This is a genomic window from Streptomyces sp. NPDC039465 (assembly GCF_055639315.1).
The window spans coordinates 1246849-1300691 of the sequence record NZ_JBVKAP010000001.1; the positions used below are offsets into that span (position 1 = coordinate 1246849).

At 70.2% G+C, this 53843-nt stretch carries 56 protein-coding genes, 2 tRNA genes and 2 riboswitches (2 of these 60 only partly in view); of the genes, 20 read left to right on the plus strand and 38 right to left on the minus strand.

Features of this window, described 5'->3' with window-relative positions; all coding sequences use genetic code 11:
• The 3 genes in view from ACZ7LT_RS05565 to ACZ7LT_RS05575 are tightly spaced (at most 11 nt apart) and all read right to left on the minus strand, a layout consistent with a single transcriptional unit that may run on beyond the window.
• Positions 1–932: the 5' portion of a DEAD/DEAH box helicase gene (locus ACZ7LT_RS05565; protein WP_471234643.1), read on the minus strand. The gene continues 895 nt to the left of window position 1, outside the view; 932 of the gene's 1827 nt are visible here — the first part of the coding sequence; its start codon is at positions 930–932; its stop codon lies beyond the left edge, outside the window.
• Complete coding sequence (locus tag ACZ7LT_RS05570; protein WP_471234644.1) at positions 932–2368, minus strand: hypothetical protein; 1437 nt, start codon at positions 2366–2368, stop codon at positions 932–934. The genes ACZ7LT_RS05565 and ACZ7LT_RS05570 overlap by 1 nt, the downstream gene beginning before the upstream one ends.
• Before the next feature lie 11 nt (positions 2369–2379).
• Entirely contained in the window at positions 2380–3063 is a 684-nt protein-coding gene (locus tag ACZ7LT_RS05575; RefSeq protein WP_471234797.1) for a hypothetical protein, read from the minus strand.
• Between the two features lie 475 nt (positions 3064–3538).
• Here ACZ7LT_RS05575 and ACZ7LT_RS05580 point away from each other — a divergent pair, with 475 nt between their 5' ends.
• Entirely contained in the window at positions 3539–4027 is a 489-nt protein-coding gene (locus tag ACZ7LT_RS05580; protein ID WP_471234645.1) for a hypothetical protein, read from the plus strand.
• 110 nt (positions 4028–4137) lie between these two features.
• Complete coding sequence (locus ACZ7LT_RS05585) at positions 4138–4437, plus strand: hypothetical protein (protein ID WP_471234646.1); 300 nt, start codon at positions 4138–4140, stop codon at positions 4435–4437.
• Positions 4438–4591: 154 nt separating this feature from the next.
• Here ACZ7LT_RS05585 and ACZ7LT_RS05590 read toward each other — a convergent pair whose 3' ends face one another.
• From ACZ7LT_RS05590 to ACZ7LT_RS05605, 4 genes are all read right to left on the minus strand, one after another.
• Positions 4592–5920: a DUF445 domain-containing protein gene (locus tag ACZ7LT_RS05590; protein ID WP_471234647.1), complete on the minus strand. Its 1329-nt coding sequence runs from the start codon at positions 5918–5920 to the stop codon at positions 4592–4594.
• Positions 5921–6107: 187 nt separating this feature from the next.
• Entirely contained in the window at positions 6108–7166 is a 1059-nt protein-coding gene (locus ACZ7LT_RS05595; RefSeq protein ID WP_471234648.1) for an ABC transporter ATP-binding protein, read from the minus strand.
• A gap of 6 nt (positions 7167–7172) precedes the next feature.
• Positions 7173–7994 (minus strand): ABC transporter permease, encoded by an 822-nt coding sequence (locus ACZ7LT_RS05600; protein WP_471234798.1) that lies wholly within the window; start codon positions 7992–7994, stop codon positions 7173–7175.
• A gap of 19 nt (positions 7995–8013) precedes the next feature.
• Positions 8014–8814 (minus strand): ABC transporter permease, encoded by an 801-nt coding sequence (locus ACZ7LT_RS05605; RefSeq protein WP_471234649.1) that lies wholly within the window; start codon positions 8812–8814, stop codon positions 8014–8016.
• Between the two features lie 221 nt (positions 8815–9035).
• Between ACZ7LT_RS05605 and ACZ7LT_RS05610 the strand changes: the two genes are divergently transcribed.
• Positions 9036–11477: a transglycosylase domain-containing protein gene (locus ACZ7LT_RS05610; protein WP_471234650.1), complete on the plus strand. Its 2442-nt coding sequence runs from the start codon at positions 9036–9038 to the stop codon at positions 11475–11477.
• A gap of 15 nt (positions 11478–11492) precedes the next feature.
• On the opposite strand, the gene ACZ7LT_RS05615 is transcribed toward ACZ7LT_RS05610, so the two are convergent.
• The 3 genes from ACZ7LT_RS05615 to ACZ7LT_RS05625 form a co-directional block, all read right to left on the minus strand.
• Positions 11493–11813, minus strand: a complete 321-nt coding sequence (locus tag ACZ7LT_RS05615; RefSeq protein WP_471234651.1) for a DMT family transporter — start codon at positions 11811–11813, stop codon at positions 11493–11495.
• A 33-nt stretch (positions 11814–11846) separates the two neighbouring features.
• A riboswitch (guanidine-III (ykkC-III) riboswitch) is annotated at positions 11847–11917 on the minus strand.
• Between the two features lie 62 nt (positions 11918–11979).
• Positions 11980–12327 carry a GroES family chaperonin gene (locus ACZ7LT_RS05620; RefSeq protein ID WP_471234652.1) on the minus strand — a complete coding sequence of 116 codons (348 nt, stop codon included), beginning with the start codon at positions 12325–12327 and terminating at the stop codon, positions 11980–11982.
• 41 nt (positions 12328–12368) lie between these two features.
• On the minus strand, positions 12369–12689 hold the full coding sequence (locus ACZ7LT_RS05625; protein WP_471234653.1) for a DUF3618 domain-containing protein: 321 nt from the start codon (positions 12687–12689) through the stop codon (positions 12369–12371).
• 126 nt (positions 12690–12815) lie between these two features.
• Here ACZ7LT_RS05625 and bcp point away from each other — a divergent pair, with 126 nt between their 5' ends.
• Positions 12816–13283 (plus strand): thioredoxin-dependent thiol peroxidase, encoded by a 468-nt coding sequence (gene bcp, locus ACZ7LT_RS05630; RefSeq protein WP_471234654.1) that lies wholly within the window; start codon positions 12816–12818, stop codon positions 13281–13283.
• A gap of 52 nt (positions 13284–13335) precedes the next feature.
• Positions 13336–13419: transfer RNA gene (locus ACZ7LT_RS05635), tRNA-Leu, on the plus strand.
• A 70-nt stretch (positions 13420–13489) separates the two neighbouring features.
• Here the strand turns inward: ACZ7LT_RS05635 and rdgB are convergent.
• The 4 genes from rdgB to ACZ7LT_RS05655 form a co-directional block, all read right to left on the minus strand.
• Positions 13490–14092 carry an RdgB/HAM1 family non-canonical purine NTP pyrophosphatase gene (gene rdgB, locus ACZ7LT_RS05640; protein WP_471234655.1) on the minus strand — a complete coding sequence of 201 codons (603 nt, stop codon included), beginning with the start codon at positions 14090–14092 and terminating at the stop codon, positions 13490–13492.
• A 7-nt stretch (positions 14093–14099) separates the two neighbouring features.
• The gene (locus ACZ7LT_RS05645) at positions 14100–14486 is read right to left on the minus strand and encodes a hypothetical protein (protein WP_471234656.1); all 387 of its coding nucleotides are present in this window, start codon (positions 14484–14486) and stop codon (positions 14100–14102) included.
• Between the two features lie 101 nt (positions 14487–14587).
• The gene (gene rph, locus ACZ7LT_RS05650) at positions 14588–15319 is read right to left on the minus strand and encodes a ribonuclease PH (protein ID WP_471234657.1); all 732 of its coding nucleotides are present in this window, start codon (positions 15317–15319) and stop codon (positions 14588–14590) included.
• 111 nt (positions 15320–15430) lie between these two features.
• Positions 15431–15664, minus strand: coding sequence for a PTS sugar transporter subunit IIB (locus ACZ7LT_RS05655; protein ID WP_019886687.1), 234 nt, complete (start codon positions 15662–15664; stop codon positions 15431–15433).
• Between the two features lie 233 nt (positions 15665–15897).
• Between ACZ7LT_RS05655 and ACZ7LT_RS05660 the strand changes: the two genes are divergently transcribed.
• A complete protein-coding gene (locus tag ACZ7LT_RS05660) occupies positions 15898–17211 on the plus strand; it encodes a PTS transporter subunit EIIC (protein WP_471234658.1) in 1314 nt (437 codons plus the stop codon).
• A gap of 259 nt (positions 17212–17470) precedes the next feature.
• Positions 17471–18733, plus strand: coding sequence for a PTS transporter subunit EIIC (locus ACZ7LT_RS05665; RefSeq protein WP_471234659.1), 1263 nt, complete (start codon positions 17471–17473; stop codon positions 18731–18733).
• A gap of 77 nt (positions 18734–18810) precedes the next feature.
• Here the strand turns inward: ACZ7LT_RS05665 and ACZ7LT_RS05670 are convergent, their stop codons facing one another.
• Positions 18811–19563, minus strand: coding sequence for an MBL fold metallo-hydrolase (locus tag ACZ7LT_RS05670; protein WP_471234660.1), 753 nt, complete (start codon positions 19561–19563; stop codon positions 18811–18813).
• 211 nt (positions 19564–19774) lie between these two features.
• On the opposite strand from ACZ7LT_RS05670, the gene ACZ7LT_RS05675 reads away from it, so the two are divergent.
• A complete protein-coding gene (locus ACZ7LT_RS05675) occupies positions 19775–20236 on the plus strand; it encodes a type II toxin-antitoxin system PemK/MazF family toxin (RefSeq protein ID WP_471234661.1) in 462 nt (153 codons plus the stop codon).
• Positions 20237–20444: 208 nt separating this feature from the next.
• On the opposite strand, the gene ACZ7LT_RS05680 is transcribed toward ACZ7LT_RS05675, so the two are convergent.
• The 10 genes from ACZ7LT_RS05680 to clpS all read right to left on the minus strand — a co-directional run bounded on the left by ACZ7LT_RS05680 (position 20445) and on the right by clpS (position 28005).
• Positions 20445–21395, minus strand: coding sequence for a PLP-dependent cysteine synthase family protein (locus ACZ7LT_RS05680; protein ID WP_471234662.1), 951 nt, complete (start codon positions 21393–21395; stop codon positions 20445–20447).
• A 1-nt stretch (position 21396) separates the two neighbouring features.
• Positions 21397–21684, minus strand: coding sequence for a MoaD/ThiS family protein (locus ACZ7LT_RS05685; RefSeq protein WP_471234663.1), 288 nt, complete (start codon positions 21682–21684; stop codon positions 21397–21399).
• 92 nt (positions 21685–21776) lie between these two features.
• On the minus strand, positions 21777–21872 hold the full coding sequence (locus ACZ7LT_RS05690; RefSeq protein ID WP_019886697.1) for a putative leader peptide: 96 nt from the start codon (positions 21870–21872) through the stop codon (positions 21777–21779).
• 60 nt (positions 21873–21932) lie between these two features.
• Positions 21933–22703, minus strand: a complete 771-nt coding sequence (locus ACZ7LT_RS05695; protein ID WP_471234664.1) for an ABC transporter ATP-binding protein — start codon at positions 22701–22703, stop codon at positions 21933–21935.
• Positions 22700–23737 (minus strand): FecCD family ABC transporter permease, encoded by a 1038-nt coding sequence (locus ACZ7LT_RS05700; protein WP_471234665.1) that lies wholly within the window; start codon positions 23735–23737, stop codon positions 22700–22702. The genes ACZ7LT_RS05695 and ACZ7LT_RS05700 overlap by 4 nt, the downstream gene beginning before the upstream one ends.
• Complete coding sequence (locus ACZ7LT_RS05705; protein WP_471234666.1) at positions 23734–24714, minus strand: ABC transporter substrate-binding protein; 981 nt, start codon at positions 24712–24714, stop codon at positions 23734–23736. Before ACZ7LT_RS05705 ends, ACZ7LT_RS05700 begins: the two co-directional genes overlap by 4 nt.
• A 39-nt stretch (positions 24715–24753) precedes the next feature.
• Positions 24754–24869, minus strand: a riboswitch (cobalamin riboswitch).
• An 11-nt stretch (positions 24870–24880) separates the two neighbouring features.
• Positions 24881–25303, minus strand: a complete 423-nt coding sequence (locus ACZ7LT_RS05710; RefSeq protein WP_471234667.1) for a M67 family metallopeptidase — start codon at positions 25301–25303, stop codon at positions 24881–24883.
• 77 nt (positions 25304–25380) lie between these two features.
• Positions 25381–26808: an amino acid permease gene (locus tag ACZ7LT_RS05715; protein WP_471234668.1), complete on the minus strand. Its 1428-nt coding sequence runs from the start codon at positions 26806–26808 to the stop codon at positions 25381–25383.
• A gap of 313 nt (positions 26809–27121) precedes the next feature.
• Positions 27122–27700 (minus strand): DUF2017 domain-containing protein, encoded by a 579-nt coding sequence (locus ACZ7LT_RS05720; RefSeq protein WP_471234669.1) that lies wholly within the window; start codon positions 27698–27700, stop codon positions 27122–27124.
• The gene (gene clpS / locus ACZ7LT_RS05725; RefSeq protein ID WP_028797581.1) at positions 27700–28005 is read right to left on the minus strand and encodes an ATP-dependent Clp protease adapter ClpS; all 306 of its coding nucleotides are present in this window, start codon (positions 28003–28005) and stop codon (positions 27700–27702) included. The genes ACZ7LT_RS05720 and clpS overlap by 1 nt, the downstream gene beginning before the upstream one ends.
• Positions 28006–28096: 91 nt before the next feature.
• Here clpS and ACZ7LT_RS05730 point away from each other — a divergent pair, with 91 nt between their 5' ends.
• Together ACZ7LT_RS05730 and ACZ7LT_RS05735 are read left to right on the plus strand one after the other, a co-directional pair.
• Positions 28097–29425: a nicotinate phosphoribosyltransferase gene (locus ACZ7LT_RS05730; protein WP_471234670.1), complete on the plus strand. Its 1329-nt coding sequence runs from the start codon at positions 28097–28099 to the stop codon at positions 29423–29425.
• A 134-nt stretch (positions 29426–29559) separates the two neighbouring features.
• The gene (locus ACZ7LT_RS05735; protein WP_471234671.1) at positions 29560–30150 is read left to right on the plus strand and encodes an isochorismatase family protein; all 591 of its coding nucleotides are present in this window, start codon (positions 29560–29562) and stop codon (positions 30148–30150) included.
• 15 nt (positions 30151–30165) lie between these two features.
• On the opposite strand, the gene ACZ7LT_RS05740 is transcribed toward ACZ7LT_RS05735, so the two are convergent.
• Together ACZ7LT_RS05740 and ACZ7LT_RS05745 are read right to left on the minus strand one after the other, a co-directional pair.
• Positions 30166–30468, minus strand: a complete 303-nt coding sequence (locus tag ACZ7LT_RS05740) for a hypothetical protein (RefSeq protein WP_471234672.1) — start codon at positions 30466–30468, stop codon at positions 30166–30168.
• A 123-nt stretch (positions 30469–30591) separates the two neighbouring features.
• Positions 30592–33030 carry an immune inhibitor A domain-containing protein gene (locus ACZ7LT_RS05745; RefSeq protein WP_471234673.1) on the minus strand — a complete coding sequence of 813 codons (2439 nt, stop codon included), beginning with the start codon at positions 33028–33030 and terminating at the stop codon, positions 30592–30594.
• A gap of 385 nt (positions 33031–33415) precedes the next feature.
• Here ACZ7LT_RS05745 and ACZ7LT_RS05750 point away from each other — a divergent pair, with 385 nt between their 5' ends.
• Positions 33416–33733, plus strand: a complete 318-nt coding sequence (locus ACZ7LT_RS05750; protein WP_471234674.1) for a hypothetical protein — start codon at positions 33416–33418, stop codon at positions 33731–33733.
• Here ACZ7LT_RS05750 and ACZ7LT_RS05755 read toward each other — a convergent pair.
• Both ACZ7LT_RS05755 and ACZ7LT_RS05760 read right to left on the minus strand, forming a co-directional pair.
• Complete coding sequence (locus ACZ7LT_RS05755) at positions 33719–34504, minus strand: RDD family protein (RefSeq protein WP_471234675.1); 786 nt, start codon at positions 34502–34504, stop codon at positions 33719–33721. The genes ACZ7LT_RS05750 and ACZ7LT_RS05755 overlap by 15 nt on opposite strands.
• A gap of 63 nt (positions 34505–34567) precedes the next feature.
• On the minus strand, positions 34568–35932 hold the full coding sequence (locus ACZ7LT_RS05760) for an RDD family protein (RefSeq protein ID WP_471234676.1): 1365 nt from the start codon (positions 35930–35932) through the stop codon (positions 34568–34570).
• Positions 35933–36183: 251 nt separating this feature from the next.
• Between ACZ7LT_RS05760 and ACZ7LT_RS05765 the strand changes: the two genes are divergently transcribed.
• On the plus strand, positions 36184–36666 hold the full coding sequence (locus ACZ7LT_RS05765; protein WP_471234677.1) for an SsgA family sporulation/cell division regulator: 483 nt from the start codon (positions 36184–36186) through the stop codon (positions 36664–36666).
• Positions 36667–36683: 17 nt separating this feature from the next.
• On the opposite strand, the gene ACZ7LT_RS05770 is transcribed toward ACZ7LT_RS05765, so the two are convergent.
• Complete coding sequence (locus ACZ7LT_RS05770) at positions 36684–38063, minus strand: FAD-binding oxidoreductase (protein WP_471234678.1); 1380 nt, start codon at positions 38061–38063, stop codon at positions 36684–36686.
• 109 nt (positions 38064–38172) lie between these two features.
• Here ACZ7LT_RS05770 and ACZ7LT_RS05775 point away from each other — a divergent pair, with 109 nt between their 5' ends.
• Positions 38173–39771 (plus strand): tetratricopeptide repeat protein, encoded by a 1599-nt coding sequence (locus ACZ7LT_RS05775; RefSeq protein WP_471234679.1) that lies wholly within the window; start codon positions 38173–38175, stop codon positions 39769–39771.
• 150 nt (positions 39772–39921) lie between these two features.
• On the opposite strand, the gene hppD is transcribed toward ACZ7LT_RS05775, so the two are convergent.
• Positions 39922–41067 (minus strand): 4-hydroxyphenylpyruvate dioxygenase, encoded by a 1146-nt coding sequence (gene hppD / locus ACZ7LT_RS05780; protein WP_471234680.1) that lies wholly within the window; start codon positions 41065–41067, stop codon positions 39922–39924.
• A 121-nt stretch (positions 41068–41188) separates the two neighbouring features.
• On the opposite strand from hppD, the gene ACZ7LT_RS05785 reads away from it, so the two are divergent.
• The 3 genes from ACZ7LT_RS05785 (at position 41189) to ACZ7LT_RS05795 (ending at position 42625) form a co-directional block, all read left to right on the plus strand.
• Positions 41189–41665 carry an Lrp/AsnC family transcriptional regulator gene (locus tag ACZ7LT_RS05785; RefSeq protein WP_471234681.1) on the plus strand — a complete coding sequence of 159 codons (477 nt, stop codon included), beginning with the start codon at positions 41189–41191 and terminating at the stop codon, positions 41663–41665.
• 97 nt (positions 41666–41762) lie between these two features.
• Positions 41763–42368 carry a helix-turn-helix domain-containing protein gene (locus ACZ7LT_RS05790; protein WP_471234682.1) on the plus strand — a complete coding sequence of 202 codons (606 nt, stop codon included), beginning with the start codon at positions 41763–41765 and terminating at the stop codon, positions 42366–42368.
• A 38-nt stretch (positions 42369–42406) separates the two neighbouring features.
• The gene (locus ACZ7LT_RS05795) at positions 42407–42625 is read left to right on the plus strand and encodes a hypothetical protein (RefSeq protein ID WP_471234683.1); all 219 of its coding nucleotides are present in this window, start codon (positions 42407–42409) and stop codon (positions 42623–42625) included.
• A 16-nt stretch (positions 42626–42641) separates the two neighbouring features.
• On the opposite strand, the gene ACZ7LT_RS05800 is transcribed toward ACZ7LT_RS05795, so the two are convergent.
• The 6 genes from ACZ7LT_RS05800 to ACZ7LT_RS05825 all read right to left on the minus strand — a co-directional run bounded on the left by ACZ7LT_RS05800 (position 42642) and on the right by ACZ7LT_RS05825 (position 48554).
• Positions 42642–43439: a YlbL family protein gene (locus ACZ7LT_RS05800; RefSeq protein WP_471234684.1), complete on the minus strand. Its 798-nt coding sequence runs from the start codon at positions 43437–43439 to the stop codon at positions 42642–42644.
• Between the two features lie 77 nt (positions 43440–43516).
• Complete coding sequence (locus ACZ7LT_RS05805) at positions 43517–44161, minus strand: IclR family transcriptional regulator (RefSeq protein ID WP_019886726.1); 645 nt, start codon at positions 44159–44161, stop codon at positions 43517–43519.
• Between the two features lie 350 nt (positions 44162–44511).
• Complete coding sequence (locus ACZ7LT_RS05810; RefSeq protein WP_078513299.1) at positions 44512–46296, minus strand: DEAD/DEAH box helicase; 1785 nt, start codon at positions 46294–46296, stop codon at positions 44512–44514.
• Between the two features lie 120 nt (positions 46297–46416).
• Complete coding sequence (locus ACZ7LT_RS05815; protein ID WP_471234685.1) at positions 46417–46809, minus strand: type II toxin-antitoxin system death-on-curing family toxin; 393 nt, start codon at positions 46807–46809, stop codon at positions 46417–46419.
• Complete coding sequence (locus ACZ7LT_RS05820) at positions 46806–47006, minus strand: hypothetical protein (protein ID WP_471234686.1); 201 nt, start codon at positions 47004–47006, stop codon at positions 46806–46808. Before ACZ7LT_RS05820 ends, ACZ7LT_RS05815 begins: the two co-directional genes overlap by 4 nt.
• 33 nt (positions 47007–47039) lie before the next feature.
• The gene (locus ACZ7LT_RS05825; RefSeq protein WP_471234687.1) at positions 47040–48554 is read right to left on the minus strand and encodes an MFS transporter; all 1515 of its coding nucleotides are present in this window, start codon (positions 48552–48554) and stop codon (positions 47040–47042) included.
• A gap of 183 nt (positions 48555–48737) precedes the next feature.
• Here ACZ7LT_RS05825 and ACZ7LT_RS05830 point away from each other — a divergent pair.
• Both ACZ7LT_RS05830 and ACZ7LT_RS05835 read left to right on the plus strand, forming a co-directional pair.
• Positions 48738–48809: transfer RNA gene (locus tag ACZ7LT_RS05830), tRNA-Cys, on the plus strand.
• Positions 48810–49175: 366 nt separating this feature from the next.
• Positions 49176–49553 (plus strand): hypothetical protein, encoded by a 378-nt coding sequence (locus ACZ7LT_RS05835; RefSeq protein WP_471234688.1) that lies wholly within the window; start codon positions 49176–49178, stop codon positions 49551–49553.
• Between the two features lie 714 nt (positions 49554–50267).
• Here the strand turns inward: ACZ7LT_RS05835 and ACZ7LT_RS05840 are convergent.
• Positions 50268–50843: a hypothetical protein gene (locus ACZ7LT_RS05840; protein WP_471234689.1), complete on the minus strand. Its 576-nt coding sequence runs from the start codon at positions 50841–50843 to the stop codon at positions 50268–50270.
• Between the two features lie 179 nt (positions 50844–51022).
• On the opposite strand from ACZ7LT_RS05840, the gene ACZ7LT_RS05845 reads away from it, so the two are divergent.
• The gene (locus ACZ7LT_RS05845) at positions 51023–52048 is read left to right on the plus strand and encodes a protein kinase family protein (RefSeq protein WP_471234690.1); all 1026 of its coding nucleotides are present in this window, start codon (positions 51023–51025) and stop codon (positions 52046–52048) included.
• Positions 52049–52053: 5 nt separating this feature from the next.
• Positions 52054–53843 carry the 5' portion of a protein kinase domain-containing protein gene (locus tag ACZ7LT_RS05850; RefSeq protein WP_471234691.1) on the plus strand. 433 nt of this gene lie beyond the right edge of the window, so only the first 1790 of its 2223 coding nucleotides appear in the window; its start codon is at positions 52054–52056; its stop codon lies beyond the right edge, outside the window.

Here is a 53843-nt window from a genome sequence, read left to right on the forward strand (position 1 = left end):
CTGCTCGCGTAAGCGAGATCGCCGCCGGCTACCGCCTGCGTCACGGTCCGCTGCCCATGCCCGGGCCAGACGAAGCCGAGAAGATTCTCGAGGTCTTTCGCACCGTTTGGCGCTGGCGTGCCGGTGAGGATCAGCCTGCGCCGAGCAAGGGGGCCGAGCGCCATGCAGGCAGCGCCATAAGTCCCACGAGCGCCGAGCTTCATGCGGTGCGCCTCATCCAGGATGATCATCGAAGGACCGGCCTTCAGCCAGGCCGCCAGCATGGTGAGCGAACGGTCCAGCCGCTCGTAGTTCACGATCAGCACCTCTGCCCACTGGTCATAGGCCTTGTCCAGAATGTCCGTGCGCAGCGGATGCCGGAAGCACACAGCACTCTCGTACTGCCACGATTCGTACGCGGACTTCGGACAGACAATGAGCAGTCGACTGGCCTTCCCTTGCGCCTTCTGTGTGGCATATACAGCGAGACCCACACGGGTCTTACCGGCGCCTGGAACACTGAAGTTGGCACCGTGCTGAAGCGAGAGCAATTTCGCGACGTCCCGCCGCTGAAAGTCGCTGAGGTCTGCTTTCCATTCGTCCCCGAGTAGAAAGGGAACTTCGTCAGGGCCGACTTCCCCATCGTGATCCGGAGAGTCCAGGCGCTGCTTGACCGCCTGGGCGTCCCGAAGGACTCCGACTACCAGCTCCTGCAGCTCTGGTGCCCACTCAACGCCTGGCGCGTGTGGCCACGAGGAGAGCGCGTTGAGCCCTCCAAGCAGATCATTGAGCTCAACGGTGGCGGTTAGGGGGCCGAGCTGGCCGCCCGAACGGAAGCGGGCGACCAGCTGGACGAGATCGTCACGGTACTCATCGCTCGCCCGGAGAACGACCTTGGTGCGGGTCTCGTCGAAGTCGAGACGGAGCGAGACGTTGGCAGAAACCTCTTCCATCAGGAAGCCTCCAGGGCCACGGCCTCAAGAAGCCAGGCCACGCCGTCACCGGGGGTCGCGGTCCCACGGCCTGCCTGCTGAGCAAGTTTGCGAAGGCTCTCTCGCAGCTTCAGCACGGCCTCGTCGAAAGCCTCCTCGTCGAGGCTGCGCGAGGCACGTGCTTGTACAAGCTCAACGACGCTCTGGTCAATATCGGCGCAGGCGTCAGCGAGCCGGGCAGGCGCCAGCTGCTTGCGCTTCTTCAGCCGGGCATCACGGCCGGCGGCGTCAATCGCCTTGTCGAAAGCCTCCTTTGCCCCCTCGAATACGTCCTGAGCCGCGCGCCTGTCCTGCTCCGGGACCGGGGTCTCGGTTGTGCCGACCACCGCCTTAGCGCGCAGCACCTTGTCGTTGAGCGCGCGAGCCGCGGATACCGCGGAGGAAGCTCCGGGCAGCGTCACACCTCCCAGCCCCGGCACTGTCACGGCTGCCGGCTCTCCTGTCGGATCACTGAAATCGTCTGGGATCGTCCGCGAAAGGTACCGGTCCCGGAAGCCCTCATCGATATGCCGCACATCTGTCTTCGCGAACCCCAGGACGATGGCGGCCATCCGCAGTTCCTTCAGAACGTCCGCTCGGTCAGGCTCGACAGCCGCGAGCTTCTCGTAAGCCCGGTGCAGCTCCTTGAGTTTCTCCTGATGGTCTTCAAAGTCAACCAGCCTCAGCCCAATGCCACCACCGATCTTGCTTCGATCGATCAGTTCCCGGATAGTGCTCAGGATCCAGCGCTCCTGTTGAAAGGTGGGCACCCTGATCCGGAAGTCCTTTGCGATCGCCTCCGGCGTGCGCCCCAGCTTGGCCTGTTCCTCCATGGCAAGCAGGCGGTTGATGTACGAATAGTCCCGCCGATGGTCCCGGCGGAGCTGCAGGGACAGCTCCACCGAGTCGATATCTGCCCGAGTGAACGACTCAGGCAGAACACCCACCCTCATCGTCTGCCTGCCAAGCTCACGAAGAGCGGCCGTACGAGTGTTGCCATTGACCAGGATTCCCTGATGCGTGATCAGCCCCGGGTCATTCTGGCCGAACTTGTCGAGGTCTTCCTTTAGCTTGTCAAAATCGGGGTCCCGCCGACTCGGGTTGGCCGGGTCGGCCTGAAGAAGGTACTGCAGGTACTCCTGGCTCTCCCCACCCCAGGGGTCCTTGCTCAGAGCTTCATCCTTGGCCGGGTTGTGGCTGCGCTGCGCCCTGATGCGGTGCGTACCGGGGTTGTAATAGACGGCACCGATCGGGCAGTCGATAACTTCGCAGTGCAGCGGCTGACCGTTCCAGTCAACTGTCACCGTCTCCCGGGTACCCCCGGAGTTCTTCACTTCATCAAGCCGCTTCTTGACCAGCTCACTGAACTCATCGGCACGCGGTGGCGGCGGAAAAGCCTGTGTCATCTGCTCCTGCATCCCCTCGTCTACTACTTAGTCATGTCCTGCACAGCGGCCCGTACGGAGTTGCGTGCCGCCTCTGGCAGGGTCCGGCACTCACCCCAGAGCCTCTCCATCGGACTCGGGTCCCTGCGATCGGCCTTCAGCCAGCCCGCGAACACCTCACGCTCCAACGGTGAGAGGCGCCCCAGCGTCCTGAGGATGCCGGCGAGATCTACCTGACGCTCACGGCCGCCAACCCGACACCGGTTACACTCAGTCACGAGCTGCGTCTGGGTGGTTCCGTCCGGCATCTGCACCTGACGGCGGGCGACATCCAGCTGCGCATCCTGGCCCCCGTCACCGAACGACTCACCCGCTCCGATTCCGCATGACCGGCAGAGAAAGCTGTCGGCTGCCAGCACCTTGGTCCGCTGAGCTGTAGTCAGGCCAGTCTTCTCCTTGGACGACTTGGACTGTCCCGGAAGCCAGATCTCCGCGCCCTTCTTGACGAAGCGCTGCTCATCGAGATGGAGTGACTCGTCCTCACGACGGGTGTCGATCTGCCAGCCGTGGTCACGCAGGTCCCGCACTCGACGGTCGATCTGTGCCACCTCAGGGAACGCAGCGCGCAGCTGACCCTTCGTGAAGACATTGCCCTCCCCCACCTCGGACGCCAACCAGAGCCCAGCCCGCACCTTGCTGCCGAACTTCTTGTCGAGCCACGACGGCATGGCCACTTGCAACCTCCGCTCAACGAAAGCCATGTGGAGCTGTGCCACAGGAGGCGGCCCACGACCCCCTACTGCACAACCGCCCCGGAACTTCCGGCAGGCCCGTCTATTGAGCATGGGTTAGACGGCGGGCGTCTACCCCACATTCTCTTTGCGCACGATGTAGTCAAAGTCCCTTGCGGCACAATGGTTTGACTGCTTCTCAGGAGGGGTGGCTGTGCCGGTCAGAGGTGTAAATAGCAAGGTCAGAGCAGACTTACCGCCGGGTCGTCATGCTCTAGCCAAGGCAATAGCTGAGCTCTACAAACACTTGGCCGTATCCACACTCGCCCAAGCCGTAGAGCTCCTGGCATCCAAGAACTGGCGAAAGGATCCGAGCGAGATCTCCCGCTACCGCAGCGGCAGCCGGAAGCCTCCGTTCGGCTTCGTTGAGCTGCTTCACGCCCTCGCCACCGAGAGGACGGAGCCCGGAACGGTGACGCTGACACTGGACGCGCTGCGGGAGCTCCATGCAGCTGCCGAGCCGACGTTCTGCCGGGCCTGTTCTCCGTTACGCAGGGAGAACGAGCGGCTTCGGGGCGAGATGAGCCGGCTTGTTGCCACTGCGAAATCCGTAGACACCACTCCGCTGCCGGTCCCCCCCGACGCAGGGGACCGGCAGCGGAGTGCCCGAGATGTGGCGGCCGCCCAACAGCTTGCCGCCAGTGCCGCCAACCTCCACGGCAGCGGCCAGACGAGCTACGCGGTCTCCCTGCTCCAGGATGCTTCGGCATCGCTGACACCATTGGAAAGCGCGGCGGCCATCGCTCTGCTGCGCCGACAGCAGGCGCAGCTGGCGGACACGGCCATCGGCATCCACGGCCGCAGTCGCCCCGAGAAGGACGTCATACGCATCGCGCTCGAGCTGCATGAGTTCGGCCTGCCCCGCGATGCCCAGGCAATCCTCCGAGCTTCCGTTGGATAACTCCCGAAGGCACTCCTCCCGCAGGGGGCGGTCCGCCCGCATCCACTGTGCGTCTCGCGCGTACCGTTGACGCCTGGAGCAGCAGCCCGGCGTGAGCAAAGGGGTACAGCATGGCAAGGATTCCGGCGTCCGTCATAGCGGCGAGTGGGCTCGTCGGGGGGTATGGCGTCGCGCGGTGGACCGAGAAGCGGCCCCTTGGGGGTGTCGTTCTCGCGGCGGCCGGGGTCGTCGCCGGTCGGGAGTGGCAGCGGGTGGCCGGGGGGAAGGCGGCCGCTGGGCTGGGGGTCGCGTATGTCGGGGCCTTTGCCGGGTCGCATGTGCTCGCCAAGAAGGTGGGGGCCTGGCCCGCCGTGTTCTCGGTCGCCGGGGCCGTCGCCCTCGCGTCCTGGGCCGTCACCCGGGAGAGGTGAGCCCCTCGCCTCCTGGGTCGTCACCCGGGAGAAGTGAGTCGGAAAATCGCGGCCCGGCGTTGAACACAGGCGGCCCCGCCCCCGTACTACACAGCGCCTCCCCACGGTGGCCGGGCGGGCCCCCGGCGACAGGGCCGGGTGGCCCGGCCGGCGGTCAGCCGCCCAGCGCGTGCGAGACCGTGTAGATCAGCAGGCCCGCCAGGGCGCCCACCACCGTGCCGTTGATCCGGATGAACTGAAGGTCCCGGCCGATGTTCGCCTCGATCTTCCGCGATGTCTGGTCGGCGTCCCAGCTCGCCACCGTGTCCGAGATCAGTGACGTGATCTCGGTGCGGTACGTCGTGACCACGTACACCGCCGCGTCCTCCAGCCAGCCGTCGACCTTCGCCTGGAGCCGCGCGTCCGTCGACAGCCGGCCCCCCAGCGAGATCAGCGAGGCACGCGCGCGAAGGCGCAGTTCGCTGCGGTCGTCCTCGGCCGCGGAGATGATCATGCCGCGGACCGATGCCCATGCCGACGCGATGATGTCCTGGATCTCCGGCCGGCCCAGCAGGTCCGACTTCAGCCGCTCCACGCGCGCGCGGGTGTCCGTGTCCGCCTGGAGGTCCGCCGAGAAGTCCGTCAGGAAACGGTCGATCGCGCCGCGCGCCGGGTGGGCCGGCATGTCGCGCATCTCGGTAACGAACCGCAGCAGCTCCTTGTAGACCCGCTCACCGACGCGGCGGTCGACGAACCGGGGCGTCCAGCCCGGAGCCCCGCCCTGGATCGCGTCCATCACGGAGTCGCCGTGGGTGACCAGCCAGTCCTGGCCCCGGGCGCAGATGAGGTCGACCGCGCGGTGGTGGGCGCCGTCCGCGACGACCTTCTCCAGGGTCTTGCCGATACCGGGGGCGATCTCGGCCGCGTCCGCCCGGCGGGTGATCGCCTCGCCGACGACCGCCTGTACGTCGGAGTCCCGCAGGACCGTCAGGGCGCCGCGCAGGGCCGTGGAGAGCTCCGCCGTCACCCGGTCGGCGTGCGCGGGGTCGGACAGCCAGGCGCCGAGGCGGCGGCCGATCCCGAGGCTGTGGAGGCGGGCCCGTACGACCGCCGAGGAGAGGAAGTTCTCCCCCACGAACTGGCCGAGCGTGGCGCCCAGCTGGTCCTTCTTGGTCGGGATGATCGCCGTGTGCGGGATGGGCAGGCCCATCGGCCGGCGGAACAGCGCCGTCACGGCGAACCAGTCCGCCAGCGCGCCGACCATCCCGGCCTCCGCCGCGGCGGCCACATAGCCCAGCCAGCCGCCCAGGCCTTCGTTCCTGGCCCAGCTGGCGAGGACGTAGATCAGTGTCACCAACAGCAGGAGTCCGGTGGCGGTCGTCTTCATCCGGCGGACGCCGCGCTGCTTCTCCTCGTCGGCGGCGGTGTACGAGAACGGGACCAGCCCGGGCGCGGGCGCCACGCCCTCGCCCACCGCCTCTTTCGTACGCTGCGTACGGTTCATCCGGCCGAGCCCTCCGCGTTCCTCCACATGCGTCCACGTACGTCCACGTACGTCCACGTACGTCCGCATATCTCGCATACCCGGCGTACGTAAATGTTTACCTATGAAGGACTCCCGGCGCGTAGGGGGAGTTCCCGCTCAGCCCACCATCTGCCGCTTGTGGGCCTCGACGACCAACCCGCGCGGGTCACGATCTCCCGGCGTACATCTTCGCGATCACCGCCTCGATGTCCGGCTCCCGCACCGACAGGTCCACCAGCGGATACCCCGCCGCGACCGCCGTCACGATCGGCGCCGCCGACCGGGACGCGGGGAAGGCCAGCCACTGCCGCGGGCCCTCCACCTTCACCACCCGTACGCCCTCCAGCTCGATCGGCGCCGCCGCCCGCTCCAGGTCCACCACCAGGGTGCGCTCGCTCTCGCCCACCTCGTGCAGGCCGGCCAGCTCGCCGTCGTACATCAGCCTCCCGTGGTCGATCACCATCACCCGCTTGCACAGCTGCTCGATGTCGGTCAGGTCGTGGGTCGTCAGCAGGACCGTGGTCCCCCGCTCGGCGTTCAAGTCCCGCAGGAACTCCCGCACCTTGGCCTTCGAGACCACATCCAGGCCGATCGTCGGCTCGTCGAGGTACAGCACGTCCGGGTCGTGCAGCAGCGCCGCGGCGATGTCGCCGCGCATCCGCTGACCGAGCGACAGCTGCCGCACCGGTACGTCCAACAGCTCGCCCAGGTCGAGCAGTTCGACGCAGCGCGCCAGATTCTCCTGGTAGCGCGCGTCCGGGATGCGGTACATCCGGTGCACCAGCCGGTACGAGTCGCGCAGCGGCAGGTCCCACCAGAGCGTCGTCCGCTGGCCGAAGACCACCCCGATCCGGTACGCCAGCCGCGTCCGCTCCCGCGCCGGGTCGATCCCGGCGACGCGCAGCCGGCCGCCGCTCGGGGTCAGGATGCCGGTCAGCATCTTGATCGTGGTGGACTTCCCGGCGCCGTTGGGGCCGATATAGCCGACCATCTCACCGCGGTCCACCCGGAAACTGATCCCGTCGACCGCCCTGACCTCGCGTTTCTCCCGGCGCAGCCGGCCCGCCCCGCGCCGCCGCACCGAGAAGACCTTCTCCACCGCCTCCACCTCGATGAAGCCCGTGCCGGAGCCCGGGCCCGGGCCCGCTCCCCCTGGCTCCGGCCCCGACTCCGGCCCCGACTCCGTCGCCCTCTCCTCGGCCTCCACCGCCATGTCCGGCTCCATCCCGCCTCAGCTCCCCGTACTCCGGTACGAACGCAGTCCCACCCGCCAGGCCAGCCCCGCCAGCCCCATACACACCACCGCCACCACCGGCGGCAGGAACGCCAGCCACTCCGGCAGGCCCGCCGGAGCCTCCCGGCCCAGGACATACAGCGCCGGCAGCCAGTTCACAAAGGCCAGCGGCACCACGAACGTCACACCCCGCACCAGCTCCTTGGCGAAGATCGTCGGCGGGTACTGCAAGAGCGTGCTCCCGCCGTACGTGAACCCGTTCTGCACCTCCGCCGCGTCCTGCGCCACGAACTGGAACGCCGCCCCCGCCACGAACACCGCCGCGAAGATCGTCGCTCCGCTCACCACCGCCAGCGGCAGCATCAGCACCTTCAGCGGTGACCAGTCCACGTCGAGGACCACGAGCGCGTACCCCAGCACCAGCAGACCCTGGAAGACCCGGCCGAGCCGGCGCAGCGCGAACCGGTCCGCCGCCACCTGCGCGAGCACCGGCACCGGGCGCACCAGCAGTGTGTCGAGGGTGCCGTCACGCACCCGCCGCCCCAGCCGGTCCACCGAGCCGAGCAGGAGGTCGGTGAGCCCGAAGGCGGTCCCGGCCAGGCCGTACAGCAGCGCGATCTCGGGCAGGCTGTAGCCGCCGAGCGCCTCCGTGTGGGCGAACATCAGCAGGATCGTCACGAAGTCGAAGGCGGTCGCCGCGAAGTTCCCGAACGTCGTCATCGCGAAGGAGGCGCGGTACGTCATCGTCGAGCGGATCCACATCATGGTGATCAGCCCGTACGCCCGGACCCCGGCCCGCAGCTGTCCCACCGGGCCCATGGTGCCCGGCCCCCAAGCCTCACCCACCCTGGACCACCACCCGCCGCGTCGCGACCGACTGGAGCGCCCGTCCGGCCGCCAGCAGCAGCACCGCCCAGCCGGCCTGGAACGCGTACGCCCGCACGAGCCCCCAGCCGGTGTGCTTGCCGAGGAAGACGTCCGCCGGGATCTGGAGCAGGGACGACCACGGCAGCGCCCGCGCCACCTCGCCCAGCGCGCCCGGGAAGAGCGTCAGCGGCAGCAGCATCCCGGAGAAGAAGAGCCCGGTCAGCATGGAGATCTGAAGGACACCGGTGCCGTCCAGCAGCCAGAACGCGGACAGCGCCAGCAGATAGCGCACCGCGAAGCTCACCACGACCCCGAGCGTCACCGACACCAGGAAGGCAAGCCAGGTCAGGGGGTTGGTGGGCAGCACCAGCTCGAAGACCAGGCCGCCGAGGACCATCGGGGCGATCCCGCGGCCCAGCAGATGGAAGGCGGCGCGCCCCAAGTCACCCGCGAGCCACCACAGTTGCAGATCGACCGGGCGGTACAGGTCGATCGCGACGTCACCCGTTCGGATACGGTCGACGAGCTCCTCGCCGAAGCCGCCGCCCATCATCGCGCACGTCATGAGCAGGGCCTGTCCCAGCCAGACGAACGTCAAGGCCTCGGCCTGGTCGTACCCTCCGAGGCGCGGCCGTTCGTCCCACAGAGCGATATACGTGTACGCCATGATGAAGCCGAAGACGGTGTTGGCGAAGACACCCGCCGCCGTCGCCACCCGATAGGTCGCATAGCGCCGGAACCCACCTACAGCCACGGCCATATAGAGCCGCACCGGTGAAACACCCCTCCCGTCCCAAGGCGATGGACGCCGCAGCGACGCCGCAGCGAACCAAAGCGAGCGAGCTTAGTGGAGCAGCCGGGTCTCCGCGATCGATTTATTCCAGGGGTTATCACCCGAAGAAGTGCACTATGGGCTGGTCACTCGGATTGATCCCCGCTTCACCGTTATGCCGGAGAGTGAACCTCCGACCACCGCCGAGGAGTCTCCACCGCATGAGCGACGCGCCACAGCGACCGGGCTGGGAACCCCGCGACCCGACCGAGCCGCCTCCGGCCCACGAGCGGGGCCAGGACCGGCTGCCGGACGGAAAACGCCCGCGACGCACCGGCCGGCGGCGCCTGTTCCCCAGCTGGCGCACGCTGCTGGGGGCGCTGCTGCTCCTCGCCATGCTGCTGGCCGGCGCCTTCATCGCCGGCTACACCCTCGTCGACATCCCGCCCGCCAACGCCACGGCCACCGCCCAGTCGAACGTGTACCTCTACCAGGACGGCACCCAGATCGCCCGGGACGGTGAGGTCAACCGCGAGAACGTCCGCCTCGGCCGGATCCCCGCCAACGTCCGGCAGGCCGTACTCGCCGCCGAGGACCGCGACTTCTACTCCGAACGGGCCGTCGACCCCCAGGCCATGGTCCGCGCCGCCTGGAACACCGTGACCGGCAAAGGCAAGCAGTCCGGGTCGACGATCACCCAGCAGTACGTCAAGAACTACTACCTGGGCCAGGAGCAGACCGTCACCCGCAAGGTGAAGGAATTCTTCATCGCGATCAAACTCAACCGCGAGAAGAGCAAGGACGACATCTTCGAGGGCTATCTGAACACCAGTTACTTCGGCCGCAACGCCTACGGCATCCAGGCCGCCGCCCGCGCCTACTACGGCAAGGACGTGGAAGACCTGGACACCGCCCAGGGCGCCTATCTGGCCTCGCTGCTCAACGCCCCCAGCGCGTACGACGTCGCCACCCACCCCGAGAACAGGACCAAGGCGCTCGCCCGCTGGAACTACGTCCTCGACGGCATGGTCGAGGAACAGTGGCTCACCCCCGGCGACCGCGTCCGGACCGGCTTCCCCGTCCCCCACGAGGCCCGCCCGGCGACCGGGCTGTCCGGCCAGCGCGGCTACATCGTGCAGGCCGTCGAGGACTACCTCACCGGCCAGGGCATCATCGACGAGAAGACCCTCGCGGGCGGCGGCTACCGGATCACCACGACCCTGGAGAAGGCCAAGCAGGACGCCTTCGTCCGGGCGGTGGACGACCATGTGATGAGCAAGCTGGACCAGGGCAACGAGATCGACCGCTACGTACGGGTCGGCGGCGCCGCCATCGATCCGGGCAGTGGGAAGGTCCTCGCGCTCTACGGCGGCGTCGACTACACCCGGCAGTACGTCAACAACGCGACGCGCCGCGACTATCAGGTCGGCTCCACCTTCAAGCCGTTCGTCCTCGCCGCCGCCCTGGAGAACGGCTCCACCACCCAGGACGGCCGCCGGATCACCCCCAACACCGTCTACGACGGTGCCAACAAGCGGCCCGTGGAGGGCTGGCCCGGCGGCGTGTACGACCCGGCCAACGAGGACGACGTCGACTACGGCCCGATCAGCGTCCGTACCGCCACCGACAAGTCGGTCAACGCCGTCTACGCGCAGATGGCCGTCGACGTGGGCCCGGCCCGGGTCAAACAGACCGCCGTCAGCCTGGGTCTGCCCGAGTCGACGCCCGACCTCAACGGCTATCCGTCGATCGCGCTCGGCCCCGCCACCGCCAGCGTCCTCGACATGGCCGAGGCGTACGCGACCCTCGCCAACCACGGCCGGCACGGCACGTACGCCCTGGTCGAGAAGGTCAGCAAGGACGGCCAGGACCTCGAAGTGCCCACGTCGGAGCCGAAGCAGGTGATCAGCCGCGAGGCCGCCGACACCACCACGTCCGTCCTGCAGGGCGTCGTCGAGACCGGCACCGGCACCGCCGCCCTGACGGCCGGGCGGCCCGCCGCGGGCAAGACCGGCACCGCCGAGGACGACAAGGCGGCCTGGTTCGCCGGCTACACCCCGGATCTGGCGACCGTGGTCGCGGTGATGGGCCAGGACTCCAACACCGGGGCGCAGAAGCCGCTGTACGGGGCGCTGGGGCAGCCCCGGATCAACGGCGGCGGGGAGCCGGCGCGGATCTGGGGCCAGTTCACGCGCGATGCCCTCGAAGGGACCGAACCCCGCCACTTCGAGCTGGAGCTCGCGGAGGGCGCCGAGCCGCCGGCCGTGCCCGACCAGCCGCTCGACCCGCAGGACCCCGGACAGCCGACGCCGCCTCAGGAGCCGCGGCCGGGCGATCCGGGCGGCGCGACGGAAGGCGGCGCGGCCACCGGCGCGCAGACGCAGGGCGGGCAGACCCAAGGCGGCCAGACCCAGGGCGCCGCCACCCAGGGCCCGGCCACGGGTGGCACCACGCAGGGGCCGGCCGCGGGCGGTGCGGCACAGGGGGCGGCCACGGGCGGTACGGCCGACGCCGGGGCGACCACCGGCGGCCCCCCGGCCGGAAGCCCGGCGGCGGGGAGCGGCGGAGGGGACGCCGCCGGGGGCGGAGCCGACGACGACACGGCCCTCCTCGACGGCGGCGGATCCGGGACACCGCCCCACCCACAGCCCGCCGGCCCGTGACCGGCCACTGAGCGGCTAGTGACCGGAGGTGGCCTTCAGGCCGACCACGGCCACCAGCAGCAGACAGACGAAGAAGATCCGGGCGGCAGTCGCCGGCTCCCCGAGAACGACCATGCCGAGCACCGCCGCACCGGCCGCGCCGATACCGACCCAGACGCCGTACGCCGTACCGATCGGCAGAGTCTTGGCGGCATGCGACAGCAGCAGCATCGAGGCGACGATCCCGGCGCCGGTGAACACACTGGGCCACAGGCGGGTGAATCCGTCGGTGTACTTCATCCCGATCGACCAGCCGACTTCGAGCAGACCGGCGACGATGAGAAAGATCCAGGCCATGACGGCGGCACCTCCGCGAGACGGAACAACAGCGGTGCGTCGTCTTTGCGGGGCCCGGTACGGCGCGTCTCGTCGGGTCCCCCAAAGGTAGCAAAGGGGCATGGGAAAGGCCTGGTGACCATGGTCACCAGGCCTTCGGCGGCCGACGAGGGCAGGCCCGCTCGGACTACAGGTACAGGCCGGTGGTGTCCTCGGTCCCCTGGAAGCGGTCGGCGGCGACGGCGTGCAGGTCGCGCTCGCGCATCAGTACGTAGGCCACGCCCCGGACCTCGACCTCGGCGCGGTCCTCGGGGTCGTACAGCACCCGGTCACCGGTCTCGACGGTACGGACGTTCTGGCCGACCGCGACGACCTCGGCCCAGGCCAGACGGCGGCCCACGGCGGCGGTCGCCGGGATCAGGATGCCGCCGCCGGAGCGCCGCTCGCCCTCGGGGGAGTCGGTCCGGACCAGTACGCGGTCGTGGAGCATCCGGATGGGCAGCTTGTCGTGCTTGTTGAGGGTGTTGTCGCTCACGCCACGAACCTACCTGCCCGAGGGCGTCCGGCGTACCGGGGTCACGCCTTGCGCTTCCGGGAGGAGAGGGCGAGCAGGCCCACGACGCCGACGACGAGCAGGGCGACCGGGACGACCCGCTCCAGGCGCGGGGCGCCGTCCTCCCCCACGAACCGGTCCCGTACCCCGGACACGGCCTGGTTCACGGCCACGTAGGCCCGCCCCGCGGTCTGGTCGACCCTGGAGGCGACCCGGGCCTTGGCGTCACCGATGATCGTCTTCGGGTGCATCCGCACGCCGATCTCGTCGAGAGTGACGACGAGCTGCTCGCGCCGGCGGACGATGTCCGCCTCGATCTGCGCAGGGGTCCTGGCGTCCGACACCGCGCTGCCTCCGTGGTCGTGTCCGGTGAGTCCTGTGGACAGTCTGTCAGCTCGGGCGCCTTCGGGTTGTCACAGACCCCCATTAGGCTCTTTACGCGTACGCGCACACCCCTGCTGAGGAGAGCCATGAGCGAGCGACTGCAGACCGGCGACACCGCCCCCGCCTTCACCCTGCCCGACGCGGACGGCAACGACGTCTCGCTCGCGGACCACAAGGGACGCAAGGTCATCGTGTACTTCTACCCGGCGGCGCTGACCCCGGGCTGCACGAAGCAGGCCTGCGACTTCACGGACAACCTCGACCTGCTGGCGGGCGCGGGCTACGACGTGATCGGCGTGTCGCCGGACAAGCCGGAGAAGCTGGCGAAGTTCCGCGACAAGGAGGCCTTGAAGGTCACGCTGGTCGGCGACCCGGAGAAGAAGGTGCTGGAGGCGTACGGCGCCTTCGGCGAGAAGAAGCTTTACGGCAAGACGGTGACGGGCGTGATCCGTTCGACGGTCGTGGTCGACGAGGAAGGCAAGGTCGAGCGCGCGCTGTACAACGTGAAGGCGACCGGCCATGTCGCCAAGATCATCAAGGATCTGGGGATCTGAGGAAACCGCCTCGGGAGCCGTCCGCCTGCCCGCTACCATGAGCGGGCGACTGGCGGCCGTGGTGGAATTGGCAGTCACGCTGGGTTTAGGTCCCAGTGGGAGAAATCCCGTGAGGGTTCGAGTCCCTCCGGCCGCACGCCTCGTGGCCTGCGAATCGAAGGTTCGGTTCGCAGGCCACGGTCATGCTCGGCCCAGTGCCGTCGTCGTCAGCCCAGCAGGTCGCGCACCTCGGGCACCAGCGCCCTGAACGCCTTGCCCCGGTGGCTGATCGCGTTCTTCTCCTGCGGGGTCAGCTCGGCGCAGGTCACCTCGTAGCCGTCGGGCTGGAGGATCGGGTCGTAGCCGAAGCCGTTCGCGCCGGTCGGGGTGTGGCGCAGGGTGCCGCGGAGGCGGCCCTCGACGACGCGTTCGGTGCCGTCGGGCAGGGCCAGGGCCGCCGCGCAGAAGAAGTGGGCGCCGCGGTGGGCGTCGTCGATGTCGGAGAGCTGGGCGAGCAGCAGTTCCAGGTTGGCCCGGTCGTCGCCGTGGGTGCCTGCCCAGCGGGCGGAGAAGATGCCGGGGGCGCCGTTCAGGACGTCGACGCAGAGGCCCGAGTCGTCGGCGACCGCGGGCAGGCCGGTGGCCCGCGCCAGGGCGTGGGCCTTGAGCAGGGCGTTCTCGGCGAAGGTGACGCCGGTTTCCTTGACGTCGGGGATGTCGGGGTAGGCGTCCGCGCCGACGAGGTCGTGGGGCAGGCCCGCGTCGGCGAGGATGGCCTTCAGTTCGGTGACTTTCCCGGCGTTGCGGGTGGCGAGGATCAGACGGGTCATGCCCCGATTATCCGGGAGTGCAGACCTTGCCGATCTCGGTCGCGGCCTCCGTGACCGGCGTGATGTCCGGGGTGGTGTCGCCGTTCTTGACGGACGTACGGACGTTCTCGACGCCCTTGGTGAGGTCGTCGACGGCCTTCGACAGGTCGGCGTTGTCGGTCTTGTCCTGGAGGTTGCCGAGCTCGGTCGAGATCTCGTCGAGGGCTTCGTTGAGCCGCGTCGGGTCGTCGGCGGCGCTGGAGGCGGCCTGCTGGAGCTTGTCCACGCTGGTGGCTATCGCGTCGGCGGTCTGGACGCAGTCCATCGCCTTGTCGAGGGCGCCGCAGCCGACGGCTCCGGTCAGAGTGAGTGCGGCGACGAGTGAGAGTGCGGCGGTACGGGTACGGCGGCGCATGGAACGTGGTCCTCCCCAGATATGCGGACGGGCGTACGGTTCGAGCCGTACGCCCGTGCCCCCAAGGACGCCGTGCGGCGCCCGAATGGTTGCCGTGACGGCTAGCGGGTCGCCTCCAGGGCGGCGCGCTGGATCGTGGCCAGGTCCTCGCAGCCGGCGGTCGCCAGGTCGAGCAGGGCGTTCAGCTCCTTGCGGTCGAAGGGCTCGGCCTCGGCGGTGCCCTGGACCTCGACGAAGCGACCGTCGCCGGTGCAGACGACGTTCATGTCGGTCTCGGCGCGGACGTCCTCCTCGTAGCAGAGGTCGAGCAGCGGGGTGCCGTCGACGATGCCGACGGAGACGGCGGCGACGGTGCCGGTGAGCGGCTTGCGGCCGGACTTGACGAGCTTCTTGCCCTGCGCCCAGGCGACCGCGTCGGCGAGGGCGACGTAGGCGCCGGTGATGGCGGCGGTACGGGTGCCGCCGTCGGCCTGGAGGACGTCGCAGTCGAGGACGATGGTGTTCTCGCCGAGCGCCTTGTAGTCGATGACGGCGCGCAGCGAGCGGCCGATGAGGCGGGAGATCTCGTGCGTACGGCCGCCGATCTTGCCGCGGACGGATTCGCGGTCGCCGCGGGTGTTGGTGGAGCGGGGCAGCATCGAGTACTCGGCGGTGACCCAGCCCTCGCCGCTGCCCTTGCGCCAGCGCGGCACGCCTTCGGTGACGGAGGCGGTGCAGAAGACCTTGGTGTCACCGAAGGAGATGAGGACGGAGCCCTCGGCGTGCTTGCTCCATCCGCGTTCGATGGTGACGGGGCGGAGCTGTTCGGGGGTACGACCGTCGATTCGAGACATGGGACGAGCGTAGTCGTACGTACGTGAGGGGCCCTTCCCGGTGCCGGGAAGGGCCCCTCACGGGTGAGCGCGAAGGCTCATGTCAGCGGTGCGCCGCTCACATCAGGTCGCTCACATCATGTCTTCGATGTCCGCGGCGATGGGGTCCGCGTCGGTGCCGATGACGACCTGGATCGCGGTGCCCATCTTGACGACGCCGTGGGCGCCGGCGGCCTTGAGCGCGGCCTCGTCGACCTTGCTCGGGTCGATGACCTCGGTGCGCAGGCGGGTGATGCAGCCCTCGACCTCTTCGATGTTGTCGATTCCGCCGAGCCCGGCGACGATCTTCTCAGCCTTGCTGGCCATGTCTGTCTCCCTGTCCTTCACAAAGCGCAGTCTCGAGCGCGGTCTCGGCACACCGTGTTCCGCTTTGTCACGGTAACGCACGGTTGGCCCATCTTCGCGAGCGGTATCCAGGGCCGTCACCAATGATGACGATCACCGGAGTTCTGCCTGCGAGCAGCCTCCGGGAGCCTATCGCAACTGGTCTACACCAGTCGCAACGACAGTCAGAGGTGGCTTGTTCCGGGAGGACGCCGATGAGTTCCGACAGTCCCGCCACCCCGGCGAGCACAGTGCCTCGGCAGAGGTGGTGGAACGGCCTCTTCCAAGGGCTCCAGAAGATGGGCCGCAGCCTCCAGCTGCCGATCGCCGTCCTGCCGGCGGCCGGCATCCTCAACCGCCTGGGCCAGCCGGACGTCTTCGGCGAGGACGGTCTCGGCTGGGACAACGTCGCCAAGGTGATGGCCGGGGCCGGTGGCGCCCTCCTCGACGGAAGCCTCGGACTGCCCCTGCTCTTCTGCGTCGGTGTCGCGATCGGTATGGCCAAGAAGGCGGACGGCTCCACCGCGCTGGCCGCCGTGGTCGGCTTCCTCGTCTACTACACCGTGCTGCGCCAGTTCCCCAAGGACTGCCCGGAGGGGACGAGGGACATCGGCGGCGGCTGCCTGGGGGCGGAGGACGCCTTCGCGGGATACACGTACCAAAACCCCGGCGTCTTCGGCGGCATCGTCATGGGCCTGCTGGCCGCCTGGTTCTGGCAGCGCTACCACCGCGTGAGGCTGGTCGACTGGCTCGGCTTCTTCAACGGCCGCCGACTGGTCCCCATCATCATGGCCTTCGTCGCGATCGCCTTCGCCGCGCTCTGTCTGTGGATCTGGCCGCCGATCGGCGACGCCCTGGAGAGCTTCAGCGACTGGCTGGTCGGTCTTGGCGCCTGGGGGGCGGGCATCTTCGGGGTCGCCAACCGCGCGCTGCTCGTCATCGGCCTGCACCAGTTCCTCAACGTGCCCATCTGGTTCCAGTTCGGCACGTACGCCAAGCCGGACGGCACGGTGGTGCACGGCGACATCAACATGTTCCTCGCGGGCGACCCGGACGCCGGCCAGTTCCTCACCGGCTTCTTCCCGATCATGATGTTCGCGCTGCCGGCCGCCGCCCTGGCCATCACCCACTGCGCCAAGCCGCACCGGCGCAAGGAGGTCGGTGGCATGATGCTCTCGGTCGCCCTGACGTCGTTCGTCACCGGCATCACCGAGCCGATCGAGTACTCCTTCCTCTTCATCGCCCCCCTGCTGTACGTGATCCACGCCGTCCTGACGGGCGTTTCGATGGCCGTGACGTGGGCGCTCGGCGTGAAGGACGGATTCAGTTTCTCGGCCGGTCTGATCGACTACGTGATCAACTGGAGCCTGGCGACGAAACCCTGGCTGATCATTCCGATCGGCCTCGGCTTCGCCGTCGTCTATTACGTGATCTTCCGTTTCGCGATCACCGCGTTCAATCTGCCGACTCCAGGACGCGAACCGGAGGAGGTCGAGGAAGAGATCCAGCAGGGCAACATCAAGGCCTGACCGCCCCGCAGGGGTGGGCGTTGCCAGGCGCGAAAAGGCCCTCGGACCTGACGGTCCGGGGGCCTTTTGTCGTTGATCTACGACTATGTCTGAGACCACAAAATTCGCAGGTTCCTTATCTAAGTCTCACGTGCTACAACTGGTCTACACCTCTCATTGGTGTAGACCACGCGGTCCAGTCCACCGCGTTCTTCTAAAGACGCCGCCGTCACCCCCTTTCCATGTCCTCTGGCGGCGCCTTGCCTACTGGAGGAAGTTGATGAGTACGGCCACCGCCCAGGCGGCGCCCGCGAAGAAGCGCGGGGCCGGCCTGTTCCAGGGGCTGCAGAAGGTCGGTCGCAGCCTGCAGCTGCCGATCGCCGTGCTGCCGGCCGCGGGTATTCTGCTCCGCCTCGGCCAGGACGACGCCTTCGGCAAGGACGGCCTCGGCTGGGACAAGGTCGCCAAGATCTTCGCCACGGCCGGCGATGCGGTCTTCGCGAACCTGCCCCTGCTGTTCTGCGTCGGTATCGCGATCGGCTTCGCGAAGAAGGCCGACGGCTCCACCGCCCTCGCCGCGCTGGTCGGCTTCCTGGTCTACAAGAACGTGCTGACCGCGTTCCCGGTGACCGAGGCGGTCGTCAACACCACTGAGAACAAGGGCGTCGACGTCGCCGCGACGTACAACGACCCCAAGGTCTTCGGCGGCATCATCATGGGTCTGCTGGCCGCCGTCATATGGCAGCGGTACCACCGCACCAAGCTGGTCGACTGGCTCGGCTTCTTCAACGGCCGCCGCCTCGTCCCGATCATCATGGCCTTCGTCGGCACGATCATGGGTGTCGTCTTCGGCCTGGTCTGGGAGCCCATCGGCAACGTCATCACCAACTTCGGTGAGTGGATGACCGGCCTCGGCGCGGTCGGCGCGGGCATCTTCGGTGCCATCAACCGCGGCCTGCTGCCCATCGGCATGCACCAGTTCGTGAACACCGTCGCCTGGCAGGAGATCGGCTCCTTCAAGGACTCCAGCGGTGCGATGTGGCACGGCGACCTGCCGCGCTTCTTCCACGGCGACCCGACCGCCGGTCAGTTCATGTCGGGCTTCTTCCCGATCATGATGTTCGCCCTGCCGGCCGCCGCCCTCGCCATCACGCACTGCGCCCGGCCCGAGCGCCGCAAGGTCGTCGGCGGCATGATGATCTCGCTGGCGCTGACCTCCTTCGTCACCGGCATCACCGAGCCCATCGAGTTCGCGTTCATGTTCATCGCCCCGGTGCTGTACGTGATCCACGCGGTCCTCACGGCCATCTCGATGGCGCTGACCTGGGCCCTCGGGGTGCACCACGGCTTCAGCTTCTCGGCCGGCGCGATCGACTACTTCCTGAACTGGGGTCTGGCCACCAAGCCCTGGATGATCATCCCGATCGGTCTGGTCTTCGCGGTGGTCTACTACGTGGTCTTCCGCTTCGCCATCGTCAAGTTCAACCTCCCCACCCCGGGCCGCGAGCCCGAGGAGGAAGTCGAGGACCTCACCAAGGCGTAAGCCCTGGGCAGGACCGAACGAGGCCCCGGAACCGTACGGTTCCGGGGCCTCGTGCCGTTCTCTCACCGGCCTCGGCGTCAGAGCTCGTAGACCGCGCCCGGGTACGCCAGCTCCGCCGGGCCCCCGTAGACGGCCCGCGCGTCCGCCAAGTTCAGGGCGCCGTCCGTCCACGGCGGGATGTGGGTCAGCACCAGCCGGCCCACCTCCGCGCGCCGCGCGTGGGCGCCCGCCTCCCGGCCGTTGAGATGGAGCGCCGGGATGTCCTCCTTGCCGTGCGTGAAGGACGCCTCGCACAGGAAGAGGTCGGCGCCGTCGGCCAGCTGGTGCAGCGACTCACAGACTCCGGTGTCGCCCGAGTAGGTGAGCGTCTTCCCACCGTGCTCGATCCGGATGCCGTACGCCTCGACCGGGTGCTCAACCCGCTCCGTACGGATCTGGAACGGGCCGAGGTCGAACGAGCCCGGCTTGAGTGTGTGGAAGTCGAAGACCTCGCTCATCGACGTCGCCGACGGCGTGTCCGCGTACGCCGTGGTCAGCCGCTGCTCGGCGCCCTCCGGCGCGTACACGGGGAGCGCGGGGCAGCGGCCGCCCTCATGGCGGTAGTAGCGGGCCACGAAGTAGCCGCACATGTCGATGCAGTGGTCGGCGTGGAGGTGGCTGAGGAAGATGGCGTCGAGGTCGTACAGACCGATGTGGCGCTGCAGCTCGCCGAGGGCGCCGTTGCCCATGTCGAGGAGCAGCCGGAAGCCGTCGGCCTCTACGAGGTAGCTCGAGCAGGCCGATTCCGCGGACGGGAACGAGCCGGAGCAGCCGACGACGGTGAGCTTCATGGAGCGTGAACCTCCGTGGACGGGAGCGGAAAGGTCGCTGAGTGGGGAGGTCGTGCGGTTTGTCGAGCGTAAGGCGCGGGCGGGCGGGTCGCTCCTCCGTCGGGGCCTGTTGTGGGCGAACTCACGGGCTCTGTCACCGGTTCGGATGGACGGCGGCACGGCCGAGGGGGGCGCGGGCGCCGCGGGGGCCGCGCCGGTAACGTCTGGGGTTATGGACACGTCATGGTGGCCGGCGCTGGTCGCGGTGGTGGTGGTCGCGCTCGTCGTCGCGGTGGCCGACGGGTGGCGGCGTGGTGGCCGGCGCCCGCCCGGGCGTACGCGGCCCCCGGCCCGGCCGGGCGTGCCGTCGCGGGTGCGGGGCCGGTTGCCCCGGGCGGGTGAGATCTGGTGGGCGGACGTGCCCTACGAGGACGGCCCCGGGTCGAAGGACCGGCCGTGTCTGGTGCTGGCGGTACGGGGTGACGACGCAGTGGTCGTCAAGATCACCAGCAAGTACCACGACGAGCGGCCGGGGGTGCTGGCGCTGCCGCCGGGGTCCGTGGGGGATGCGCACGGACGTCCGAGCTTCCTGGAGACGGACGAGCTGCGGGAGGTCCCGGTGTGGGAGTTCCGGCGGCGGGTCGGGGTGGTGGACCCGGTGGTCTGGGACCAGGTCCGCCACCTCGCGTCGTAGGGCCGACGGGAGTCGGGGCGAGGACCGGTCCGGCGTCGGCCGGACCGGACGGCCGGTCGCCCGGCCCGACCGGACGTCAGCCAGGCTCTCGGCCTGACGCGGCCGGATCGGGCCGATGCCACGTCGGCCGGACCGGCCTGACGTCGGCCCGGTCGGCATGGCGCACCGGCGTCGGCCGGATGCCGCCCCGCCCGGTCGCGCGTATGCGCTACGCCCAGAGCTGGCCGTGCAGCGTCTCGATCGCCTCTTCCGTCGTCGCCGCCGTGTAGACGCCGGTCGACAGGTACTTCCAGCCGCCGTCGGCGACCACGAAGACGATGTCGGCGCTCTCGCCCGCCTTCACCGCCTTGTTGCCGACGCCGATCGCCGCGTGGAGCGCCGCGCCGGTGGAGACGCCCGCGAAGATGCCCTCCTGCTGGAGGAGTTCGCGGGTGCGGGTCACCGCGTCGGCCGAGCCGACGGAGAAGCGGGTGGTCAGCACGGAGGCGTCGTACAGCTCCGGGACGAAGCCCTCGTCGAGGTTCCGCAGGCCGTAGACGAGGTCGTCGTAGCGCGGCTCGGCGGCGACGATCTTGACGTCGGGCTTGTGTTCGCGCAGGTAGCGGCCGACGCCCATGAGGGTGCCGGTGGTGCCGAGGCCCGCCACGAAGTGGGTGACGGACGGCAGGTCCGCGAGGATCTCGGGGCCGGTCGTCGCGTAGTGCGCGCCCGCGTTGTCGGGGTTTCCGTACTGGTAGAGCATCACCCAGCTCGGGTTCTGCTCGGCCAGCTCCTTGGCCACCCGGACGGCGGTGTTGGAGCCGCCGGCCGCCGGGGACGCGATGATCTCGGCGCCCCACATGGCGAGCAGCTGGCGGCGCTCCTCGCTGGTGTTCTCCGGCATGACGCAGACGATCTTGTAGCCCTTGAGCTTCGCCGCCATGGCCAGGGAGATCCCCGTGTTGCCCGAGGTCGGCTCGAGGATCGTGCAGCCGGGGGTGAGCCGGCCCGCCTTCTCGGCCTGCTCGATCATGTGCAGGGCGGGGCGGTCCTTGACCGAGCCGGTCGGGTTGCGGTCCTCCAGCTTGGCCCAGATACGGACGTCGGCCGAGGGCGAGAGCCGGGGCAGCCGGACCAGGGGCGTGTTGCCGACCGCCGCCAGCGGGGAGTCGTACCGCATCTCAGATGCTGCCGCCGGCCACGGCCGGAAGGATCGTGACGCTGTCGCCGTCGGCCAGCTTGGTGTTGATGCCGTCCAGGAAGCGGACGTCCTCGTCGTTGAGGTAGACGTTGACGAAGCGGCGCAGCTCGCCGCCCTTCGCCTCGTCGATGAGCCGGGCCTGGATGCCCGAGTGGCGGGTCTCGAGGTCGGCAAAGAGCTCGGCGAGGTTCGCTCCGCTGCCCTGGACGGCCTTCTCGCCGTCGGTGTAGGTGCGGAGGATGGTGGGGATGCGGACCTCGATGGCCATGGCGTGGGCTCCTGTCGGGAGTGGCGTGAAAGGCGCGCGGCTCTGGGCCCCCGCGCGGGGTCGTGCTCCTGGGTGCGCTGGCGCGCCCCCGCTCACATCGCGCTGGCGAGACGGCACAGATCGACGTGCAGCCGCGCCACGAGCAGCACGCTGCCCGGCGTCCGTTCGCTCACGTCGTGGAAAACCATGCGGTCATCGTATCGATTCCCGGTCCGAGTTCCGGAATGTGATCTCGCATGCTGGACCGTTCACGCCCGACTGGCGGACTTGGGGAGGTAGACGACGGTCGGGGCGCCGGTCGCCGGGTGGGTCGTGACCTGGGCATCCACGCCGTAGACGGTGGCGAGGAGGGCGGGGGTGAGGACCTCGGCGGGCGGGCCTTCGGCGACGACCCGGCCCGCTTCGAGGACGTAGAGCCGGTCGCAGTAGTACGCGGCCAGGTTGAGATCGTGCAGCGCCAGCAGATTGGTCGTGCCCAACTCCGTTACCAGTGTGAGGACTTCGAGCTGGTAGCGGATGTCGAGGTGGTTGGTGGGCTCGTCCAGGACAATCACCGTCGGGCGCTGGACCAGGGCGCGGGCGACCAGGGCGCGCTGGCGCTCGCCGCCGGAGAGGGAGGGGAAGGGGCGTTCGGCGAGGTCCGCGATGCCGACCCGGGCGAGCGCCTCCCGGACAAGCCGGGTGTCCGCCGTGGTGTCCGCCTCCCAGAAGCGTTTGTGCGGGGAGCGGCCCATCGCGACCATCTCGTGGACGGTCAGCTCGAAGAGGGCCTGGCCGTCCTGGGGGACGGTGGCGATACTTCGGGCGCGGGCCTTGGGGCCCATGGCGGCCAGGTCGTCGCCGTCGAGCAGGGCGCGCCCGGCGGTGGGCCGCAGGGTGCCGTACACACAGCGCAGCAGGGTCGTCTTGCCGCTGCCGTTGGGGCCGACGACGCCGACGGTCTCGCCGTCGCCGACGGTCAGGTCGACGCCGTGGAGCCTGGTCCCGTACGAGAGCCCTTCGGTGCGCAGCAGGGTCATGCGGGCGCTCCTTCGGGGCGGCGGCGCAGCAGCCACAGGAAGAACGGGCCACCGATGAGGGCGGTGAGGATGCCGACGGGTACGTCCTGTGGGGCGGCGACCGTGCGGGCGCCGAGGTCGGCGGTGATCAGGAAGGCGGCTCCGGCGAGGGCGGTCACGGGCAGCAGGGTGCGGTGGCTCGCTCCGACCAGCATCCGGGCGGCGTGCGGGACGAGCAGTCCGATGAAGCCGATGGCGCCGCTGAAGGCGACCAGGACGCCGGTGACGAGGGAGGTGAGGACGAAGACGGCGGCCCGGAAGCGGGAGGTGTCGAGGCCCAGGACGGTCGCGCCCTCCTCGCCGACCAGCATCAGGTCGAGGGGCCGGGCGAGGGCGATCAGCAGGCCGGTGCCCAGCAGGAGGACCGTGGCGGGCAGCGGGAGGATGTCCCAGCGGGCGGAGCCCAGGCCGCCGAGGGACCAGTACATCGCCTCCTGGAAGTGCTCGCGGCGGGCCGAGGTGACCATGAGGAGGCTGGTCAGGGCGGAGAGGACGTACGCGACGGCGACCCCGGCGAGGACCAGCCGGGAGCCGGTCATCCGGCCGCCGCGCCGGGCCAGGGCGTAGACGAGGACCAGGGCGAGCAGGGCTCCGGCGAAGGCGCCCGCGGGCATGGTGAGGCTGGTGGCGAGGCCGAGTCCGCTGCCGAGGCCGAAGACGATGACGACGACGACCCCGGCGGAGGCGCCGGAGGAGATGCCGAGCAGGTAGGGGTCGGCGAGCGGGTTGCGGACGAGTGCCTGCAGGACGGTGCCGACGACGGCGAGGCCGGCCCCGACGACCGCGCCGAGCAGGACGCGCGGCAGCCGGACGTCGAGGACGATCGTGCGGAAGGGGCTTGGTTCCGCCCGGCCGGTGACGATGTCGAGGACCTGGGCGGCCGGGATGCGGACCTGGCCGAGGGCGAGTCCGGCGAGCGCCGCCCCGGCCAGGGCCAGGGCGAGCACCGCGAGGACGAGGGTGTAGCGCAGGGGCCCGGTGGCGCGGGGCGTCATTTCTTGAGCTCGGGGTGGAGCTGGACGGCGAGCTTCTCGATCGCGGCGGGCGCGCGGACGCCGAGGACGACGTCCGACAGCGGCATGACGGCGAAGCGCTTGTTCTTGATCGCGGGGACGTCCTTGAGCGCCGGGTCGGTCAGCAGCCGCTGCTTCTTCTGCTCGACGGTGGTGGTGCCGTAGTCGTAGATGACGACGATCTCGGGCTTGCGGGCGACGACCTGCTCCCAGGTGGCGTCGGCGAAGGGCTTGTCGAGGTCGGCGAAGACGTTCCGGCCGCCGGCGCGCTTGATCATCTCGTTGCCGATGCCGACCCCGCCGGCGGTGGAGGCGGTCTTGTCGCCGCCGTCGTAGACGAAGACGGAGAGCGGCTCGGTGCCTTTGAGGCGGGTTTCGGTGGCGGCGGTGGTGGTCCGGGCGCCGGCGATCCACTTCTGGGCGCGGTCGGGGACGCCGAAGGTGCGGCCGATCTCGGTGATCTCGCGGTAGAGGTCGTCGAGGGAGGTCGTGCCGTCGGAGCAGTACTCGATGTTGAGGCGGGACCTGATGCCGGACTTCGCCAGGTCGTCGCGGCCGCGTCCCTGCTTGGCGTCGAAGGCGGTGGCGTAACCGCCGTAGACGAAGTCGGGGTTGGCGGCGAGGAGGGTCTCCTTGGAGGGGTACTCCTTGGCGACGACCGGGACGGCCTTGTACTCCTTCTCGTACTTCGGCAGGACCTTGTCGTCGAGGTAGGCGGTGCCGACGAGCGACGTGGCCAGGCCCAGCTCCAGCATCACCTCGGTGACGTGCTGGTTCATGGTGACGACGCGCTTGGGCGGCGCGGTGTACGTGGTCTTGGTCCCGCAGTTGTCGACGGTGTACGGGAAGCCGGGGGCGGGCTTCGCGTGGGCGTCGGGTGCGGCGGTGGTGCCCGCGCATCCCGTAAGCGGGAGCAGGGCGGCGGCTGCGGCGAGGGCGGCGATACGGCGCCTGGACATGGCTGGGCCTCCTCCGGGGGATTTCCGCGTCCCCTGGGTGTGGAAGAAGGGCGGCAGGCCAGTTCCTGGCTGGCAGGCGAAAAACGCCTGGTCACAGTGGCGGGACCGCGCCGGATTCACACCGGCTTCCTGGGTCCTGCCGCCCCCGAAGTCGAATTGGTCAGGGTCAGTATGCCTGTACGACCCTGACCTCCTCCTCGGTGACCTCGCCCTCGACGATCCGGAAGGAGCGGAACTGGAAGTCGCCGGCGCCGTCCGTGTCCGCGGTGGAGACCAGGACGTAGTGGGCGCCGGGCTCGTTCGCGTAGGAGATGTCCGTACGGGAGGGGTAGGCCTCGGTGGCCGTGTGCGAGTGGTAGATGACCACCGGCTCCTCGTCGCGGTCGTCCATCTCGCGGTAGAGCTTGAGGAGGTCGCCGGAGTCGAACTCGTAGAAGGTGGGCGAGCGGGCGGCGTTGAGCATGGGGATGAAGCGCTCGGGGCGGCCGCTGCCGGCCGGGCCCGCGACCACGCCGCAGGCCTCGTCGGGGTGGTCCGCGCGGGAGTGTTCCACGATCTGGTCGTACAGGGCCTGGGTAATGGTCAGCATGGTCGACAGAATAAGCAAAGGGGCCGTCCCGTACCGAGGAGTGGTACGGGACGGCCCGAATGCTGAGACAGCCTGGGTCAGGAGCGCTTGGCGAAGGCGGCACCCTCGGGGTTGCGGCTCTTCAGGACCAGGTAGGAGACGCCGAGGATGAGACCCCACAGCGGGGCGCAGTACAGCGAGATCCGCGCGCCCTCGTCGATGGCCATCATCACGATGACCATGCCGATGAAGAGCAGGGCGAACCAGCTGGTGTACGGGGCGCCCGGGGCCTTGAACTCGGACTGCGGCAGCTCACCGCGGTTGGCCTTGGCCCGGTAGCGGATCTGGCAGACCAGGATCATGATCCAGGCCCACATGCCGGAGATGGTGGCGAAGGAGACGACGTAGTTGAACGCCTCGCCGGGCCACTGGTAGTTGATCCAGACGCCGACCATCATCAGCGCCGCCGAGACGGTGGTGCCGAGCAGCGGGGTGCCGTTCTTGGTCAGCTTGGTCAGGAAGTTCGGGCCCTGGCCGTTGAGCGCGAGGTCGCGCAGCATGCGGCCGGTGGAGTACATGCCGGAGTTGCAGGAGGACAGCGCCGCGGTGAGCACCACGAAATTGACGATGGCCGCGCCGACACCCAGGCCCATCTTCTCGAAGGCCGCGACGAACGGGCTGACGCCCGGCTTGAACTCGGACCACGGGACGACCGACAGGATCATGATCAGCGCGCCGACGTAGAAGACGGCGATACGCCACGGGACGGTGTTGATCGCCTTGGGCAGGACCGTCTTCGGGTCCTTGGACTCACCGGCGGTGACGCCGACCAGCTCGACCGCCAGGAAGGCGAACATCACGATCTGCAGGGTCATCAGGGTGCTGCCGATGCCCTTGGGGAAGAAGCCGCCGTCGTTCCAGAGGTTGGCCACGGTGGCGGTGTCGCCGGCGTCGGAGAAGCCGACGGTCAGGATGCCGGCGCAGATCAGGATCATGCCGATGATGGCGGTGACCTTGACCATGGAGAACCAGAACTCCAGCTCACCGAAGAGCTTCACGGAGATCAGGTTCGCGCCGTAGAGGATGATCGTGAAGACCAGGGCGGAGAGCCACTGCGGGATGTCCCACCAGTACGTCATGTACGTGGCGGCCGCGGTGACCTCGGTGATGCCGGTGACCACCCAGAAGAGCCAGTACGTCCAGCCGGTGACGAAGCCCGCGAAGGGTCCCACGAACTCACGGGCGTAGTCCGCGAAGGAGCCCGAGACGGGGCGGTACATGAGCAGCTCGCCCAGGGCCCGCATGATGAAGAAGATGACCAGGCCTGCGATGGCGTAGGCCAGGATGAGGCTGGGGCCGGCCTTGGCGATGGCCTTGCCCGCGCCGAGGAAGAGGCCGGTGCCGATGGCGCCGCCGATCGCGATCATCTGGATCTGGCGGGCGCCGAGGCTCCGGTGATATCCCTCGCCGGACGACTCTGTGGCCTCATTGCCGTCGTGCTGCTTGTCGACCTGCACTGAGGTCATGGTGGTGCGCCTTTCTCCATGCTGACCCGCGCCGCTGCTGCGACTGCGGATCAGGTCCTGATCCCCCCGGATACGGATGGAGTGCTACCGGCGATCAGCCGGCCAAAGCGCCCCCGGGAACAGGGGTGGCGTCCCCGGGCGGTCGTGAAGATTTATCACGACCGCAACAGTGATCGACGAGAGGCGCTGTGGCGCACGCCACAAGAAAAACCGGACAAAGGGAATTCGGCGCAGGAAATCAGGGCGCTTGGGTGACGCGATCGTTATGCGGATTTGAGCGTCCGCTGAGCGAACACTCCCCGTCGCGGAGGTGTCAGGGCATCAACGTCTCGACGAGGGTCTCCTGGAGCGCGCCCAGCCAGAGGTACGCCATCACCATCGGCTTGCGCGGATCGGAGTCGGGCAGCCGGTACAGCGCCCCCATCTCGTCCTCGTCCGTGACCTCCAGCCGGGTGCCGATGGTCAGCCGCAGGTCGTTGAGGGCGCCGAGCCAGCGCAGCGACTCCTCGGGGGTGAGCTTGAGGACCGCGCCGCCCTCCCCCTTCGCGGAGAGCCCGTCCAGGTTCCGTACGACCGCCAGGGCGTCGTCGCGCTTGCGGGAGCGCAGATCGTTCTCGGTGAACCGCCGGAACTCCGCCGCCGCGGCGCGCAGCTCCTCATCCTCGTCCCCGTACGCGTCCGGGAAGAGCCGGGCGAGGGCGGGGTCGGTGGGGCGCTCGCTCGGTCCCTCGGCGAAGAGCGCGGCGAGCGGGTCCTCGCCCTTGGCGGGCTCGTCACCCGGCCCGATCAGCTCCAGGAGCTGGACGGCGAGGGAGCGGAGGATGGAGATCTCGACCTCGTCGAGGGCGACGGCCGCGCCGCCGCCGGGCAGCGCCTCGAAGTTCCCGCTCATCAGGTGCGGTCCTGGGAGAGGGTCGCCCACAGGCCGTAGCCGTGCATGGCCTGTACGTCCCGTTCCATCTCCTCGCGGCTGCCGCTGGAGACCACGGCGCGTCCCTTGTGGTGCACGTCGAGCATCAGTTTGTGGGCCTTGTCCTTGGAGTAGCCGAAGTACGCCTGAAAGACGTACGTCACGTAGCTCATCAGATTGACGGGATCGTTGTGCACGATCGTCACCCAGGGCACGTCAGGCTCCGGGACGGCGAAGCTCTCCTCGGCCGGTTTCGTACGTTCGATCTCAATAGGCGCAACGCTCACTTAGCCCATGCTGCCACCCGGGGAGGGCGGTCGCACAAACGGGCTCGGAGAAATCGTCACTCTGACGAGTATTCGGGGTAGCATCTCTGCCATGAACACTGCGGACCTTGGGCTGCCGGTGGACGTGCCGTCGACCGCGCTCTTCACGGACCAGTACGAGCTGACGATGCTCCAGGGGGCCCTGCGGGGCGGTACGGCCGACCGGCGGTCGGTCTTCGAGGTCTTCACCCGGCGACTGCCGGAGGGGCGGCGGTACGGGGTCGTGGCCGGCGTCGGCCGGGTCCTCGACGCCGTCGAGAACTTCCGCTTCGACGCGAGCGTGCTGGGCTTTCTCCGGGACCGGGGGATCGTGGACGCGCCGACCCTCGAATGGCTCGCGCAGTACCGTTTCAGCGGTGACATCTGGGGCTACCCCGAGGGCGAGGTGTACTTCCCCGGCTCCCCCATCCTGCGGGTCGAGGGCTCCTTCGCGGAGTGCGTGCTCCTGGAGACCGTGATCCTCTCCATCCTCAACCACGACTCGGCCATCGCGGCCGCGGCCTCCCGGATGTCCGCGGCGGCCGGCGGCCGGCGGCTGATCGAGATGGGCGCCCGCCGGACCCATGAGCTGGCGGCGGTCGCCTCCGCCCGCGCCGCCTACGTCGGCGGCTTCGCCTCCACCTCCGACCTGGCCGCGGGCTTCCGTTACTCCATTCCGACGGTCGGCACCTCCGCGCACGCCTTCACCCTGCTGCACGACAGCGAGCGGGACGCCTTCCGGGCCCAGATCGACTCCCTCGGCAGCGGTACGACCCTCCTCGTCGACACCTACGACGTCGCCGAGGCCGTACGGACCGCGGTGGAGCTCGCCGGGACCGGCCTCGGGGCCGTCCGCATCGACTCGGGCGACCTGCTGCTCGTCGCCCACCGGGTGCGCCAGCAGCTCGACGAGCTGGGCGCCACCGACACCAAGATCGTGGTCACCTCCGACCTCGACGAGTACGCCATCGCCTCGCTGGCCGCCGCGCCGGTCGACGCGTACGGCGTGGGCACGCAGCTGGTCACCGGCAGCGGCCACCCCACCTGCTCGATGGTCTACAAGCTCGTCGCCCGGGCCCGTTCCGCCGACCCAAAGGCGCCGCTGGAGGCGGTCGCCAAGAAGTCGCTGGGCGGCAAGGCCTCCGTCGGCGGCCGCAAGTGGGCCGCGCGCCGGGTGGACGCGGACGGGATCGCCGAGGCGGAGGTCGTCGGCACCGGTCCCGTACCGGCCGAGCTCGCCGACCGCCAGCTGCTCGTGGAGCTGGTCAAGGGCGGTGAGATCGTCGCCAGGGAGCCGCTGGAGGCCGCCCGGGAGCGGCACATCGCGGCCCGGGCCGCCCTGCCCATGTCGGCCATCCAGCTGTCGCGCGGCGAGCCGGTGATCCCTACGGAGTACGTCTGAGGCGGCGGCTCCCCGGGAGAGGGAACGCCCCCTCCCGTACGGGCGGTGAAGTCTCTAGGCTCGATGTCATTCCCCGCCCGCACGGACTCTCCCACCCACCCGCACCGGCATCTCCCATCCGAAGGACACCCGCCATGCACCGCGCATTGATCGTCGTGGACGTTCAGAACGACTTCTGCGAGGGCGGCAGCCTCGCGGTGACGGGGGGCGCGGACGTCGCCGCCGCCATCACGGACCTGGTCGGCGAGGCCGCGGGCGCGGTCTACCGCCATGTCGTCGCCACCCGCGACCACCACGTCGACCCGGGCGCCCACTTCTCGGAGCAGCCGGACTACGTGGACTCCTGGCCGGTGCACTGCGTGGCCGGTACGGAGGGGGTGGGCTTCCACCCCAATTTCGCCCCGGCGGTCGCCTGCGGCGCGATCGACGCGGTCTTCGACAAGGGCGCGTACGCGGCGGCGTACAGCGGCTTCGAGGGCACGGACGAGAACGGCACGATGCTGGCGCAGTGGCTGCGTGACCACGACGTCACGGAGGTGGACGTGGTGGGCATCGCCACCGACCACTGCGTACGGGCCACCGCGCTGGACGCGGCCCGGGAGGGCTTCACCACGCAGGTGCTGCTCGACCTCACGGCCGGTGTCGCCAAGGAGACGACGGACCGGGCCCTGGAGCAGCTGCGGGCCGCGGGGGTGGAGCTGACCGGCAAGCCGGTCGTCTCCTGACCCCCAGGGTGGGCCCTAGGGCTGAGGCAGGGCGCGTATGGGGTGCCAGAGCTCGTCGGCCAGGCCGGGGCTGGAGCGCCACAGCAGGCCGTCCGGGTGGTGGAGCACGGCGGTGATCTCGTCCGGGGTCGGGGGCTCGGCGTTGCCCCGCAGATAGACGGCGCGCAGGCCCAGGTTCCGCAGCCTGGTCAGGGCGCGGGCGCGGTTGACGGCGTGGACCAGGAAGCGGACCGTGCCGCCGTCCTGGACCGGGCTTGGCAGGCTGAGCGCGACGACCACACTGCCGTTCGGCAGCTTGCAGAACCCTCCGCCAGGCATGCGGAACCACTCCCCCGTGAGATGGCGTGTCAATAAGAACCTCGTAGGACGCACCTAAACACGATCGGCCGCCGCCCGCTAGAGGGCGACGGCCGATCATGCTTTGACCTGCAGTTATGCCGTTTACTTGGTCGAGGGACCCACCTGGACGGTGACCGTCTGGCCGTTGCGCGGCTGCTGGACGATCGCGATCTTGGTGTTGGTGTCAGTTACCTGAACGCCACCCTGCGGGTTCTCGGCGTACCAGTAAACGCCCTTCCGATCGTCGAACACCGGGTTACCGGCCTGCGGCTTGATCCGCATCGGGACGTCCGCGTTGTGGAGCGTGAAGCCGTCCGTGGCGTAGCGGCTGAACGGCGCGTCGAACGACTGGATCTTGTTGCGCAGGAGCTTGCCGTCCTTCCACTTCAGCGGCTTGGCGTGGGCGTCGATCGGCAGGATCAGGCCCGAGCCGTTGTGCACGGCGGTGTTGTTGTCCTTCTGGGAGGTGTCCCACAGCCAGATCAGCAGACCGGTCTGGTACGGGTAGTGCTCGACCCAGCTGGCCTTGTCACCGGCGAAGCCGAAGTTGTACGGGCCGACCTTGAGGGTGGCGTCGTACGAGACGTACTGGCGGTTCTCGGCCAGGTAGTACTGCTCGTACTCCTTGGTGAAGCCCTTGCCGATCCGGGAGAAGCCCTTCGCGGTCCAGCCGTTGTCGCCGTTCTCGGCGTTGTCGGTGAAGAGCGCGGCGCCGTCGGCGGTGATCTGGATGGCGTCGGCCGCGAAGCCCTTGCCGCCCGCGCCGCCGTCGGTCTGGTAGCGGAAGCGGAGGTCGATCTTCTTGCCGGCGTAGGCGTCCAGCGGGAAGACGAGCTTCTTGTACGCGCCGGAGACGTCGGTCAGCGCGGGGGCGCCGCTCGCGTCGCGGGGCAGGGCCTTGCCGTCGGCGGTGCCGTCCAGCGCGGTCCACTTGGCGCCGCCGTCCGTCGACACCTCGGTGTAGAGGTAGTCGTAGTCCAGCTCGATGTCGTACCAACCGCTCAGCGAGAGCTCAGCCTTGGACTTGCCGGTGAGGTCGACGGAGCGGGTGAGGGTGTTCTTGAGGTCGTCACCCATGTTGCTCCACCACTGGGTGGCGCCCTCGGCGGGCTGCACGACCTCGGTGGTGACCTTCTTCTTCGGCAGCTCGACGACGAGCGCCTGCGGGTTCTTGGTGTTGTACTCCGAGACACCCAGCTTGTGCGTGGACTTCTTGGCGCGCTGGTCGTTGGAGACCTTGGCGTAGTTCAGCCAGCCGAGCTGGAGCTTGTCCCAGGAGGTCATGTCGCCGGGCAGGTCGCCGATGGCGTCCTTGCCGGTGCCGAGCCAGGAGCCGGCCGACATCAGGGACCAGAAGCCGACCGAGTTCTCGGCGCCCTTCTTGCCCGAGGTGTCGTACAGGTCGGGCAGGCCCAGGTCGTGGCCGTACTCGTGGGCGAAGACACCGAGGCCGCCGTTCTCGGGCTGCATGGTGTAGTCGCCGACCCAGATGCCGGTGGAGCCGATCTGGGTGCCGCCGGCCTTGTTGTGCGCCGGGCCGGTCTTGCCGGCGTCGGTGCCGTACGCGTACCAGCGGTGGGCCCACAGGGCGTCGCCGCCCTGGTCGCCGCCGCCCGCGGACTCGTCCTCGCCGGCGTGCACGATCTGGAAGTGGTCGATGTAGCCGTCGGCCTCGTTGAAGTTGCCGTCGGCGTCGAAGTCGTAGCGGTCCCAGAGGTCGTACTTGGCCATGTCGGCCTTGATCTGGGCGTCGGTGCGACCCTTGGCCTTCTGGTCGGCGACCCAGGCAGTGACGCCGTCGCGGACCGCGTCCCAGACGTTGGAGCAGTTGCTGTTGCCGCAGTAGTTCGAGCCGTAACGGGCCTCGTTGTAGTCGACCTTGACCCAGTCGGAGACGGCGCCGTCGACCGAGTAGCGGCCGGAGGAGGTGCGCTCGTAGTAGGTCTTCAGGGACTGCTTCGGCTTGCCCTTCTTGTCCTTGCCGGTGCCGAAGTAGAGGTCCTGGAAGTGCTGCTGGTTGTAGTCGGCCTGCCAGGCCGTGGAGTTGTCCACCGCGCGGTCGGGCTTGGCTATCTTGTTGTGCAGCGGGCCGGGCGTGCCGCCGAACTTCGGCTTGAGCTCGTCCGTCTCGTCGTCCTTGCGGTCGACCATGGTGGTGTTGTCCACCTTGTCGCCGAACTCGACCAGGATCGTGAAGATCTTGTCGGTCTTCTCGCGGCCGAGCTCCACGTACTTCTTCGCGTCGAGCTTCACGACCTGGGAGCCGCCGCGGCGCTCCACCTTGGCGTCGCCGCTGAGCACCTGCTCCAGGGCCGCCTTGCGCTGCTGCTCGCGCTGCTTGCTGAACGGCCCCTCAAGGTCGTGGTCGACCGCCGTCTTGTCCTGGTGTGCCCCCGGCGCCGGGTCGTGGCGCTCGATCGCGGTGGGGGCGGAGCCGTGGTTGTCGGCCTGGGCCATGGTCAGGGCCGAGGCCGTGGCGGCGGTGGTCGCGAGGGCCACGAAGACCGCGGACGCTCTCATCGCCCGTCGTCTGTTGCTCACTTGATGTTGTCCTCCCCGGCGCCCGCATCCACGGACCGGGGGTGGGGTGATGTCCGCAGGCGGAGTCGCGCGTCACAAGTGACGACATTCGACCGGAGTTTCACCGGAAAAGACAGACCTTGACTTGAACAGGCCAACTACACTATGCAGTACCGCGTTTCCGATATGCGGACGGCCGGGAAACGTCATGCGAACGCCTAACGGGCGCATCACACAGGCGCGTTGAGGGGGACGGTGCTCCTGCGCGCCCCTCATGCACCGGTACCGTGGGTTAGGTCACGCTTACTACCGGTTCCTCTCGGGCATCCACCGTCGTAGAGTCGTTTGTCAGTGCGACCCAGGTGCGAGACACCCCTTATACGTTGCTTCGAGGACGGAATCCGTCATGCCGCGTCCGACTGCCGCACAGCTCGCCTACGGTTCGGCCACCGTCGTCTTCTCGACCGTCGCCATGCTTCTGCTCTTCCGTACGACGACGGGCGCCGGCGTCGCGGTCATCGGTGTCGCGGCGCTCCTGCTCGGGCTGCTGGTCGCGATGACCGTCCCGCTGCCGGGCAGGAGGAAGGCGGCGGACCGGTCCTTCGACAAGGACCACTCCGCCGCCTCCACATCCCAGCCTCAGGGGAGCCGGATACCCTCCCCGCGCCCCCGGTCGGCCGCGGGCACCGACAGCCGTATCAGTGAGCACTCACTGCGTCGTTGACACCACCACCGTCTTGGCGGCCTTGTCGTGCAGGCCCTGCTTGTAGGGCTTGTCGATCACGATCAGGATGAGGATCAGCAGCGGCCAGAGGCAGGCGCAGCAGATCAGCGCGGGCAGCCACAGCACGAGCGCACGGGCGAGCGAGGCGTTCATCGGCGGCGTGGAGCCGTCGTTGAGCATCGCGGTCCGCAGCTTCATCAGCCGCTTGCCGAGGGTCTGCCCGTTCTTGGCGGTCAGCACGGTGTCGTAGGCGATGTACGCCACGATCGAGATCAGCTGGAAGACGAGCTGCGTGCCGCCGTTGTACGTCGCGATGGCGTCGCCGAAGTCGTCGGTCTCCTCGCCGACGCGCCCGTAGACGTCGAACGGGATACCGATGAGCGCCAGCGGAATGGTGATGATCAGCCAGTCGATGAACCTGGCCACGATCCGCCTGCCCGTGTCGGCGAGTGGCGGCATCCCGGAGAGCGGATCGGTGCCGCCGTAGCCGCCTCCCCCGTAGGAGCCGTACGGGGGCGGGGGCGGGGGCACGCTGTCGTACGGGGAGCCGCCGTAGGGGGAGCCGGGCGGCGGGCCGCCCGGAGGTTCACCCGGGGGCGGTGAGCCGTACGGGGAGCCCGGCGGCGGGCCCTCGGGAGGCGGCGTACCCCCGGGCGGGCCCTTCGGGGGCGGCGGTTCGGAGCCCCCGGACGAGGGCGGGGGCTCCTGGGGCCTCTTGCGGAACGGATCGTCCTCGGGCGGCGGGCCGGACGGCGGCTGGTCGTTGCTCATGGGGGCAGTGCACCCCGGTGGGCAGGGGCCCGCAACGGCGCGTATGCCGTTCGGGGGACACTCCTAGCCGGCCACGAAGGTGTGGGCCGCCTTGTCGTGCCAGCACTGGCGCCAGGGCCGGTCGAAGAGACACCACAGGACGTTCAGGACGCCCAGCACCAGCAGGCCGAGCACGCTGTAGACCAGCCAGCGGCGCAGCGCGGCGCCGAAGGTGGGCGGTTCGTGCGCCTCGATGTCCCGCACCTCGATGCCGCAGAGCTTCTTGCCGAGCGTACGGCCCCATTTGGCGGTGGGCACCGCTTCGTACAGCACCCCGAGGACGAGCAGGGCGGCCAGGGCGATGCCGAAGTGGACGGAGGTGGTGGAGTCGACGAGCCAGACCTGCACGGTCACACCCGACTGCTTGGCCGCCTCGATCTTGCCGTCGATGTGGTCGAGGGCCTGGAGGACGAAGGGGACGGAGACGGCGCCGACGGCCGCGCCGAGGACGACGGTGTCGATGAGGCGCGCCGCGAGCCGCTTGCCGAGGGCGGCTGGGCGGGCGGCGGCCTGCGCCTGGGCGGCCTTGAGGAAGGGGTCCTCGACCGGCGGCTTCCAGGGGAGGACGGGCGTCTGGGGCTGCTGCACCCGCACCTGGGGCTGCGGCTGGGGCTGGGGCTCGGGGTGGGCCAGCTGGTGGACCTGCTGGGCCCAGGAGGCCGCCCCGCCGCCGGGGCCCTGGGTGACCGGCGTCTGCGGCTCGGCGGGCTGCGGCAACGGCTGGGGCTGCGGCTGCGGCTGCAGGGCCTGCGCCGGGACCTGCGGGCGCGGCCGGGGCAGGGGCTGCGGCTCGGGCTGCTGGGTCCGGGGGGCCGGCTGGGGCTGGGGGCTCATCGCGCGGATGGTCATCGTGCCGCCGTCCGGCTGCGGCTCGGGCGTGCGCGGCTCCACCTGCCGTACGCCGGGCAGCTGACCGCCCGTCGGGTCCGCCGACCGCTCGGGCTCCCGGGCGGCGGAGGCGGGTGCCGGGCGGCGGGGGTCGGCCGGTGCGGCGGCGGGCTCCTGCGGCTCGGGGGCGCCCCAGGAGACCCGGCGGTCGCGGTCGCCGCCGAAGCCGGTCTGGCGCGCGGTGTCGGCCTGCCAGGCGGAGGCGGGCTCGGGCCGGGTCTCCACGGCCGGTTCCTCCTCCAGCTCGTCGAAGAACATCGGCCCGGTCTCCTCGACGGAGGGAGCGGGCGCGGGCGTGGGTGCCGGGGCGGACACGGCCGCCGGGGGCGGTGTGGGCATGCCCTCACCGTCCTTGGGTGCGGGCCTGCTGGTGCCCGGCACCCAGGCAGCACCATTCCAGTACCGGACATATCCGGGAATGGAAGGATCCGGGTAATACCCTTCCCGGGGTGCGTTCCCGCCGTCACCTGGAGGCGTAGCCACTGCCCCATCTCCGTTCACTCACACGATGCGTCTCCGCCGGGCCGATCCGCCGGGCCAAGGAGGACAGTAACGAAGAACGTAAGCCCGGGAACAAGGAGCTTGACAGAAAGCCCCGCGTACGAGCGACGCACGAAGGCTACGATCAGGCGACGGACCGGTCACGGAAAGTAGTGAGAAGTTTTTCCTGGAAGTCGCGTCATGACCGGCGTGCAAGCCGCTCTCACCAGTACGGCCCGCTCCTGGGCCCCGTACCCGAGAGGAAGTGGCTCATGCAGCAGCACACCGTGGTGGAGCACGAACTGGAACTGAAGCTGGTGCTCTCGCCGGAGCGCAGCATCCCCGTACCGGCCCGGCTGACCTACCGCGTGGACGATCCATACGCGGTCCACATCACCTTCCACCTCGGCTCCGAGCACCCTGTGCACTGGACCTTCGCCCGCGAGCTGCTCGTCGAGGGGGTGTTCCGGCCGTGCGGTCACGGAGACGTGCGGATCTGGCCCACCAAGGTGGACGGATCCAGCGTCATCCTGATGGCGCTGTCATCACCCGATGGGGACGCTCTGCTGGAGGCGCCGGCCGCTCAGGTGTCGGCGTGGCTGGAGCGGACGCTGGTCACCGTGCCGCCGGGTGCGGAGTCGGAGCAGCTGGGGATCGACGACGGTCTTGCCCGGCTGCTCGCCCCGGCGGCCGCCGACGATCTGTGGCTGAGCGACCCGTGGCCGTCGGACGAGTCGCAGGAGGGTGAGGTCTGACGGCCGCGGGCGGTGGCTCAGAAGAGTTTGCCGGGGTTGAGGATCCCGAGCGGGTCGAAGGTCTGCTTGATGCCGCGTTGCAGTTCGAGCCCTACGGGCCCGAGTTCGCGGGCGAGCCACTCCTTCTTCAGGACACCGACGCCGTGTTCGCCGGTGATGGTCCCGCCGAGTTCCAGGCCGAGGGCCATGATCTCGTCGAAGGATTCGCGGGCGCGCCGGGACTCGTCAGGGTCGTGGTGGTCGAAGCAGACGACGGGATGGGTGTTGCCGTCGCCGGCGTGGGCGCAAAGGCCGATGGTGAGGCCGTACTTCTCGGCGACGGCGGCCGTGCCCTCGATCATGTCGGCGAGCCGGGAGCGCGGGACGCAGACGTCGTCGATCATGGTGGCCGGCTTCAGGGTCTCCAGCGCGGTGAGCGACAACCGCCGGGCCTGGAGCAGCAGTTCGGACTCGGCCGCGTCCTCGGCGGGGACGACCTGGGTGGCGCCGTGGGCGGTGCAGAGCTCCCCGACGGCGGCCAGGTCGGCGGTGGGGTCCGGGGTGTCGAAGGCGGCGAGCAGCAGCGCCTCGGTGGTGTCGGGCAGCCCCATGTGGGCGAGTTGGTTGACCGCGCGGATGGTGGTGCGGTCCATCAGTTCGAGGAGTGAGGGGGTGTGACCGCGCTCCATGATCGCGCAGATGGCGTCGCAGGCGGTGGCCGCGGAGGGGAACTCGGCGGCGAGGACGAGCTGTCGGGGCGGCTTGGGGCGCAGCGCGAGGACCGCTTTGACAACGATGCCGAGGCTGCCTTCGGAGCCGACGAAGAGCCGGGTGAGGTCGTAGCCGGCAACGCCCTTGGCGGTGCGGCGGCCGGTGGACATCACCCGGCCGTCGGCGAGGACGACGTCGAGCCCGAGGACGTACTCGGCGGTGACGCCGTACTTGACGCAACACAGGCCGCCGGAGGCGGTCCCGATGTTCCCGCCGATCGTGCAGGTCTCCCAGCTGGAGGGGTCCGGTGGGTAGGAGAGGCCGTGCTCGTCGACGGCGCGCGAGAGGACGGCGTTGACGACGCCCGGTTCGACGACGGCGATCCGGTCCACCGGGCTGATCTCCAGGATCCGGTCCATCTTGGTGAGCGAGAGCACGATGCAGCCGTCGGAGGCGTTGGCGGCGCCCGACAGGCCGGTGCGGGCGCCCTGCGGGACGACCGGGACGCGCAGCGCGGTGGCGGTGCGCATGACGTGCTGGACCTGCTCGACGGTGCGCGGGAGGACCACGACGGCGGGGGTGCCCGCCGCACAGAAGCTCGCCATGTCATGGGCGTACGAAGCGGTGACGTCCGGGTCGGTGATCAGGGCTTCGGCCGGGAGGCCCGCACGGAGCCGATCGTGGAGCTGTGCCAGAAGATCGTCCATGATCCCAGCCTGGCACCGGGGGCCATCGGTGTGAACCCGTCGGCTGATCCGCTTCACCGGGCGGAGTGTGGCCTTCGTGTGGTCTTCGTACCGACGCACAGTGAGCGCCATGAAGACGGAAACGGTCACAAGGACGGTCCTGGCCGCGGGGGTGGGCGCGGTGCTGGTCGGGACGGCTCTGACGTTCGTGCCCGGAGCGCTGAAGGACGCACCCGCGCCGGCGCCGGGGCCTGCCGCGCGGGCGATGACGGCGGTGACTTCCGGGGCGCAGGCGACGCTGCCGGATCTGGCCGCGCTCATCGGCGACCGGGAGAAGTGGCTGCGTAAGCACCCCACGGACGAGGAGTCCTGGGCGGTGCTGGGCGCGGCGTACACGGAGCGCGGCACCCGCGTCGGGGACCCGGCGAGTTTCCGGCGGGCGGAGTGGGCGCTGCGCCGATCCCTGGTGGAGCTCCCGGCCGAGAAGGGGAACGTGGACGCGCAGGTGGGACTCGGGGCGCTGGCCAACGCGCGCGGCGACTACACGGCGGCCTGGCGGTGGGGCGAGCAGGCGCGTCGGCTGCGGCCGAAGCGGTGGACGGCGTATCCGGTGCTGATCGACGCGTACAACGGCCTGGGCAACTACAAGGCGGCGCAGAAGGCCGTGGAGCAGCTGGGGAAGCTGCACTCCGGGTCGCCGGTGCTGGCCCGGGCGGCGCAGTCCTACCGGGACCGCGGCTGGCGCGAGGACGCGGCGGCCACCGCGGCCGAGGCCGCGGCGCGCGCGGGAACCCCGGCCGAGAAGGCGGCATGTCTGCACCGTCTGGGTGAACTGGCCTGGGAGCGCGGCGAGTTGACCGAGGCGGTGGACAATTACGATGCGGCGCTGCGGCTGCTGCCGGGCCACGCCCCCTCGCTGGCGGGCCGAGCCCGGGCGCTGGGCGCGCTGGGGCGTACGGACGACGCGTTCCGCGACTACGAGGACGCGCTGCGGGCGCAGCCGTTGGCGTCGTACGCGCTGGAGTCCGGGGAGTTGTACGAGTCGCTGGGGCTCGGCGGTGACGCGCAGACGCGGTACGACGTGCTGCACGACCGGCAGGAGCGGGGGAATCCGGGCGGGGTCGACGACACGCTGGTCCTCGGCCGGTTCGAGGCGGACCACGGCGATCCGCAGGCGGCGGTGGCGCGGCTGCGGACCCTGTGGGCCAAGCACCGTTCGGTGGAGGTGGCCGACGCGCTCGGCTGGGCGCTGCTGAAGGCGGGCGAACCGCGGCAGGCGCTGGAGTTCGCGAAGCGGGCGACGGAGAGCGGGCTGCGCAGCGCGCTGTTCACGTACCACCGCGGGGAGATCGAGCGGGCGCTCGGTGAGTACGGGGCGGCGCGCCGCCACATCGGTGAGGCGCTGCGGATCAATCCGCACTTCTCGCCGCTACTGGCGCCGCGGGCGAAGGAGTCCCTGTCGTCGCTGGGCGATCCCCCGGAGGGCGGGCCGCGCCAGATGCACCCGAAGCCGCCGTCCGCCGGGCGGGAGGCGGCGCGTGAGGCGTCCCGCGAGACGGGAAAGCCGACCGCTCAGGGGCGGGGGTCGGGCGAGCCGTCCTCCCAGCGGACGGGCGCTCCCAGGACGGCGTCGGCTCCGTCCTCGGCGGCGGGCGCGGAGGCGGGGTCGGTGTCGGGGTCTGGGGTCGGCTCGTCGTCCGTGTCGTCGGTGTCCACGCGGACGGACTGACGGCGGCGGGGCGGCACGACGGCGGCGCTCGTCGCCATCGGCGGCTTCGCGTGCGGCCGTGTACGCGCCCACCGGCGCACGGCCGACGCCCCTGGCGACCACCGTGGGCCCGGCCCCCCGTTGCGGTGCCGGGCCCACGGGTTCTACGGGCTAGAGGTTGCCGCGCTTGTCCTGCTCGCGCTCGATCGCCTCGAAGAGGGCCTTGAAGTTGCCCTTGCCGAAGCCCATCGAGCCGTGGCGCTCGATGATCTCGAAGAAGACCGTCGGGCGGTCCTGGACCGGCTTGGTGAAGATCTGCAGCAGGTAGCCGTCCTCGTCGCGGTCGGCCAGGATCTTCAGCTCGCGCAGCTCGTCGATCGGCACGCGGGTGTCGCCGACCCACTCGCCGAGCGTGTCGTAGTACGTGTCGGGGACGGAGAGGAACTGGACGCCGGCCGCGCGCATGGTGCGGACGGTGGCGACGATGTCGTTGGTCGCGAGCGCGATGTGCTGGACGCCCGGCCCGCCGTAGAACTCCAGGTACTCGTCGATCTGCGACTTCTTCTTCGCGATCGCCGGCTCGTTGATCGGGAACTTGACCTTCTTGGTGCCGTCGGCGACGACCTTCGACATCAGCGCCGAGTACTCGGTCGCGATGTCGTCGCCCACGAACTCCTTCATGTTCGTGAAGCCCATGACCTTGTTGTAGAAGGCCACCCACTCGTTCATCTTGCCGAGCTCGACGTTGCCGACGCAGTGGTCGATCGCCTGGAAGGTGCGCTTGGCCGGCGGCTCGACGATCGGGTTCGCGGCGACGAAGCCGGGCAGGTACGGGCCGTCGTAGCCGGAGCGCTCGACGAGGGTGTGGCGGGTCTTGCCGTACGTGGCGATGGCGGCGAGGACGACGGTGCCGTGCTCGTCCTTGATCTCGTACGGCTCGGTGATGCCACGGGCGCCGTGCTCGACGGCGTAGGCGTACGCGGCGCGGGCGTCCGGCACCTCGATGGCCAGGTCCACCACGCCGTCGCCGTGCTCGGCGACGTGCTCGGCGAGGAAGCGGCCCCAGTCGGTGGTGGCCTTGATGACGGAGGTGAACACGAAGCGGGCGGCGCCGTTGGTGAGGACGTAGCTGGCCGTCTCGCGGCTGCCGTTCTCCGGTCCGGAGTAGGCGACCAGCTTCATGCCGAAGGCCGTGGAGTAGTAGTGGGCGGCCTGCTTGGCGTTGCCGACGGCGAAGACGACCGCGTCCATTCCCTTCACGGGGAAGGGGTCGGCCTGCCGCGCCGTGGAGGGGGTGTGATCGATGGTCTCAGTCATGGCGGCAGACTCTCTCCGATCCACAAGCTGCGCAATAGTTTGTGATTCGGCTGGGCAATCTGCATAGGCAGCGGGCACTATGGCCGGGCTATCTGTACATGGTGACCATCAGGAGTCCGTCATGGCGATCGATCATCTGGACGGCCGTCTCATCGTGCTGCTGGCGCGGGAGCCGCGGATCGGGGTCCTGGAGGCCTCGCGCCGGCTCGGCGTGGCCCGGGGCACGGTCCAGGCGCGGCTGGACCGTCTCCAGTCGAACGGCGTGATCCGCGGCTTCGGCCCGGACGTCGACCCCGCCGCGCTGGGCTACCCCGTGACCGCGTTCGCCACCCTGGAGATCAAGCAGGGTCAGGGCGGGGACATCCGCGCCCACCTGGCGACCGTGCCGGAGGTCCTGGAACTGCACACGACCACCGGCCACGGCGACATGCTCTGCCGCCTGGTCGCCCGCTCCAACGCCGATCTCCAGCGGGTGATCGACCGGGTGGTCGGCTTCGCCGGGATCGTGCGCGCGTCGACGGCGATCGTGATGGAGAACCCCGTCCCGCTCAGGATCATCCCGCTGGTGGAACAGGCGGCGCAGGACGAGGGGCCATAGCGGAGCCGCCCTGCGGAACGCCGCGAAGGACTCCTCGCAAAGAAGTCCTTGCAAAGAAATGCTTGCAAGGACTTCTTTGCATGCTTAGAGTCGAAGCATGCCCGAGCCCGAGTCCGATCCCCAGTCCCCGCCTCCGCGTGACCAGAAGCGCGTGGAGCGCGCGCTCGACCCGCGGTCCCTGCGCGGCCTCGCCCACCCCCTCCGTATCCGCCTGCTCCAGGCCCTGCGGCGGCACGGCCCCGCCACCGCCTCGCAGCTCGCCGACCGTCTGGGCGAGTCCAGCGGGGCCACCAGCTACCACCTGCGCCAGCTCGCCGCGCATGGCTTCGTCGAGGACGCCCCTGAGCGCGGCAAGGGCCGGGAGCGGTGGTGGCAGGCGGCCCAGCAGGGCACCACCTTCGACGAGTCGCTGCTCCACGACGCCGACCCGGAGACCCGCGGCGCGGTCGACGTCTACATGCACGAGCTCGCGACCATCCACAACCAGGAGCTCTCCACCTGGATCGGCACCCGATCCGACTGGTCCGACGAGTGGGTCGCCGCGTCCGACCTGAGCGACTTCACCCTGCACGTCACCCCGGAGCAGCTGCGCGAGCTGGACCAGAAGCTGCACGCCCTGATCCGGAGTTACGCGTTCGCCGAGCCCGGCGACGCCGAGCGCGTCCGCGTCCATCTGCACGCGTTCCCCCAGCGCAACGCCTGACGACAGAGACGACCGAGACGACCGAAGGGACACCCGCCATGCACGGACACATCCACATGCGGCTGCACGAACTGCGCGCCGCCGAGCTGCGCCAGGAGGCGGCGGCCGCCGTCCTGCTCCCCCACCGGTCGACCGGCGCGCGTCGCGGGTCGCGGGCGGCCCATGCCGTACGCGCCGAGGTGGGCTGGGCACTGGTCGCGCTGGGTCTGCGGCTGGCGGGCCCGGGGGCGCGGATCGTACGTCCGACGGCCGTGTGACCTCGTCAGCGAGGCGTCAGCAGGTGGGGACCGAGCCGCCCGTGCCGAGTGCGCGCAGGGAGGTGACCGCGTCCTTGAGCGTGGAGACCGGGATGAGCTGCATGCCCTTGGGCAGTTCGGACTGCGCGTCCCCGCACTCCGCCTTCGGTACGAGGAAGACGGTGGCCCCGTCCCGTCCGGCTGCCTGGGTCTTCAGGGAGACCCCGCCAACCGCGCCGACCGTTCCGTCGGCCTCGATCGTTCCCGTACCGGCGATGGTCTTCCCGCCGGTGAGGTCCTTGCCGGCGCCGGCGCCCTGGAGCTTGTCGACGATCCCGAGCGAGAACAGCAGCCCGGCGCTCGGGCCGCCGACGTCGGCGAGGTGCAGGGTGACCTTCACCTGCTTCGGATCCTTGCCGAGGTAGCCGAGGGCGGCCCGGACAGCCACGTCCTGAGACTGGGTCATCTGCTCCAGGTTGTGCTTCGCGACCTCGGCGTCCGACTTCCCCGCGGGGTAGACGGAGTCACGGGGCAGCACGGCCCGGTCCGTACGGAACCACCCGTCCACGACCTGCCCGAGCCCGATGTCGGCGGACGGCCCGGTCGCCACGATGGTCGTCATCCGCAGCTGCCCGCTGGTGGGCCGCGTCGGCGCCCCGGAGATCGTGATCACCGGCTTCCCCTCGTCCGTGCCGAGCACGTCCGCGGTGGGCCCTGGCTGCGCCACGGAGTACGGCAGCGGTGCCAGCCCGACGACGAACAGCAGCGCGACGACGGGCAGCGCGCAGAGCAGCAGCGCGCGGGTACGGGTGAGGTGGCCGAGACGGGAGAGCACCCGGCCAATGTATCGGCCGGTCGTGCGCGGGGCGTACGACGGGCTCGCCCCGCCGCCGGTGCGAGCTCCCTTCGGCGCTAGCGCAGCGCGTCCGCGACCTCGCGGGCCGCGTCCAGAACGCGGGGGCCGACCCGCTCGGGGATGGCGTCCGCGAGCATGACCACGCCGACGCTGCCTTCGATGCCGGTCACGCCGATCAGCGGCGCGGCCGCCCCGCTCGCGCCCGCTTCCAGTTCGCCGTGGGTGAGGGTGAAGCCGGGGTCGCCCAGGCCGCCGGCCTGACGGGCGGAGAGGATCGCCCGGCCCGCCGCGCCCCGGTCCAGCGGGTGGCGGAAACCGGCGCGGTAGGCGACGTGGTAGTCGGTCCAGGTCGGCTCCACGACCGCGACGGCCAGCGCCTCGGCGCCGTCGACCAGGGTCAGATGGGCCGTGGCGCCTATGTCCTCGGCGAGCGAGCGCAGCGCGGGCAGCGCCGCCTCCCGTACGAGCGGGTGGACCTGGCGGCCGAGCCTGAGCACGCCGAGTCCCACCCGGGCACGGCCGCCCAGGTCGCGGCGGACGAGGGCGTGCTGTTCGAGTGTGGCGAGCAGACGGTAGACGACGGTCCGGTTGACGCCGAGTTTGTTGGACAACTCGGTGACGGTCAGGCCGTGGTCGGTGTCGGCGAGCAGTTTGAGGACCCTGAGGCCCCGGTCGAGCGTCTGGGAAGTCTCCGCGGTCACGACGCCCTCTCCTTCGGAGTGAGTGACGGCGGACACTCTCGCGGGGTTGCGACACCGGTCCCAGCGGCGACGCACGGAGAGGCCGCCGGCAGGCCATGGCACACCGGCTGCGCTCCGCGGCGGCGCTGCCACGGGGCGTGCATGTTGCGGGGGACAGTAGCGACCGGCTCCGCTCAGCGGAAGCCCTCGTCCAGAATCCGGGCGTTCGTGAGGCCTTGATCCACGTTCGGGGTGTCCTCCGCTCCGACGTGCGGCTTTGGAGGACAAGACGAACTATGTCCGTAGCCCGCTCGTACGCCCCCTATACACCCCTGTACGCCCCGTCCGTCGGCCCCGCCTGGTACGCCCCGCTAGCGCATCCGGGTCGCCCACTCCTGGACCTTCTTGATCCGCTCCCGGATCTGACCCGCGGTCGCCTCCGCGCTCGGCGGACCGCCGCAGACGCGGCGCAGCTCGGTGTGGATGACGCCGTGCGGCTTGCCGCTCTGGTGGACGTAGGCGCCGACCATCGTGTTGAGCTGCTTGCGCAGCTCAAGGAGCTCCTTGTGGGAGACGACCGGCCGCCGCTCGGCCGGAAGCTCCAGCAGGTCGGCCTCGGAGTCGGGCCTCTTGCGGCTGTGCGCGATCTGCCGGGCCTGGCGCTTCTGGAGGAGCAGCTGCACCTGGTCGGGTTCGAGGAGGCCGGGGATGCCGAGGTAGTCCTGCTCCTCCTCGCTGCCCGGGTGGGCCTGCATGCCGAACTCGGCGCCGTCGTAGAGGACCCGGTCGAAGACGGCGTCGGACTCCAGCGCCTCGAAGGGCAGCATGTCCTGCTCGCCGGTGTCCTCGTCCTGCTGCTTCTCGGCCTCCGCCATCTCCTTCTCGGACTCGGCGTACGGGTCCTCCTCGCCGTCCTTCTTGGGACGGTCGAGGACGTGGTCGCGCTCGACCTCCATCTCGTTGGCGAATCCGAGGAGATTCGGAATCGTCGGAAGGAACACGGAGGCGGTCTCGCCGCGCCTGCGGGATCGTACGAAACGGCCGACGGCCTGGGCGAAGAAGAGCGGGGTGGAGATGGTGGTGGCGTAGACGCCGACGGCGAGGCGGGGCACGTCGACGCCCTCGGACACCATGCGGACAGCGACCATCCAGCGGTCGTCGTTCTCGCTGAACTCGTCGATCCGCTTGGAGGCGCCGACGTCGTCGGAGAGGACGACGGTGGCCTTGGTGCCGGTGATCTCCCGGATCAGCTTGGCGTAGGCGCGGGCCGAGTCCTGGTCGCTGGCGATCACCAGACCGCCGGCGTCCGGGATGCCCTTCCGGACCTCCGTCAGCCGCTGGTCGGCGGCGCGCAGCACGTTGGGCATCCAGTCGCCGCGCGGGTCGAGGGCGGTGCGCCAGGCCTGGGAGATGGCGTCCTTGGTCATCGGCTCGCCGAGCCGGGCGGCGACCTCGTCACCGGCCTTGGTGCGCCAGCGCATGTTGCCGCTGTAGGAGAGGAAGATGACGGGCCGGACGACGCCGTCGCCGAGGGCGTTGCCGTAGCCGTAGGTGTAGTCGGCGGAGGAGCGCCGGATGCCGTCGTTGCCCTCTTCGTACGTGACGAAGGGGATGGGGTTCGTGTCGGACCGGAAGGGCGTACCGGTCAGCGCGAGCCGCCGGGTGGCCGGGTCGAACGCCTCCAGGCAGGCCTCGCCCCAGGACTTGGAGTCACCGGCGTGGTGGATCTCGTCGAGGATGACGAGGGTCTTGCGCTGCTCGCAGCGGTTGCGGTGCAGCATGGGCCGTACGCCGACACCGGCGTACGTGACGGCGACGCCTTGGTACTCCTTGCTGAGCGGTCCGGCGCTGTAGTCGGGGTCGAGCTTGATCCCGATCCGCGCGGCCGCGGCGGCCCACTGCTTCTTGAGGTGCTCGGTGGGCGCGACGACGGTGACCTGCTGCACGACGTGGTGGTGCAGCAGCCAGGAGGCGAGGGTCAGCGCGAAGGTGGTCTTTCCGGCGCCGGGGGTCGCCACCGCGAGGAAGTCGCGCGGCTGTTCCTGGATGTACTTCTCCATGGCGCCCTGCTGCCAGGCACGCAGCTTGTTGGCGGTGCCCCAGGGGGCCCGGCCGGGGAAGGCGGGTGAGAGGTGATGGGAGGCGGTAGTAGTCACGGTCTCCGGTTCACGGGCTCGGGTACACGGGATGTCCGTACGACAACCGGGCCACCTTACCGGCGGCCCGGTCCCCGTCCCGGCCGCGCGACGCGGTGACCTCGCGGAGTGCGACGGGCGTCACAGTGCCCGCAGTCGCTCCGCGATCCGCGCCGGGTCCGCCTCGGCCCCGGACGCCACGTCGATGACCAGGTCGTACGCGGTGTCCTGGTCCGCGTCGGCGAGGTCGACGTCGTTGACGGCGAGGAACGTGGCCGTGGCGAGCCAGGCCGTGCGTTTATTGCCGTCGATGAGGGGGTGGTTGCCCGCGAGGGCCTGGAGCAGCACGGCGGCCTGTTCGTACAGGTCGTCGTGGGCGAGTGTGCCGAACATTCGTGCCCGCGGGCGGTGCACGGCTGATTCCAGCAGCCCCGGCGCGCGTACCTCCACGGCCTGGCCCTGGCAGGCGATCCGTGCGAGCTCGGTGACCTCGACGAGCGTGAGGTGCCGAACCCCGTCCGTGTCCGTGCTCACTGGCCCAGCCTCCGCAGGAGTGCGGCATGGCGCAGCGCCAGGCGCTTTCCCTCGTGCAGGGTGAGGACGCGGTCCGTGCGCAGCCGGCCGGTGACGGCCTCGTGGGCCCACTGCTCGGGGGTGCGCCCGGTGGCGTCGGCGAGGTCGGTGAGTTCGGCCCACTCGGCGTCCGAGAGGCGGAGGGTCAGCTCGTTCACCTGACGGAGCGTAAGGGGCGCGAGGGCGCGTGGTCAGCCGGTTTTCGCCGGGGCCGCCGGGTCGTTCGGCGTCCTCGGGGGCTCCAGCCGCGTCGCGACCCACGCCCCGGCCAGCGCCACCGCGGCCATCGGCAGGAACACCGCCGCGAAGGCGGCCGGGTGGGAGGCCGAGGAGGCGGTGGACGTCGCGTGGGCCATCGCGCCGCCGCCGAGGGCCGCGAAGGCCGCGCCGCCGGTGGCGAGGAGGATGACGTTGGAGAGGCCGTCGGAGATCTGCAGGGCGGCGGAGTTCGCACCGGCCGCGTCGGGCGCCGAGAGCGTCAGCAGCAGGACGCTGGTCGAGGCGATCACCAGGCCCATGCCGAGGGAACCGAAGGTCCAGGCGACCGCGACCGTCCAGGCCGGCACCGCGGGGATCAGCACGCTCGGCGCGGCCGCGATGGCCGCGGCGACCAGGACCATGCCGAGCACCATCAGCCGCTGCCGGTGCGGCTCCGCCCACGGCCGGGCCTGGATGTACGAGCCGAGGGCCCAGCTGGCCCCGCCGACGGCCAGCGACATCCCGGCGAGGGTCGGACTGAGGCCGCGCTCGGTGACCAGCATCAGCGGCACGAAGGACTCGGCCGCGATGAACGACCCCGCCGCGATCCCGCGCAGCAGCACCACGGACGGCAGTCCGCGCGCCGCCCGGTAGGTGCCGCGCGGCAGCAGCCCGAGTACGGACGGCACGAGCAGCGCCACGCCCGCCACGGCCGGGAAGAGGGAGAGCCAGCGCAGCTCCTGCCCCGCGTACTGGAGCAGCCCCGCGCCGAGCGAGATCCCGAACGCCAGCCGGATCCGCCGCCGGTCGAACGCGGCCTTCGGCGCGTGCGGGTCGGCGGGTCCCGAGGCGGTGCGCCGGATCGCGGGCAGCGCGAGGGCGAGCGGCAGGACGACGAGGGCCGGGATGCCGACGAACACCCAGCGCCAGCCGAGGTGTTCGGTGAGGGTGCCGGCGGCGAGCGGGCCGACGACCGAGGGGATGACCCAGCTCGCGGCGAACGCGGCCATGATGGCGGGCCGCAGCGCCTCGGCGTAGGCGCGGCTGACGACGACGTACAGCGCGACGATCACGAGACCACCGCCGAGGCCCTGCACGGCCCGGCCTGCGATGAACAGCCACATCGTGCCCGCCGTGCCGGACAGCAGCAGTCCGGCGGCGAAGGCGGACATCCCGGCGGTGAGCGGGGCGAGCGGCCCGCTCCGGTCGGACCACTGTCCGGACAGGACCATCGCGAAGAGGCTGGTGGTGAAGTACGCGGAGAAGGCGAAGGCGTAGAGGGGAACGCCGTTCAGCTCGCGTGCGGCGACGGGCATGGCCGTGCCGACGGCGGTGGCCTCGAAGGCGATCAGCAGGACGACGGAGACGGTGCCGACGGAGAGCGCCCGGTGGGCCCGGTCGAGCACGCTGCCGCCGCCTTGTCCGGGGGCGGCGGGGAGGGGGGTCGGGGAGGTCTGGGGGACCTGGGGGGCCGGTATGTCGGTGTCCGGTGGTTCAAGGGCGCTCATGAGCCCAGAGTAAGGGGCGTTACTGGTTTTGGACCCTGTCACGGGGCCGGGCCGCGGTGCGCCTTTGGTCGTACGACCATGAACGCGGCGTGGCAGCGGCATGGCAGTCGTGTTGCGGCGCGGGCGCCGCTCTTGAGGCCCTGCGGCGGCCGCCCGTACGGTCGTTGATGTCGCCACACACACGGCCGTGTGCCCGAGTGGTTCAGGGGCTCGCCTGCAAAGCGAGTTACGTCGGTTCGATTCCGATCACGGCCTCTACTGCCCTGAACAGGGATAACGAAAAGGCGGCATCCCAGATGGGATGCCGCCTTTTCGTTCATCACCGATTGAACGGGGTTCCGGTTGCGGGCCGGGAGGCGCTGTAGGAATGTGGTGAGTGAAGCGCCTGGGGGCTGCCGAATCAGCTGGTCAAAGCACGGCAGCTCTACCCTGGCCCGGTTCACGGACGACCCCGCGAAACCTGGCGATCTCCGAGCCAGGCCTGTCGTATCGACGATCAGGGTCGGCCTCCACAGAACTAGCCTCCACAGAACTACTCGTACCCCACGAGCAGGTGGTCCCATGTCTACACGCACGTCCCGCATGTCCCGCATCTCCGGCAGGTCTCGTGCTCTCGTGAGCATGGCCCCCGTCGTCATCGCTGCGTTGGTCGGAAGCCTCCTGACAGCCGGTCAGGCCTCGGCAGTGCCCCCAGTCGGTACGGTGGCCTTCAACGGCAAAGTGACCTGCAAGGAGGCATTCCCGGCCCCCAACAACTCAGTTCCCACTCGGGTATCGCTGGACAGTGGTGAGGACGATGCGTCGGGTCCCACCAACAACCCGACCAACCGCAGGGCGACGTTCGGCCCTGTCAGCCTCGACGCCCCGTTGGACTCGTCGTTCAGTCTCACGGTCGATGTCACGTGTAAGGCACCGGGGAAGAAGGCCCAAACGTTCAGCAGGACTATCCCGCTGGACAACCTCACCGAAGGCGATACGGTCGCGCTGAACATCAAGTAGGCGCCCACGCCACATACCGCGCACCGCCCCGTGAGGCCAACGGCCTCACGGGGCGGTGCGTCTCCCCGCGACCCCGGCCGTCCGGCGCGGGCAGCGGCAGCGGCGTGAGCGGTGAGCGGCACCCTCAACCAAGCCAGCACCCGGCCACCGCGACTCAGAGGCGCTAGTCCCCGTCAGAGAGTCGCGCCACCAGTGCAGATGATGGGGTTGATCCCGAAAGAGCCTTGCGGCCCGGTATTGCTGCTGAAGCCACCGGCGCGAATCGTGCCTTCTATGCGCCCTGTCCTACTACTCAGAATGGCAGCCTTGACGGGCAGATTGTTTACGTATGAGGCGATACCAAGCGGAAAGTTCTCATTCCACCTGGTGTCACACACCTTGGTGCTGGCCAAGGTCGCGGTGAGATATCGGTAGCTGGTCCCCTTGTAGAGACACAGCTTTCCGGCCGGGCAGCCCCCCACAGCCGCTGCCGGCTGCGCGGTACCCACCAAACCCCCCATGGCCAAGGCCAGGGCTGACACAGTGGTTGCGATGTTCCTGCGTAGTTTCATGCGACTGTCCCCACTCGAGCTACAAGATCGTCTCGCAACGATAGCCACGATCTTGTTACCCGCGCTGATCACCAGGGCCTCGACCCTCGCCTTCTCCCTGCTTGGCCGCCCGTCCCCGGCCCGGGACGAGGAACCGGGTCACCGACTGAGGCCGTGAACCGGCTCAGGGATTCGGCTTGAACGTCGAGTCCCAGGGCTTGATCAGGTCGAAGCCGCCCTCCTCCTTCGACGTCGGCACGCACGCCGCGTACTGCGTCACGAAGAGCGGCCGCCCCTCCGCGGGCCAGTGCAGGTCGACCTGGTCGCCGCTGCGCGGCTCCTTGAGGCGGAGGTTCACGCTGCCGCCCCGGCCGATGTCGTTCGCCTTCCAGCCGTCCGCCACCAGCTTGGTCCTCACGCGCCCGGCCGCCGCACGCGCTTCCGCGCCGGTCACCGGGTCGAGCTGCCAACTCTGCTGCATGCTGACGCCGTTCAGCTCCTCCTTGAGGCGCCACCGCATGCCGAAGCAGCCCTCCGACGACATGGAGACCTGGCCGGGGTCGGTGCGGCCCGGCAGCCCCAGCTCGTCGTACAGCCACTGGGCCCGCTCGTCGAGCCGGTGCGCGCTCGCGGTCAGCCGCTCGGCGGGGCCGGGGCCCCGGTCGCCGGCGGACGGGCGGGCCAAGGCGTACACCCCCGCCGCGGCCACGAGCCCCAGGCAGACCGCACTCGCCAGGACCACTCGGGTCGTCGTCTTCATGATCGCGACGCTAAGGCGCCAACAGTGGACGCCGACAGCGTCGGACAGCTCAGTCCCCGCTGAGTACACGCACTCAGCACGGCTCCGCTCTCTAACGGGTCCGCCGCCCACCCGCCGGGGCCACTCTGGGACATGAGTAGGCTCCTGTTGCTCTGGTGACAGCTGAGGGGGATTCGTAGATGGAACGGCCACGCCCGGACGGCGCCCCTACCCCTGCCCCTGTTCCTGCCGCTGCCCCTGGCGCACGACAGATCGGCCCGTACCACCTCATCACCCGACTCGACCCGCCGGGCGGCCACGTCCCCTGCCGTCGTTTCATCGCTCGCAGCGCCGACGGCGACCGTACGGTCCTGGTCAACTCCCCGCTGCCGGGCGCCGACCCCGGCCGCTTCGCCATCGAGGCGGAGGCGGGCCGGCGTCTCATGGGCCCCTGGGTCGCACCCGTGGCGGAGGTGGCCGCGGCCGGGGAGGCACCCTGGTACGCCGTCCCGTACCTGCCCGCCCTCCCCCTGCCGGTCGCCCTCGCCGTGCACGGCTCCCCGCTGCCCGAGCGGACCGTACGCGCGCTGGGCGCCGCCCTCGCCGAGACGCTGCAGGCCGCGCACGCCCAGGGTCTGACGCACGCGGGCCTCTCCCCCGCCGCCGTGCTGATCACCGGCGACGGGCCGCGGCTGAGCTGCTTCGGTGCCGTACGGGCCGCGGCGCCGGACGGTGAGCAGCGGGCGGGGCTCCCGGGCCTGGAGCCGGGCGGCCTCGCCCCCGAGCAGGTCTCGGGCGGCCGCCCGCGCCCGCCCGGCGACGTCTACGCGCTGGGCGCGGTCCTCGCGTACGCCGCCACCGGGCACACTGTGCCCGAGCGGGACGAACTCCCGGCCGCCCTGCGCCCGTTGATCTCCGCCTGTCTGAGCCGGGACCCGGCCGGCCGGCCCTCCGCGGCCGACGCCCTGGCCGAGCTGGCGCCCCCGGCCCCGCACGCCACCGTGCTCAGCTCGGCCGGGTCCTTGATGACCCCGGGCTGGCTCCCCGGCCGGATCGTCGCCGCCCTCGCCCGCCAGTCGGCCGAGGTCCTGGCCGCCGAACTCCGCCTCCCCGCACTCGCGCAGGTCCCCCCACTCGCGCAGATCCCCCAACCTCCACAGGCCCCCCAGCCCGTGCAGGCCCCCCAGCCCGCGCACACCCCCCACATCCCGCAGACCTGGAACTGAAGGCCATGCTGTCCCCCCTGACCCACGACGACCCGCCCGGCTTCGGCGCGTACCGCCTGATCGCCCGGCTGGGCAGCGGCGGCATGGGCACGGTCTATCTGGCCCGCGGGGCCACCGGCCGTACCGTCGCGCTGAAGACCATGCACGCCCGGATCGCCACCGATCCCGCCTTCCGTACCCGCTTCCGGCTGGAGACCGACGCGGCCCGGATCATCGGCGGCCAGCACGGCGCCGCGGTCATCGACGCCGACCCGCAGGCCGAGACCCCGTGGCTGGCGACCGAGTACGTCCTCGGCCCGCCGCTCGACGACGCGGTCGAGCTGTGCGGCCCGCTGCCCGAGACGTCGGTACGGGCCCTGGGCGCCGCGCTCGCCGGGGCGCTGGCCCAGCTCCACTCCTCGGACGTGGTCCACCGTGACCTCAAGCCGTCGAACGTGATGGTGACGGCGTACGGGCCGAAGGTCATCGACTTCGGTATCGCGCGGGCCGCCGGGGACACCCATCTGACCCGCACGGGCGCGGCCGCGGGCACCCCCGCCTTCATGTCCCCGGAGCAGGCCACCGGCCAGGAGCACACCCCGGCCGGTGACGTCTTCGCCCTGGCGGGTGTGCTGGTCTTCGCGGCGACCGGCCACGGCCCGTTCGGCGGCGGGCAGGCGGCCGACCTGCTCTACCGCGTCCGCTACAGCGAGCCGGAGCTGTCGGACGTCCCGCCGTCCCTGGTCCCCGTCCTGACCCGCTGCCTCGCCAAGGACCCGGCCGAGCGTCCCACCACGGCCCAGCTCGCGGCCGAACTCCACGACGGGCACGGCGACTTCGCCGACCATCTGCCCGATCCGCTGCTCGGGGAGATCGCCCGCCGGGCGACCGAGGTCTGGCAGTACCAGCCCTACCGCCTCCCGGCCCCCGCGGACTCCGCCCTTGCCCCGACCACCCCGGACGCCCCCGCCGTCTCCCGCCGCCGGCTGCTGGCGGTCGGCGGCGGGTCCGCCCTTGGTGTCGCGGCGGCCGCGTTCGGGACCTGGACGTGGGCGGTGCGTGAGCGCGGGGGCGGCAAGAAGCACGCCGCCGGGCCCTCGACCTCCCCCTCCCCCACCGAGTCGGCGGAGCCGAAGCCCGCCTACACCTGGCAGATCGCGGTCGGCCAGCCGAGCAGCATCGACCTCACCCCGGCCCTCGCGTCGGTGCCGTTCCCTGTCGGCGACCAGGTCGTTCTCGCCATCGGCAACGGCTTCGCCGGTGTTCACGCCGCCACCGGCGTGGCGCGCTGGACCACGGGCGAGGTGGAGCCGAATTGGCAGGTGACCTCCGACGGCACGGAGGTCTACCGGGTCGGTGAGCTGAAGGAGTCCATCGGCGACAAGGGCAAGCCCTGGCCGCTGCTGATCGAGTCGCTCGACCTGACCACCGGCCAGGCGAAGCGGCGGGTGCCGCTGATCGGCGAGTACAACGGCGTCGTCTACGAGATCCAGCTGATCTGCGCGAGCGGCGGCGTCATCTACGCCGCCGCACCGGGCAAGGAACGCGACAAGGAGATGGCCTACTTCGACTACGCCCAGTCGTGGTGGCTGACCGCCATCGACGCCCGCACGGGCAAGGTCCGCTGGAAGCACTCCCTGCCGCGCCGCCCGGACAAGTCCGACCGGCTGCACTTCCTCGCGGGGCGGGTCGTCGGCGACCGGCTCGTCCTGCTCCAGGAGACCAACAAGGGCGAGGTCCGGGTCGTCGCCCGTAACGCCCGTACGGGCGCGGCGATCTGGGACAAGCCGTTCGCCGGCATCAAGCCGGAGCAGAT

What these genes read in the sequence shown, in the direction of transcription:
- ACZ7LT_RS05570 (WP_471234644.1), bottom strand. Translation starts at nt 2,368, where the DNA reads ATGCAGGAGCAGATGACACAGGCTTTTCCGCCGCCACCGCGTGCCGAT.
- ACZ7LT_RS05575 (WP_471234797.1), bottom strand. Translation starts at nt 3,063, where the DNA reads ATGCCGTCGTGGCTCGACAAGAAGTTCGGCAGCAAGGTGCGGGCTGGG.
- ACZ7LT_RS05585 (WP_471234646.1), top strand. Translation starts at nt 4,138, where the DNA reads ATGGCAAGGATTCCGGCGTCCGTCATAGCGGCGAGTGGGCTCGTCGGG.
- ACZ7LT_RS05590 (WP_471234647.1), bottom strand. Translation starts at nt 5,920, where the DNA reads ATGAACCGTACGCAGCGTACGAAAGAGGCGGTGGGCGAGGGCGTGGCG.
- ACZ7LT_RS05595 (WP_471234648.1), bottom strand. Translation starts at nt 7,166, where the DNA reads ATGGAGCCGGACATGGCGGTGGAGGCCGAGGAGAGGGCGACGGAGTCG.
- ACZ7LT_RS05600 (WP_471234798.1), bottom strand. Translation starts at nt 7,994, where the DNA reads ATGGGCCCGGTGGGACAGCTGCGGGCCGGGGTCCGGGCGTACGGGCTG.
- ACZ7LT_RS05610 (WP_471234650.1), top strand. Translation starts at nt 9,036, where the DNA reads ATGAGCGACGCGCCACAGCGACCGGGCTGGGAACCCCGCGACCCGACC.
- ACZ7LT_RS05615 (WP_471234651.1), bottom strand. Translation starts at nt 11,813, where the DNA reads ATGGCCTGGATCTTTCTCATCGTCGCCGGTCTGCTCGAAGTCGGCTGG.
- bcp (WP_471234654.1), top strand. Translation starts at nt 12,816, where the DNA reads ATGAGCGAGCGACTGCAGACCGGCGACACCGCCCCCGCCTTCACCCTG.
- rdgB (WP_471234655.1), bottom strand. Translation starts at nt 14,092, where the DNA reads ATGACCCGTCTGATCCTCGCCACCCGCAACGCCGGGAAAGTCACCGAA.
- ACZ7LT_RS05645 (WP_471234656.1), bottom strand. Translation starts at nt 14,486, where the DNA reads ATGCGCCGCCGTACCCGTACCGCCGCACTCTCACTCGTCGCCGCACTC.
- rph (WP_471234657.1), bottom strand. Translation starts at nt 15,319, where the DNA reads ATGTCTCGAATCGACGGTCGTACCCCCGAACAGCTCCGCCCCGTCACC.
- ACZ7LT_RS05655 (WP_019886687.1), bottom strand. Translation starts at nt 15,664, where the DNA reads ATGGCCAGCAAGGCTGAGAAGATCGTCGCCGGGCTCGGCGGAATCGAC.
- ACZ7LT_RS05660 (WP_471234658.1), top strand. Translation starts at nt 15,898, where the DNA reads ATGAGTTCCGACAGTCCCGCCACCCCGGCGAGCACAGTGCCTCGGCAG.
- ACZ7LT_RS05665 (WP_471234659.1), top strand. Translation starts at nt 17,471, where the DNA reads ATGAGTACGGCCACCGCCCAGGCGGCGCCCGCGAAGAAGCGCGGGGCC.
- ACZ7LT_RS05670 (WP_471234660.1), bottom strand. Translation starts at nt 19,563, where the DNA reads ATGAAGCTCACCGTCGTCGGCTGCTCCGGCTCGTTCCCGTCCGCGGAA.
- ACZ7LT_RS05675 (WP_471234661.1), top strand. Translation starts at nt 19,775, where the DNA reads ATGGACACGTCATGGTGGCCGGCGCTGGTCGCGGTGGTGGTGGTCGCG.
- ACZ7LT_RS05680 (WP_471234662.1), bottom strand. Translation starts at nt 21,395, where the DNA reads ATGCGGTACGACTCCCCGCTGGCGGCGGTCGGCAACACGCCCCTGGTC.
- ACZ7LT_RS05685 (WP_471234663.1), bottom strand. Translation starts at nt 21,684, where the DNA reads ATGGCCATCGAGGTCCGCATCCCCACCATCCTCCGCACCTACACCGAC.
- ACZ7LT_RS05690 (WP_019886697.1), bottom strand. Translation starts at nt 21,872, where the DNA reads ATGGTTTTCCACGACGTGAGCGAACGGACGCCGGGCAGCGTGCTGCTC.
- ACZ7LT_RS05695 (WP_471234664.1), bottom strand. Translation starts at nt 22,703, where the DNA reads ATGACCCTGCTGCGCACCGAAGGGCTCTCGTACGGGACCAGGCTCCAC.
- ACZ7LT_RS05700 (WP_471234665.1), bottom strand. Translation starts at nt 23,737, where the DNA reads ATGACGCCCCGCGCCACCGGGCCCCTGCGCTACACCCTCGTCCTCGCG.
- ACZ7LT_RS05705 (WP_471234666.1), bottom strand. Translation starts at nt 24,714, where the DNA reads ATGTCCAGGCGCCGTATCGCCGCCCTCGCCGCAGCCGCCGCCCTGCTC.
- ACZ7LT_RS05710 (WP_471234667.1), bottom strand. Translation starts at nt 25,303, where the DNA reads ATGCTGACCATTACCCAGGCCCTGTACGACCAGATCGTGGAACACTCC.
- ACZ7LT_RS05715 (WP_471234668.1), bottom strand. Translation starts at nt 26,808, where the DNA reads ATGACCTCAGTGCAGGTCGACAAGCAGCACGACGGCAATGAGGCCACA.
- ACZ7LT_RS05720 (WP_471234669.1), bottom strand. Translation starts at nt 27,700, where the DNA reads ATGAGCGGGAACTTCGAGGCGCTGCCCGGCGGCGGCGCGGCCGTCGCC.
- ACZ7LT_RS05730 (WP_471234670.1), top strand. Translation starts at nt 28,097, where the DNA reads ATGAACACTGCGGACCTTGGGCTGCCGGTGGACGTGCCGTCGACCGCG.
- ACZ7LT_RS05735 (WP_471234671.1), top strand. Translation starts at nt 29,560, where the DNA reads ATGCACCGCGCATTGATCGTCGTGGACGTTCAGAACGACTTCTGCGAG.
- ACZ7LT_RS05740 (WP_471234672.1), bottom strand. Translation starts at nt 30,468, where the DNA reads ATGCCTGGCGGAGGGTTCTGCAAGCTGCCGAACGGCAGTGTGGTCGTC.
- ACZ7LT_RS05750 (WP_471234674.1), top strand. Translation starts at nt 33,416, where the DNA reads ATGCCGCGTCCGACTGCCGCACAGCTCGCCTACGGTTCGGCCACCGTC.
- ACZ7LT_RS05755 (WP_471234675.1), bottom strand. Translation starts at nt 34,504, where the DNA reads ATGAGCAACGACCAGCCGCCGTCCGGCCCGCCGCCCGAGGACGATCCG.
- ACZ7LT_RS05765 (WP_471234677.1), top strand. Translation starts at nt 36,184, where the DNA reads ATGCAGCAGCACACCGTGGTGGAGCACGAACTGGAACTGAAGCTGGTG.
- ACZ7LT_RS05770 (WP_471234678.1), bottom strand. Translation starts at nt 38,063, where the DNA reads ATGGACGATCTTCTGGCACAGCTCCACGATCGGCTCCGTGCGGGCCTC.
- ACZ7LT_RS05775 (WP_471234679.1), top strand. Translation starts at nt 38,173, where the DNA reads ATGAAGACGGAAACGGTCACAAGGACGGTCCTGGCCGCGGGGGTGGGC.
- hppD (WP_471234680.1), bottom strand. Translation starts at nt 41,067, where the DNA reads ATGACTGAGACCATCGATCACACCCCCTCCACGGCGCGGCAGGCCGAC.
- ACZ7LT_RS05785 (WP_471234681.1), top strand. Translation starts at nt 41,189, where the DNA reads ATGGCGATCGATCATCTGGACGGCCGTCTCATCGTGCTGCTGGCGCGG.
- ACZ7LT_RS05790 (WP_471234682.1), top strand. Translation starts at nt 41,763, where the DNA reads ATGCCCGAGCCCGAGTCCGATCCCCAGTCCCCGCCTCCGCGTGACCAG.
- ACZ7LT_RS05795 (WP_471234683.1), top strand. Translation starts at nt 42,407, where the DNA reads ATGCACGGACACATCCACATGCGGCTGCACGAACTGCGCGCCGCCGAG.
- ACZ7LT_RS05825 (WP_471234687.1), bottom strand. Translation starts at nt 48,554, where the DNA reads ATGAGCGCCCTTGAACCACCGGACACCGACATACCGGCCCCCCAGGTC.
- ACZ7LT_RS05835 (WP_471234688.1), top strand. Translation starts at nt 49,176, where the DNA reads ATGGCCCCCGTCGTCATCGCTGCGTTGGTCGGAAGCCTCCTGACAGCC.
- ACZ7LT_RS05840 (WP_471234689.1), bottom strand. Translation starts at nt 50,843, where the DNA reads ATGAAGACGACGACCCGAGTGGTCCTGGCGAGTGCGGTCTGCCTGGGG.
- ACZ7LT_RS05845 (WP_471234690.1), top strand. Translation starts at nt 51,023, where the DNA reads ATGGAACGGCCACGCCCGGACGGCGCCCCTACCCCTGCCCCTGTTCCT.